Raw genomic sequence first — 54,229 nt, forward strand, 5'->3', positions numbered from 1 at the left:
CCGACGCGGATGTCGTGCTGCCGGCACAGGTCGATGGCATGCATGGAGGCGGCGAAGCTGCCCTTGAGCTGGCGCCAGTCGTCGTGCACGGCTTCCAGACCGTCGATGCTGATACCGACGTAGTCATAGCGGGCGGCGACGATCTGCTCGATGTTGCGCTCGTCAATCAGCGTGCCGTTGGTCGACAGCGCAACGAAGAAGCCTTTGTCGCGTGCGTAGTCGGACAGCTCGAAGATGTCCTTGCGCAGCAGCGGCTCGCCGCCGGAGAGGATCAGCACGCGCACGCCGGCGGCATGCAGATCGTCGATCACCTTGAACGCTTCGGCGGTTTCCAGCTCGTCACGGAACTCGCTGTCGGCGGAGGTGGCGTAGCAGTGCTTGCAGGTCAGGTTGCAGCGGCGCAGCAGGTTCCAGATCACCACCGGCGGGCGCGCGCCAGCAGTGCTGCGGGCGCCGAGTACGGGAGTGGTCGGCCGGGCCAGGGCGCGCAGGTAATGGCTGATTCTCAACATGAGCGTTTCTCCTCGGGGAGCGCGGGGCTCCGTGGGCACGCCACCCGCGGTGACCTGCCTCGATGGGGTGCAGGATCAACGAGCGCCCGGAGCCTATCCTTGACGAGAAACAATAAAAGACCGGATATGCCGCCACCGCGCCAGGGCGGCGCGACGTGCGGTTGGGAAGAGCGGAGGGCAGGGCCTGGCGCCGGCGCTGTCGCCGGCGCGCAGGGGGCTGTGGCTAGTTGCCGCGCAGCATCAGCAGGATGACGATCAGTGCGATCAGCAGCGGCCAGGCGAGCAGCAGCAGGCGCCACAGGCGCGGCGCGTGGCGCAGCTCCATGAAGCCTTCGGTGATCAGCCAGGCCTTGCCCAGCGCCACCAGCAGAATGGTGCCGCCGAGCAGCAGGGTCGAACCGGCGCTGCCGAGCAGCACGGTGGTGATGGAGAGCAGGGCCAGTCCCAGCCAGCAGCCAACCAGGACTTTTGAAGCGGACATGGCTACCTCGTCAGTTCAGTACGTACACCAGCGGGAACAGCAACACCCAGACCAGATCGACCATGTGCCAGTAGAGCACGCCGGATTCCATCCCACCGTGGTGTTGCGGTGAGTAGGCGCGGCGCCGGCAGCGCTCGGCCATCCAGCCGAGGATCACCATGCCCAGCAGCACGTGCAGGAAATGGAAGCCGGTGAGGATCCAGTAAAGGGTGAAGAAGCGGTTGTGTTCGAGCCCTAGGCCGAGCGAGGCCAGATGCCCGTACTCGTTCAGCTTGAGCACCACATAGACGCAGGATGACAGCAGCGCGGCGAGCAGCAGCAGGCCGGCGCGGCCCTGGCGGTCGGCGCGTACCTGCTCGACCGCCAGCGCGGCGAACAGCCCCGAGGTCAGCAGGCTGAGCGTCAGCGCCAGGCCGATGGAGCTGTCCAGCGCCTGCCGGCTTTCGGCGAACATCGCCGGATCGAGCAGCTGGGTCACGGCGAAGGCGACGATCAGCAGGGCGAACACGGTCAGCTCGGCGAGGATGAAGAACCACATCGCCAGGTCGCCCGGCAGCCGCCGAACCGGGCGCGTGAGCACCTCAGCCGAAGTGGACATCGACGACCTCCATCAGCGCGGCGACGGTTTGCGGGTCGTCCGACAGCGGCTCGGCGAGACAGGCCAGGCAGGCCTGACGCGGCGTCATGCCGGAGCGGATCATGCGGGCGGTGAAGATCAGCAGACGGGTGGAGGCGACTTCCTCCAGGTCGTGCTGCTCGAGCCGGCGCAGTGCCTGGCCGAGCTTGACCACCTGCGCGGCGAGCGCGGCATCGACCTGGGCCTCGTTGGCGACGATGCGCTCTTCCTCGGCCTGCGGCGGATAGTCGAAGCGCATGGCGACGAAGCGCTGGCGGGTACTGGGCTTCATGCCCTTGAGCAGATTCTGGTAACCGGGGTTGTACGACACCACCAGCATGAAGCCCGGCGGGGCCTTGAGCGCCTCGCCGGTGCGTTCGATGAACAGCTCGCGGCGGTCGTCGGCCAGCGGGTGCAGCACCACGGCGGTGTCCTGGCGTGCCTCGACCACTTCATCGAGGTAGCAGATGCCGCCTTCACGCACTGCCCGGGTCAGCGGGCCGTCCTGCCACCAGGTGCCTTGCGCGCCGATCAGGTGACGGCCGACGAGGTCGGCGGCGGAGAGGTCGTCATGGCAGGCCACGGTATACAGCGGCAATCCCAGACGATGCGCCATGTGCTGCACGAAGCGGGTCTTGCCGCAACCGGTCGGTCCCTTGATCAGCACGGGCATGCCGTGTTGCCAGGCCTGCTCGAACAACGCCTGTTCGTTGCCCAGGGGCTGATAGAACGGCGCGTCGGGAGTGTCGGCAACTACGGTCAGTCTTTCGGGCGCATTCACGGGCAATACCTCACTGCGGTAGTCGGTTAATCACGAACGACAAACTACCGCTCGCATCGCTGCCCCTCAAGGCATCCGCCGGCAAAGCTTGATCGCGGTCAAGCCCTGCTCGAATTGGTCGCCGCCGGTCAGGCATTTGCTACTCGCAGCGCCAAGTGCCGGGCTATCGTCGCCCCCGCGACAAGGCGTCACGCCTAGGGGGTGTCGGGGGGTCTCTTGATTGCCGTCAAGCGCTCGGCGATTTGGGCTCTCCTAGGATGCAACCGCACCAATTAATCACTGGAATTGCCGCACCGCCGTCACTTAGCAGGAATCGCATGAGGCGATTCAGAGGAGAAAACGTATGCGCAAACCACTACTGGCCGGACTTGTCGCCGGCTTTTCGCTGCTTGCTCTGGGCGTGGCCCAGGCGCAGGACACAGCAGAAGACAAAGCCCAGGCCGCTTATAAGGGCCAAGCGTCGACCGTCGACCCAGCCAGTGCGCAGGTCGTGCGTTCTCCGGGCGCGCCGGATCTGAGCGCCGGTGAGTTCGAGCAGGCCAAGGAAATCTACTTCCAGCGCTGCGCCGGCTGCCACGGCGTGCTGCGTAAAGGCGCCACCGGCAAGCCGCTGACCCCGGACATCACCCAGGAGCGCGGCCAGGCCTATCTGGAAGCGCTGATCACCTACGGTTCGCCGGCGGGTATGCCCAACTGGGGCACCTCGAACGCGCTGACCAAGGACCAGATCACCTTGATGGCCAAGTACATCCAGCACACCCCGCCGACTCCGCCGGAGTGGGGCATGGCCGAGATGAAGAATTCCTGGAAGGTCCTGGTCAAGCCGGAAGATCGTCCGAAGAAGCAGATGAACGATCTCGACCTGCCGAACCTGTTCTCCGTCACCCTGCGTGACGACGGCAAGATCGCGCTGATCGACGGCGAAACCAAGAAGATCGTCAAGACCATCGACACCGGCTACGCCGTGCACATTTCGCGCATGTCGGCCTCCGGCCGCTACCTGCTGGTGATCGGTCGTGACGCCAAGATCGACATGATCGACCTGTGGGCCAAGGAGCCGACCAAGGTCGCCGAGATCAAGGTAGGTATCGAGGCTCGTTCGGTCGAGACTTCCAAGTACAAGGGCTACGAGGACAAGTACGTCATCGCCGGCGACTACTGGCCGCCGCAGTTCACCATCATGGACGGCGAGACCCTGCAGCCGCTGCAGATCGTCTCCACCCGTGGCATGACTGTGGACAAGCAGGAATACCACCCGGAACCGCGCGTCGCGGCGATCATCGCCTCGCACGAGCATCCGGAGTTCATCGTCAACGTCAAGGAAACCGGCAAGATTCTGCTGGTCAACTACAAGGACATCGACAACCTCACCACCACCAGCATCAACGCCGCGCCGTTCCTGCATGACGGTGGCTGGGACAGCACGCACCGCTACTTCATGACGGCCGCCAACAACTCCAACAAGGTTGCGGTGGTCGACTCCAAGGAGCGCAAGCTGAGCGCGCTGGTCGAAGTCGGCAAGATCCCGCACCCGGGTCGTGGCGCCAACTTCAACCACCCGAAATACGGTCCGGTTTGGGCAACCAGCCACCTGGGCGACGAGAGCATCTCGCTGATCGGTACCGATCCGAAGAACCACCCGCAGTACGCGTGGAAGCACGTCGACACCCTGAAGGGCCAGGGCGGTGGTTCGCTGTTCATCAAGACCCATCCGAAGTCCAAGCACCTGTACCTGGATACCACCTTCCACCCGGATGCCAAGGTCAGCCAGTCGGCCGCGGTGTTCGACATCAGCAACCTGGAAGCGGGCTTCAAGGTTCTGCCGATCGGCGAGTGGGCCGGTCTGAAGGACGGTGCCAAGCGCGTCGTGCAGCCTGAGTACAACGAGGCCGGCGACGAGGTGTGGTTCTCGGTGTGGAGTGGTCAGGAAGAGGAGTCGGCCATCGTGGTGGTTGACGACAAGACCCTGAAACTCAAAACAGTGATCAAGGACAAAAGGTTGATTACCCCAACCGGTAAATTTAACGTCCACAACACTCAGTACGACGTTTACTGAGTTTAGCCCCGGGGGCGGGCCTCAAGATCCGCCCCTTCTTTAGCCTTGAGGAAGTACTCATGAAGAAAGTTCTGCTCCCGCTGCTCGCCCTTGGCGGCGCTCTGGCCCTGCAGCCAGCGCTGGCCCAGGACGGCGAAGCGCTGTTCAAGAGCAAGCCCTGCGCGGCCTGCCACAGCGTCGACGCCAAACTGGTCGGCCCGGCTCTGAAGGAAGTGGCAGCGAAGAATGCCGGCGTTGATGGCGCCGTCGATACGCTGGCCGCCAGCATCAAGAACGGCAGCCAAGGCAAGTGGGGCCCGATCCCGATGCCGCCAAATGCCGTGACCGAAGAAGAAGCCAAGGCCCTGGCTACCTGGGTCCTGAGTCTCAAGTAACACCCCTGGAGGACGCCATGACCCGCTCCCGACACGCAGTATCACGTTTGGGGCTGACCCTGGCGTCCCTCCTCCTGATTCCTGCGGCCCTGGCCGCGGCGCCCGCCGCCGAACGCCAGGCGCAACTCGAGCATCTGCTCCTGCAGGACTGTGGCTCCTGCCACGGCCTGCGCATGACCGGCGGCCTCGGCCCGGCGCTGACCCGCGACGCGCTTGCCGGCAAACCCCGCGACAGCCTGATCGCCACCGTCACCCACGGTCGTCCCGGTACCGCCATGCCCGGCTGGAAGGCCCTGCTCGACGAGCAGGACATCGCCTGGCTGGTCGATCTGCTTCTGCAAGGATATCCAAAGCCATGAACCGTCCGTCTTTGCTGCTGGCCGCGGCCTGCCTGCTGCTTGGCGCCTGTGCGCAACAACCGCTGCGTGGCAGCGGCGATCTCGGCGTGATCGTCGAGCGTGCCACCGGCAGCCTGCAAATCATCGAGAGCAGCGGCCAGACCCGCCTGGCACGGGTCGAGGGCTTGGGCGATCTGTCCCACGCCTCGGTGGTGTTTTCCCGCGATCAGCGCTTTGCCTATGTGTTCGGCCGCGACGGCGGGCTGACCAAGGTCGACCTGCTCGAACAGCGTATCGACAAGCGCGTGGTGCAGGCTGGTAACAGCATCGGCGGCGCGATCAGCCAGGACGGCACGCTGATCGCCGTCGGCAACTACGAGCCGGGTGGCGTCAAGGTATTCGATGCTCAGACGCTCGAGCTGGTTGCCGACATTCCGGCCACGCCGCTGGCCGATGGCAGCCGCAATTCGCGGGTAGTTGGCGTCACCGACGTGCCCGGCAAGCGTTTCATCTACAGCCTGTTCGATACCAACGAAACCTGGCTGCTGGATTTCAGCCAGGGCAACACCCCGAAGATCACGCGTTTCGACAACATCGGCAAACAACCCTACGACGCCTTGCTGACGCCCGAAGGCCGCTATTACATCGCCGGCCTGTTCGGCGAAGACGGCATGGGCAAGATCGATCTGTGGCACCCGGAGAAGGGCGTCGAGCGCATTCTCGATGGCTACGGTCGTGGGCAGGAAAAACTGCCGGTCTACAAGATGCCGCATCTGGAAGGCTGGACGGTCGCCGGTAACCAGACCTTCGTCCCGGCGATCGGCCAGCACCGCGTGCTGGTGATGGATTCGCAGAACTGGAAGCAGACCGACGCCATCGATGTCGCCGGTCAGCCGGTGTTCGTCATGGCACGGCCCGATGCGCGGCAGATCTGGGTCAACTTCGCCCACCCGGACAACCACCGGATTCAGGTCATCGACAGCGAAACGCACAAGATCATCGCCGACCTCGAGCCGGGACCCGCGGTGCTGCACATGGAATTCACCGCACGCGGCGACCAGCTCTGGCTGTCGGTGCGCGACGGCAACGAAGTCCAGGTATGGGACCCGTACCGCCTGCAATTGCTCAAGCGCCTGCCGGCCGAAAGCCCGAGCGGTATCTTCTTCAGCAGTCGCGCACACGAGACGGGGCTGTGACCATGATGATCGACGATCTCAGCCGCCGCCTGATCGACCGCTATCAGCACGGCATGCCCCTGTGCGCCGAACCCTATCGCGCCATGGCCGACGAGCTGGGCTGCGACGAGAGCGAGGTGCTGGCGCGCCTGGAACAGCTGCAGGAGTTCGGTGGCCTGTCGCGGATCGGTCCGGTGTTCGAGCACAGCCGTGCCGGCGCCAGCACCCTGGTCGCGCTCGCCGTGCCGCAAGCGCGGCTGGAACAGGTTGCCGCGCGCATCAGCGCCTTTCCCGAGGTCAACCACAACTATCTGCGCGAGCATCACTACAACCTGTGGTTCGTGCTGACCGGCCCGGACCGCCCGCATCTCGATCGCCTGCTGGCCGAGATTGAGGCCGATACCGGCCTGGTGCCGCTTGACCTGCCGATGCTGCATGCCTACCGCATCGATCTCGGCTTCCCGTTGGGAGAACCGTCATGAGCATTGCGCTGAACGATCTGCAGGCGATGCACCTGCGCCGCCTGCTGGAGGCCGGCCTGCCGCTGGCGGCACGGCCCTATCGACAGCTCGCCGAGCAGATCGGCAGCAGCGAGGAGCAGGTGCTTGACCAGGTCCGGCGCTGGCAGGAGGACGGCTTGTTCCGCCGTGTCGGGCTGGTGCTCAAGCATCGCGCGCTGGGTTTTCGGGCTAACGCCATGCTGGTGCTGGATATCCCCGATGCCGAAGTCGATGAGATCGGTCGCCGGCTCGGCCTGGCTGCCGGCGTCAATCTTTGCTACCAGCGCCCGCGGCGGCTGCCGCAGTGGCCGTACAACCTGTTCTGCATGGTTCACGGACGGGAGCGCGAGCAGGTCTGCCAGCTGATCGAGACGCTGCTCGCCGAGCATGGCCTCAGCGAGGTGCCGCACCAGTTGCTGTTCAGCACCCGCGCCTATAAACAGTGCGGCGGCCGTTACGCCCCGCCGCTGGTCAGAGAGGCTGCGCATGGATGATTTCGACCGCCAGCTGATCAACCGCCTGCAGCATGGTCTGCCACTGGTACGGCAGCCGTGGCAAGCGCTGGCCGAGGAGCTTGGCAGCAGTTCCGAGGCGCTGCGCGCACGCGTGCAGGCGCTGCTCGACGACGGCACGCTGACCCGCTTCGGTCCGATGTTCGATATCGAGCGCCTGGGCGGCGCCTTCACCCTGGCGGCTTTGTCCGTCCCTGAGGAGCGCTTCGACGAGGTGGCGGCAATCCTCGACGCCATGCCGGAGGTTGCGCACAACTACCGGCGCGAGCACGCCTGGAACATGTGGTTCGTGCTCGGCTGCGCGACCCCTGAGGGGATCGCCGAAACCATCGCGCGGATCGAGGCGCAGACCGGCTTGCCGGTGCTCAACCTGCCGAAGGAGGAGACCTATCATGTCGGATTGCACTTCCCCGTCTGACGCCCAATTGCAGCGACGTCTGGTCGAACTCACCGAGGCCGGGTTGCCGCTGGTCGACGATCCCTGGGCCTGGCTGGCCGACGAGCTGGGGCTGGAGGTGGATGCGACGCTCGCCTTGCTGCAGCGCCTGCAGGCGGCAGGAGCGATCCGTCGCATCGCCGCCGTACCCAACCACTACCGGCTGGGTTACCGGCACAACGGCATGACCGTCTGGGATGTCGACGATGCCGAGATGGCCCGCCTCGGCCCGCTGATCGGCGCCCAGGCATTCGTCAGTCACTGCTACCGGCGGCCACGCCGCGACGGTTGGCGCTACAACCTCTTCGCGATGGTGCATGGGCGCGACGCGCGGGACATCGACGCCTATCGCAACCAGATCCGTGCGCTGCTCGGCGAAGCCTGCCGAGCGGACGAGATGCTGGTGTCCAGCCGCATCCTGAAGAAGACCGGCCTGCGCGTGGCCGCCCAGCGCGGCGCCTGAGCGTCGGGCTTAAGCCAGGCCGGCGCACCCACTGCCGGCTGCTCTGGCATCGGAGCTGGCGCATTTTTGCGCAGGCGCCGGCTGATTTTCCCTTCGTGTAATGCCCGACTGTTGTGTTCAGGTTTTTCTTGATTGCCATCAAGCACGTTTCGATAGGCGCCTTCTTAAACTGGCCACGCCAAGCCATGAGGAGGCGACCATGTCCGAGACCTTCACCAAGGGGATGGCCAGGAATATTTACTTCGGGGGAAGCGTGTTCTTCTTCCTGGTATTCCTAGGCCTGACCTATCACACAGAACAGACCTTTCCCGAGCGATCCAACGAGTCGGAAATCACCGAGGCGGTGGTGCGCGGCAAGGCGGTCTGGGAAAACAACAACTGCATCGGCTGTCACAGCCTGCTTGGTGAGGGCGCCTACTTCGCGCCGGAGCTGGGCAACGTGTTCGTCCGTCGCGGTGGCGAAGAGGCCTTCAAGCCTTTCCTGCACGCCTGGATGAAGGCTCAGCCCCTTGGGGCACCGGGTCGTCGCGCCATGCCGCAGTTCAACCTGACCGAACAGCAAGTAGACGATATGGCGGAGTTCCTCAAGTGGACTTCGAAAATCGACACCAACAACTGGCCGCCAAACAAGGAAGGTTGAGTTGATGAACGTCTTTGTTTCCGAATCCTTAGGAGGGCTACGAGATGGGCATCATTAATCCGCATCTCAAATTCCAATCGCAGGCTGTTGCCAAACCTTACTTCGTGTTTGCGCTGATGCTGTTCGTCGGCCAGATTCTGTTCGGTCTGATCATGGGTCTGCAGTACGTGGTGGGTGACTTCCTGTTCCCGCTGCTGCCATTCAACGTGGCCCGTATGGTCCACACCAACCTGCTGATCGTCTGGCTGCTGTTCGGCTTCATGGGCGCGGCCTACTACCTCATTCCCGAGGAAGCGGATCGCGAACTGCATAGCCCCAAACTGGCCATCATCCTGTTCTGGGTGTTTGCCGCCGCGGGCGTGCTGACGATTCTCGGCTACCTGTTCGTGCCCTACGCCGGTCTGGCAGAGCTGACTCACAACGAACTGCTGCCGACGATGGGACGCGAGTTCCTCGAGCAACCGACGATCACCAAGATCGGTATCGTAGTGGTGGCCCTGGGCTTCCTCTACAACATCGGTATGACCATGCTCAAAGGTCGCAAGACCGTGGTCAGCACGGTCATGATGACCGGTCTGGTCGGCCTGGCGGTGTTCTTCCTGTTCTCCTTCTACAACCCGGAAAACCTGGCGCGCGACAAGTACTACTGGTGGTTCGTGGTGCACCTGTGGGTGGAAGGCGTGTGGGAACTGATCATGGGTTCGATGCTGGCCTTCGTCCTGATCAAGATCACCGGCGTTGACCGTGAAGTGATCGAGAAGTGGCTGTACGTGATCATCGCCATGGCTCTGATCACCGGCATCATCGGTACAGGTCACCACTTCTTCTGGATCGGTGCGCCGACCGTGTGGCTGTGGCTGGGTTCGATCTTCTCCGCTCTGGAACCGCTGCCGTTCTTCGCCATGGTGCTGTTCGCCTTCAACATGGTGAACCGTCGCCGCCGCGAGCACCCGAACCGCGCTGCCGCGATCTGGGCAATGGGCACTACCGTGACTGCGTTCCTCGGTGCTGGCGTGTGGGGCTTCCTGCACACCCTGGCTCCGGTGAACTACTACACCCACGGTTCGCAGCTCACTGCCGCTCACGGTCACCTGGCGTTCTACGGTGCCTACGCGATGATCATCATGACCATGATCAGCTACGCCATGCCGCGTCTGCGTGGCCTCGGTGAAGCGCCGGATGCTCGTGCGCAGACCGTGGAGATCTGGGGCTTCTGGCTGATGACCATCTCGATGGTGCTGATCACCCTGTTCCTCACCGCTGCAGGCGTGGTACAGGTCTGGCTGCAACGCATCCCGGCAGATGGCGCCGCCATGTCGTTCATGAACACTACTGACCAGCTGGCCATCTTCTTCTGGCTGCGCCTGGTGGCTGGTGTGTTCTTCCTGATCGGCCTGATCTGCTACCTGTACAGCTTCAAGCAGCGTGGCCGGGTAACGGTCGCCTCGACAGCCGCCACCGCGGCCTGAGACGAAGCGTAGCGATGACCGACGGCCCGGCTGGTACTAGCGGGCCGTTTCGCTTTTTAAATGCCTGTACGGAGTAACCCGCCATGGCCTTTACCATCGAAGTGGAAGAGTGGGTCGGCAGCGTCTGGCACCGCTTCATCACCCGCCGCGCCAGCCCGGATTTCCCCGAGGCATGCGTCGAGCTGGAAAGCATGCAGCGCTCGTTGGCCCTGCTGTTTCGCGCGATGGGTGGGGCCAGCGGTGTCGGTGTCGAAGCCGCCGCCGCGCGGGATATGCTGCTGCGGCGCAACCTGCTGCAACAGGTCGCCGGCACCTGCAAACAATTGCCGGTGGCCTGGTGCGATCGCAACAACCTTCGGCTTCCGCAAAGCCTCTCGGTGTACCCCGAGGCCGCGCTGAACCAGGATCTCTACCGCTGGCTGGCGCTGCTCGCAGCGCAGGCCGGTGAGATGCGCCACTGGGCGCGTGACAATCAGCGCTGGACGCAGCAGCTGCTGGAACAGTTTCCCGCCATGCGTCCACGCTATCAGCGACTGGTCGAGGCTCATCTGGCATTGCGTCCCGATCCTGACCAGCTGCCCAAGGGCGAGGCTGCGCTGGAGCGAGCGTTGTGCCAGGCGCTGCACGAGCCCGGCAGCGTCAGCCAGTTCCCGCGCAGCGAGCGCGCGCCCTGGCCGCTCCCGCTGTGGCTGTACCCGGCGGAAAATCTCGGCGAGCCGCAGGCTGCCGACCGTGGTGAAGACGGCGAGGGCAATCTGGAAACCCCGCCGGGTGGCGAATCGCGCCAGCGCAAGCGCGCCAAGCGCGTCGAGGAAAGCACCAGCAAGGGCGGGCTGCTGCTGTTCCGCCTGGAAAACCTGTTCAGCTGGTCCGAACACGTCGAACTGGATCGCTGCGGCGACGATACCGAGGATCTGGATGCCGCGCGCGTCGCCGAGGACCTCGACGAGCTGGCGCTGTCGCGCCAGCGCATGCGCCAGGGCGGCGGGCTCAAGCTCGATCTGGACTTGCCGGCAGCCGATTTCGATGACCTGCCGCTGGGCGAGGGCATCAAGCTGCCCGAGTGGGATTATCGCAAGCAAACCCTGCAGAAGGACTTCGTCAACCTGCAGATGATGCTGCCGCGCGGCTCGGAGGCCAAACCGCTGCCGCTGCATCTTGCGCCGCTGGCACGCCGTCTGCGCCGGCAGTTCGAGCACCTGCGCAATGACCGGCAGTGGCTGCGCCAGCAACCGCAGGGCTCGGAGCTGGATCTGCAGGCCTGGCTGGATTTCCACGTCGAGCGGCAGAACGGCCAGTGCGCCGAGCGCGGACTGTTCATGGAGCAACGGCAGAATCGTCGCGACCTGGCCTGTCTGCTGCTGGCCGACCTGTCGATGTCCACCGATGCGCACCTGGACAACGAGCACCGGGTGATCGACGTGATCACCGACAGTCTGCTGCTGTTCGGCGAGGCGCTGTCGGCGGTCGGTGACCAGTTTGCGCTCTACGGTTTTTCCTCGCTGCGCCGTCAGCAGGTGCGCATGCAGGAGCTGAAGAGCTTCCGTCAGCCCTATGGCGACGAGACCCGCGGACGCATCCAGGCGCTCAAGCCCGGTTACTACACTCGCATGGGCGCGGCGATTCGCCAGGCCACCGAGCTGCTCGGCAACTGCAAGCAGCGGCGCAAGCTGTTGCTGCTGGTGACCGACGGCAAGCCCAACGATCTGGATCTCTATGAGGGTCGCTATGGCGTCGAGGACACCCGCCAGGCGGTGATGGAAGCGCGCAAGCAGGGCCTGCTGCCGTTCTGCATCACCATCGACCGCGAGGCCGGTGACTATCTGCCCTACATGTTCGGCGCCAACGGCTACACGCTGATCAAGGAGCCGCAGCAGCTGCCGTTCCGCCTGCCGCAGCTGTACAAGCAGCTGACCCAGCCGTAGCGCAACGCGGAACGGGCGGTTGCGGCCGCGCCACGTGATTCGTTCGATGTGGAAAACGACAGAGCCGGGCAAAGCCCGGCTCTGTCGTTATGATGGTCGGCGTCAGAACGCCAGGTTGGCGGACAGCCAGAGCCGCCGCCCCTCGGGGATGTAGCCGGAGGTCGAGCGGGTGCTGTGGCTGTACTCGCTGACGTAGTCCAGGCCGTTGCTGCCGATGTAGGCGTCGCTGCGCAGGAAGTCCTTGTCGAGCAGGTTGTAGATGGCAGCCTGCAGGGTCAGGTTCTGGCTGGCGCGATAGCTGGCGCCGAGGTGGAACAGGCTGTACGCGCCCAGTTCGTTGCCGACCTGATCGTGGACGGCCGCATCGTCACCGGTGAGCGTCGAGCGGGCATCGAGGAAGCGCAGGGTTTCGCTGCGGTATTCGTACGCCAGCCAGGTCTTCAGGCGGTCGGTGGCCTGCCAGTTCAGACGCGCGTTGAGCATGTGGTCGGGCGTGTTGGTCAGCGGCCGGCCTTTGTTGTCGCCACTCTTCTGCTCGCTCTCGGTGTAGGTGTAGTTGGCATTGATCCACCAGGCGTCGGCCAGCGGAATGCGGGTCGCCAGTTCGATGCCCTGGGTCTTCGCCTCGCCGACGTTGACCTGCTGGCTGTAGACGCTCTGGCCAGTGCCGACCAGCCACTGGCAGCCGCCGGCGCCGGGCGTGGTGGCACAGTCGACGTCCGGGCCGGACATGATCTTGTCCTTGAAATCGGTATAGAACAGCGTGCCGTTGGCGTTGAAGCCGGCGAGGTTGTCGTAGTACAGGCCGAATTCGTAGCTGGTGGATTGCTCCGGGTCGAGGTCGGGGTTGCCCAGGGTCAGGGTGCGACCCTGGCGTGTCACGCCGTTGATGCCGTCATGCAGGTCGTTGATCGCCGGTGCGCGGTAGCCCTTGCTCACGCCGCCCTTCATCGTCCAGTTGTCGTTGGTGTTCCACACCAGATAGGTGCGCGGAGTGATCTGCCCGCCGAACTCCTCGTGGTCGTCGTAGCGCGCGCCGACGGTGAGAGCGAGGTCGTCGCGGATGCGCCACTCGTTCTCGGCGAACAGCGCCCAGGTGGTCTGCTCGAAGGTGTCCAGCGCGATGCCGTCGTCCAACTCGGCCTCCCACCACTGGCCACCGAGCGTCAGCAGGTTGGCCTCGCCGAGCGGCATCACCAGCTTGCTGTCGAACACCAGGTTGGTGGCCTTCAGTTCGCGATCAGACCCGGCGATCACCCCGGGCAGTACGGCATTGGTGGGGTTGCCGAGCGTGCCGGGATTGGTACGGCCGATGGTTTCCGTGGTGTTGCGCATCAGACTCGAATCCAGCGTGCCGAAGGCGAAACGCCCGGTGTGCGCCAGCGTCGCCGATTCGCGCTCGAAACGCAGTTCGTCGCGGTAGCCCCAGGCGCTGGTGGACGCCGTGGTGCAGTCGTCCTGATCGAGCCCGTCCAGGCTGCCGAGCTGGCAGTTGTCGTTGCCGTAGGTCTGGATCGAGCGATCCAGGTCCAGGGAAATGTCGTGATCCTGGTTGGGGGTGAAGGCCAGCCGGCCGCCGGCGCTCCAGTTCTCGGCTTCCACCGGCGACGGGCCGCGGGTACTCAGTGGCAGGTGTGAATCGGAGAATTCCAGGCTGGCGCTATCGCGGTCGTAGAAACTGCCGCGCAGCGCCAGGCCCAGCTTGTCGTCGATCAGCGGGCCGCTGCTGTAGAAGTTGATCTTCGAGCTATCGCCGTAGTCGCTGTGCTCCTGCACGGTATGCTCGACGCCAACCGACGAGGCCCATTCCTTGCCGACCTTGCGGGTGATGATGTTGACCACCCCGCCGAGCGCATCGGAGCCGTACAGAGTGGACATCGGACCGCGGATGACCTCGATCCGCTCGATCGCCGAGGGCGGCGGCATGAAGCTGGTGGAGGTTTCACCGAAGCCGTTGGGCGCAACGTCGCCGGGAGCATTCTGGCGGCGGCCGTCGATGAGGATCAGTGTGTATTCGCTGGGCATGCCGCGGATGCTGATGTTCAGTCCGCCGGTCTTGCCGGTGTTGCCATGCACGTCCACGCCTTCAACGTCCTGCAGTGCTTCGGCGATGCTGCTGAAGCGCTTTTCCTGCAGTTCTTCCCGAGTGATCACGCTGATGCTCGCTGGCGCCTCGGTGATCTTCTGCTCGAAGCCGGTGGCGCTGACAACCATGCTGTCCAGCGTGACCGGAGAAGACTGGGCCATGACACCAAGGCTGCTGCCGAGCAGGGCGGCGGCGAGGGCGGTACGGGCAAAGGGAACGGACATGCGAACTCCTATCGATGCGCAGTGCAATTTTGCGGCGCATGATAATTACTCGCAGTTGATATGTTGCATCATTCGCGCCTGAGAAGTGCTCTCTTAAGCGCTCTTGCACGCTACAAGCCGCGTGACACGCGGGCTTGCAGCGTTGTAAGAAATTGTTGCGATGGTTCGCTGGTATCTGCCGTCAGGGCAGCTGCACTTCAATCGTGCCGTCGGCCGTGACGTTGATCTCACGGGTGCCGGCTTCGATCTCCGGTGTGGGCATGGCGTCCCGGCTGAACTTCATCGACGCGCTGCGCATCTCCGGCTGGTAACCACCGCCACTGCCGAGGTTCAGGTTGACCAGACGATAGCCCGAGCCGCCCAGCGCTTCGGTAGCCAGCTGGGCGCGGGCGCGAAAGGCCGCCACGGCATCCTTGAGCAGTGCATCCTCGTTCTGCTTGCGGATCGGATCGGACACGCTGAAACGCATGTCGCCCATCTTCAGGCTCTTCATCAGCTCGCCGGTCAGCTGCGACAGCGCCGCGAAATCGCCGCTCTCCAGGCGTAGCTCGGCTCGCTCGCGCCAGCCGACGATCCGCTGGCCCTTGTCGTCATAGACCGGGTAGCTGCTGCGGCTGCCCTGACTGACGATCACGCCCTTGGCCTGGCGGGCCTGCCGCAGCGCCTGATTCAGCGAGTGGGTAGTCTGCGCGGCAAGCTGGGCTGGATCCTCATGCTGTGCTTCGCTGTAGAGGGTGACGTGCATGCGGTCGTGCGCCACTTCGCTGCTGACTTCGGCGCGCAGCGAGACCTGGTTGTAGCGTGGCTCCGTGGCGCCGGCCGGCAGGCTGGCGCAGCCGGCGAGAACGGCCAGCAGAACGGTGGTGCGAGAGATGGGGTAGTACATGAAGGCTCCTGGGCTTGAACGCCGGCGATCGCGACGGCAAGTGGAAACTGTAACCGTGACCAACGTTCCGTGCAGCGAATCTCTGCGTCGCGTTGCCGCATGGAGATTGTCCGACGGGTGGCTTGGTTATACTCGGCGCATCTTTGGAGACTCCATGTACGCATCCGTTCAGCTGCTTTCGGCCAGCCGTCAGAACCTTCGGCTTCTGATTCTGATACGTGTCCTCGTGCTGGCCGCGCAGGCCGGTGCGGTGGGGCTCGCCTACGCGACCCAGGCGTTGACTCTGCCTTGGGTAGCGCTGGGCATCACGCTCGCGATCTCCGGCCTGCTGTGTCTTGGCGCGGCGCTGCGCCTGCGAGGCCCCTGGCCGGTGACCGAGCTGGAATATGCCGTGCATCTGGGCTTCGATCTGCTGATCCACAGCGCCCTGCTGTATTACTCGGGGGGCTCGACCAATCCCTTCGTCTCCTACTATCTGGTACCGCTGACCATCGCGGCCGCGACGCTGCCGTGGCTGTATACCCTGGTGCTGGCCGGGCTCGCGCTGGCGGGTTACACGCTGATGCTGGTGTGGTACGACCCGATCACCCTGCCATCGGTTGAACGCGCGACGCTGCTGGTCTATGGCATGTGGCTGAGCTTCGCGCTGGCTGCCGCGCTGATCACCTTCTTCGTTGCGCGCATGGGCGAACAGTTGCGCAGACAGGCGCAATTGCAGGCGCAGCGTCGCGAGGAAAGCCTGCGCGATCAGCAGCTGCTGGCCGTCGCCACCCAGGCCGCCGGCGCCGCGCACGAGCTCGGCACGCCGCTGGCGACCATGAGCGTGCTGCTCAAGGAGCTGCGCCAAGAGTACAAGGAGCCGCAGCTGAACGAGGATCTGGGCCTGCTGCAGTCGCAGGTGCAGCTGTGCAAGGAGAGCCTGCGTCAGCTGGTGCGCGCCGCCGAAGCCGACCGGCGTCAGGCGATCGTCGAGCAGACGGCGCGCGAATGGGTCGACGCGGTGCTGCAGCGCTGGCATCTGATGCGTCCGGAGGCGACCTATCGCTTCCAGTGTGTCGGCCGTGGCAGCGCGCCGCGCCTGATGCCGCCGGCCGACCTCAGCCAGTCGTTGCTCAACCTGCTGAACAATGCCACCGATGCCAGTCCCGAGGACCTGGACATCCGCCTGGACTGGGATGCGCAATGGATCAAACTGACCATCCGCGATCACGGCGCGGGGGTTCCGCTGGCCATAGCCGAGCAGATCGGCCGCCCCTTCATCACCACCAAGGGCAAAGGTTTCGGCCTCGGCCTGTTCCTCAGCCAGGCTAGCGTGACGCGCGCCGGCGGAACGGTGAAGCTCTACAATCACGAAGAAGGTGGCACACTTACCGAACTGCGCCTGCCGCATGGTTCGGTGCGCGCCTGACCTGATCGTGACCCCATTGCGAGGAATGCATACATGACCGACGAGTTGCAGCACGAGGGCGAAGAACAACCCCACCTGCTTCTGGTAGATGACGATCCGACGTTTACTCGCGTGATGGCCCGGGCCATGAGCCGTCGCGGCCTGCGGGTGAGCATCGCCGGCTCGGCCGACGAGGGGCTGGCGCTGGCCCGCCAGGACATCCCGGATTACGCCGTGCTCGACCTGAAGATGGAAGGCGATTCGGGGCTGGTGCTGCTGCCCAAACTGCTCGAACTCGACGCCGAGATGCGCGTGCTGATTCTCACGGGTTACTCGAGCATCGCCACCGCGGTAGAGGCGATCAAGCGCGGTGCCTGCAACTACCTGTGCAAGCCGGCCGATGCCGACGACGTGCTGGCCGCACTGCTGTCGCAGCATGCCGATCTCGACAGTCTGGTGCCGGAAAACCCGATGTCGGTCGACCGCCTGCAGTGGGAACACATCCAGCGCGTGCTCAACGAGCATGACGGCAATATCTCGGCGACGGCGCGCGCCCTCGGCATGCATCGCCGTACTCTGCAGCGCAAGCTGCAGAAGCGTCCGGTCCGGCGTTAAAACCGGCCGCGACGCGGCAGCACTGCTGTCGAAGCTCCAGTTCCCGACGCGGAAGCGTTTACCATAGGCGGCCTCTTCACCAACGAGTCCGCCCATGTTCCCTGTCGTCGTCCAGACCCTGAGCGTCACCGCCCCGGTATTCGCCATGCTATTTCTTGGCGTGGTGCTCCGGCGCGTCGGCTGGATCGATGCGGCGTTCGTCAACACGGCCTCGGCGTTGGTGTTCAAGGGCACCATGCCAACGCTGATGTTCATCTCGATCCTCAAGGCCGACCTGAACACCGCCCTGCAGCCGGCCTTGCTCGGCTACTTTGTGCTGGCGACCATCGCCACGTTCGCCGTGGCCTGGGGCTGGGCCATCTGGCGCTGTCCGCGGGTGGAGCGCGGAGTCTATGTGCAGGGCGCGTTTCGCGGTAACAACGGCATCGTCGGCTTGGCACTGGCAGCCAGCCTGTACGGCGACTACGGCCTGTCCGCCGGCAGTGTGCTGGCGGGCGTGGTGATCCTGCTCTACAACAGCCTGTCGGCGTTGATCCTGGCGCTCTACAGCGCAGGTGCACGTCCCGATGCGCGCGCGATTCTCCTCAGCATCGCGCGCAACCCGCTGATCATCGGGGTCGTTTCGGCCATTCCGTTCGCCTACTGGCAGGTCGGATTGCCGGGCTGGCTGATGACGTCCGGTCAGTACTTCGCGCAGATGACGCTTCCATTGGCGTTGATCTGCATTGGCGCGACGCTGTCGCTGGCGGCGTTGCGTGACAGTAGCGGGATCGCCCTGAGTTCGAGCCTGATGAAAATGGTCTGGCTGCCGCTTATGGCTACGCTCGGCGCCTGGGCCTGCGGGTTTCGGGGCGCCGAACTGGGCATCCTGTTCCTCTATTTCGCCAGCCCGACGGCGGCGGCGAGCTTCGTGATGGCACGCGCGGTCGATGCCAACCATCAGCTGGCGGCCACCATCATCGTCATCACCACCCTGATGGCCGCTTTGAGCATCAATGCCGGCCTGTTCCTGCTTGGCGGGCTGGGCTGGATCTAGCGCGACCGCGAGTGACGCTGTGATCGTGATCGGCTTTTCGGCCATCGGCCGGCGGCGATCGCGCTAATCGCCCAACAGCGCGCAGAAAATTATCTTCCGCTGCCGTCCAATCGCCCTCGGTTTTTCTGGGGGACGCCACGATGTCGTTTTTTACGCCTTCGAACCGCTCGCTGACGCGTGAGACCAATCGGGTGGTCAATCCGCGGCGACTGCTGGCGCCGTGCCTGGCGCTGTCTCTGCCTTTGAGCCTGCTGATCTTTGGTGGCGGCGTCTGGGTCGGGAAGGGTCTTGGAATAGCGCGCGCGGCGATCAGCGTCGAGGAGTCGACGCCGCCCAGCGAGGGGCATTTCGTCATCGCACGGGTTGGCGAAATGGTCGGGCGGATGAAGTCACTGGAGTCCGATGTGCTCGCCCTGCAGCGGATGCTGAGCGAGCAGCGGGTGCTCGAGCGCGAGCTGTCCGCGCTGGATCCGGCGCTGCTGCCGGTGCTTGCGCCGGCACCGCTGGCGGGCGCTCAGGGCGGCCTGTTGCTGCCGCCGCGCGGTTGTGCGCAGGGCCAGACGCCCGCAGTCGAGCGCGAGCCCCTGCTCGATTTGCAGCAAAGCGAAACCTCGGCACGCTGTCTGCGTAGCGTGGTGGATGCGTTGATGCGGGGCGTGGCCGAGCGTAACGCGGCGCTGATGACGATCCCCTCGCATCGTCCGGTGGGACCGGCGCGGCTGGGTTCGGCCTATGGCAATCGGATCGATCCATTCCGGCAGCAGCTGGCCTTCCACTCCGGCGTGGATTTCGCGCTGAGCGCAGGCTCCGATGTGTTCGCCGCAGCGGGCGGTCGGGTGCGCTTTGCCGGTCATCGGGGCGCCTACGGCAAACTGGTGGAAATCGACCACGGCAATCGGCTGGTGACACGCTATGCGCACCTGTCACGCTTGCACGTGCGCGCCGGCGACATCGTCACACCGCAGCAGCGCGTCGGCGCGGTCGGCTCGACCGGGCGCTCCACCGGTCCGCACCTGCATTTCGAGGTGTTGCACCAGGGGCGCTTCGTCGATCCGCAGCGCTTCCTCGCCCTCGGTGATCTGCAGCGCGTCGACGATGATCTGGCGGCGGACTAGCGCGCATTCCAGCCGCGAGCTGCTGCGCGCCGAGCATCGGCCGCGGGTGATCCGGCCTCGGCGCCTGCCCTGGTTGCCGCTGCTCCTGCTGGCGGCGATTGCCGGGCTGCTGTGGTTGCGCCACGCCGACGGCAGCGCGCACGCGCAGCGCGTCGAGCAGCTCACCACGGCGAACCAGGCGCTGCAGGCGACGCTTGCGCAGGGCCGCTTGCAGCGTCAGGAAATCCAGGCCACCAACGCGCAGTTGCTGCGCCGCAATGCCCAGCTGTCCGCGCAAATCGAGCAATTGCAAACCGAGCTGGCGTTCTTCCGTCAGCAGAAGAAAAAAGCCCATTGATCTTGGAGTACCTGATGTTCAGCAAGAAGAAGCCGGCGCCGCGCGTGGTGATCGACCAGTTTTCCAGCCTGATTTGCGGCAACCTCTCGCTGGCGGGCGACCTGGAGTTCGAGGACGGCCTCAAGATCAGTGGGACAGTGCGCGGCAATGTCCTGCACAAACCGGGCACCCATAGCCTGCTGGCGCTGAGCGCGGAAGGACGGATCGACGGCAACGTCAGCAGCTTCGACGCGCTGATCGACGGCACGGTGGTCGGCGACGTGGTGGTCGAGCATCTGCTAGAGCTGCATTCCAATGCGCGGGTGCGCGGCAACATCCGTTATCGCCAGTTGAGCATGGAGAACGGCGCCGTGGTCGAAGGAGCACTCCAGCTTCTGAGCGACGAGGAGGAGACCGCGCAGATCTTCGAGCTGCCGCGGCTGCAGGGGCGCGAGGGCTGAACTGCACATGCCCGGCCGCAGCGGCCGGGCGGCAGAGGCTCAGCGCTGCAGCTTCCAGGCGCGAGCGCCGATCACCAGTAGCGTGATAAGGGTCAGCGGCAGAACGAACCAAAGCATGGCCTGACTGAACATGGCCAGCCCCGGTGCGTCGGTGCTGTGCATGATCAGCCAAGTGGTGTAGATCACGTAATAGGCGAAGAAAAGCGCACCTTCCCAGCGGCGAATGCAGTAGCCGGCGAAGAAGATCGGCAGGCACGCGGCCGCCACGGCGATCATCACCGGGAAGTCGAAGGCGATGGCGTTGCTCGAGACGCTGATGGCCGTCGGCGAAACCAGCGAGGCGAGGCCGAGCACCGCCAGCAGGTTGAAAATGTTGCTGCCGACCACGTTGCCCACGGCGATATCGCGTTCTCCCTTGATGGCGGCGATGACCGAAGTCGCGACCTCCGGCAGCGAGGTGCCGGCGGCAATGATGGTCAGACCGATCACCAGCTCCGACAGCCCCAGCGCCTTGGCCAGCGTGACCGCCGCGTCCACCAGCAGGCCGGAGCCCTGCACCAGCAGCACCAGGCCGATGGCGATGAACAGCAGATGGCGCAGGCTGGCGAAGCGTCCGGCCGGCTCATGCAGGCCGTATTCGTCTTCGAATTCCTGATTCTCGTTGTTGCGCGACTTCAGGCTGCTGACGATCAGGAAGCCGGTGTAACTCAGAACCGCGCCGAATAGCAGCACGCCATCCAGACGCCCGTACTGCTCGTCCATCGCCAGAAACCAGGCCAGCAGGCTGGCGCCGATCATGATCGGCACGTCGAAACGGATCAGCTGACGCGACACCAGCATCGGCGTGATCAGCGCCGAGAGGCCGAGGATGAACAGTACGTTGAAGATGTTGCTGCCGATTACGTTACCCACCGCGATATCGCCCTGGTCGGCCACGGCCGATTGCACGCTGACCGCCATCTCCGGCGCGCTGGTGCCGAAGGCCACCACCGTCAGGCCGATGATCAGCGGCGAAATGCCGAACTGCGCGGCCAGCCGCGCCGCGCCGCGCACCAGCAATTCGGCGCCGGCGACCAGCAGCACCAGGCCGGCGAACAGGTAGACGAAGGTCATCAGGGTCACGGAACACACTCCATAGGTGGGAAGATGGTTAGCGCTGCCGCCGCCAGGCGCGCCCGGCGATCAACACCAGCGTAATGGCAGTCAGGGGGAAGGCAAACCAGAGCATGGCGTCGCGCAGGCGATCGAGGTCGCCAAGACCGGTGGTGAACATCACCAGATACAGGCCGTAGGCCAGGTAGTAGGCCAGGAACAGCAGGCCTTCCCAGCGATTGATGCGATAGCCGGAGAAGAAGATCGGCAGGCAGGCGACGAATACCGCGAGCATCACGGGAAAATCGAACGCCAGCGCATTAGGCGAGATCGACAGGCCGCCGCCGGCCAGCGCGGCACTGGCGCCCAGCACCAGCAGCAGATTGAAGATGCAGCTGCCCACCACATTGCCGACCGCGATGTCGCGCTCACCCTTGAGCGCCGCCAGCAGCGAGGCCGCCAGTTCCGGCAGCGAGGTGCCGACTGCCACGACGGTCAGACCGATCACCAGCTCGGAAAGCCCGAACGCGCGCGCCAGCTCCACCGCGCCGATGATCAGCAGATGAGCGCCGGCCACTAGCAGGCCGATGCCAGCGATCACCCGCAGTAGTTGCGTGGGCCAGGCCCCAGGCTGCGCATTAAATTCCGCGGCGAACTCATCGGGGCCGGCGCTGGGGCGCTGACGGCGAGCGGCGCGAATGAGCAGTGCGGTATAGACAGCGAGACAGGCGAGCAGCAAAGCGCCTTCGCCGCGGCCGATGCGCCCGTCCCAGGCCAGCGCATAGACCAGCAGGCCGGCGCCGAGCATCAGCGGCACGTCCAGGCGGATCAGCTGGCGCGATACCCGCAGCGGCGCAATCAGTGCGCAGAGTCCGAGGATCAGCAGGATGTTGGCGATGTTGCTGCCGATCACGTTGCCGACCGCAATGTCGCCGCTGCCGGCGAGTGCCGCCTCGAGGCTGACCGCAGTCTCCGGTGCGCTGGTTCCGAAGGCGACTACGGTCAGGCCGATTACCAGCGGCGGGATGCCGAGGCGCGCCGCCAGCTGTGTCGCGCCACGAACCAGACTGCCGGCTCCGAAGGTAAGCAGAATCAGGCCGGCAAGCAGATAGGCGAGGGTGAGCAGTGTCATGGGTGTGGCGTGCAAGAGGCCGACGGCGGCGTGCTGGCGCCGCGACGATAGCGCCCGGAGTCGTGTGGCGCGTTCATTCGACCGTTTCGATCCGCACGGCCACCACGCCCCGCTCGATCATGCCGATCTGCTGTGCGGCGGCGCGCGAGAGATCGATGATGCGGCCACGGCGAAACGGGCCGCGGTCGTTGATGCGTACGGTGACCTTGCGGCCGTTGGCCAGGTTGGTCACCTGCACGCGCGTGCCGAACGGCAGCGAGCGATGGGCGGCGACCAGCGCGTTCTGGTCGTGACGCTCGCCGCTGGCGGTTCGCTGACCGTGGTGCATACGTGCGTAGTAGGACGCCTTGCCCTGCTGACTGAAACCGCGTTCCACCGGCGCGTGCGGCGCTGTCGGCGCGGGCTGCCGTTCGGCGCAGCCGGTGACGAACGCGAGCAGCAGTAGCGGAGCAAGCAGGCGTACGAGGTGCATGAACGATCCGTTCCTTGAAGAATTCTGCCGGCGAGTCAGTCGCAGCCGGACGCTGGCGCGGCGCGCGCATCGACCGCGAGCGCCCGGCCCGACCGGGCGACGCTCGGCGCGCAGGCGGCCGGGAGAGCCAGCCGCGCGCTGCTTAGCCTTCGAGTTTCTTCTTCAGCAGTTGGTTCACCTGGCCGGGGTTGGCCTTGCCCTTGGACGCCTTCATCGCCTGGCCGACGAAGAAGCCGAACATCTTGCCGCGCTTGGCTTCATCGCTGGCGCGGTACTGCTCGACCTGTTCCGCATTGGCCGCCAGCACTTCGTCGAGCATCGCCTCGATGGCGCCGCTGTCGGTAACCTGCTTGAGGCCCTTCTTCTCGATGACTTCGTCGGCATTCTCGCCTTCGCCGGCCGCGAGGGCTTCGAAGACCATTTTGGCGATCTTGCCGGAGATGGTGTCGTCCTTGATGCGCAGGATCAGACCGCCAAGCTGCGCGGCGGACACCGGCGACTGTTCGATCTCCAGGCCGTCCTTGTTGAGCAGGCTGGACAGCTCGCCCATCACCCAGTTGGCCGCCAGTTTGGCGTCACCGCAGACCTGTTGCACGGCCTCGAAGTAGTCGGCCAGTTCGCGACTGGCGGAGAGCACCGAGGCGTCATAGGTGGACAGGCCGAACTGGCTCTCGAAACGCGCGCGCTTCTCGCCCGGCAGTTCCGGCAGTTCGCCGCGCACCTGCTCGATGAAGCTCTCTTCCAGCACCACCGGCAGCAGATCGGGGCAGGGGAAGTAGCGGTAGTCGTTGGCTTCTTCCTTGCTGCGCATCGAACGGGTTTCGTCCTTATTCGGGTCGTACAGGCGAGTTTCCTGCACCACCTTGCCGCCGTCCTCGATCAGCTCGATCTGCCGCTGCACCTCGTGGTTGATGGCCTTCTCGATGAAGCGGAACGAGTTGACGTTCTTGATCTCGGCGCGGGTGCCGAACTCGACCTGGCCTTTCGGCCGCACCGACACGTTGCAGTCGCAGCGCAGCGAGCCTTCGGCCATGTTGCCGTCGCAGATGCCCAGGTAACGCACCAGCGCGTGGATGGCCTTGACGTAGGCCACGGCCTCTTTGGCCGAGCGGATATCCGGCTCGGAGACGATTTCCAGCAGCGGTGTGCCGGCACGGTTCAGGTCGATGCCGCTCATGCCGTGGAAGTCTTCGTGCAGGCTCTTGCCGGCGTCCTCTTCCAGGTGCGCGCGGGTGATGCCGACGCGCTTGACCGTGCCGTCTTCCAAGGTGATGTCCAGGTGGCCCTTGCCAACCACCGGATGATCCATCTGGCTGGTCTGGTAGCCCTTGGGCAGGTCGGGGTAGAAGTAGTTCTTGCGCGCGAACACGTTGGTGCGGCCCAGTTCTGCGTCGATCGCCAGGCCGAACTTCACCGCCATGCGCACGGCTTCTTCATTCAATACCGGCAGGGTGCCGGGCATGCCCAGGTCGACCAGGCTCGCCTGGGTGTTCGGCTCGGCGCCGAAGGTCGTAGCGCTGCCGGAGAAGATCTTCGACTGGGTGCTGAGCTGGGCGTGGATTTCCAGCCCGATCACGGTTTCCCATTGCATGTGTATCGTCCTCAGAATCCGGCCGGGGTGCGGGTGTGCCAGTCGGTGACCTGCTGGTACTGGTGCGCCACGTTGAGCAGGCGCGCTTCCTGGAAGTACGGCGCCAACAGCTGCACGCCCACCGGCAGGCCGTCGATGAAGCCGGCCGGCATGGACAGGCCGGGGATGCCGGCGAGGTTGGCGGTGATGGTGTAGATATCTTCCAGGTAAGCCGAGACCGGATCGGCGTTCTTCTCACCGAGCTTCCAGGCCAGGTTCGGCGTGGTCGGGCCGAGAATCACGTCGACCTCGCCGAAGGCGCTGACGAAGTCGTTCTTGATCAGCCGGCGGATGCGCTGTGCCTTGAGGTAATAGGCGTCGTAGTAGCCGGCCGACAGCGCGTAGGTGCCGACCATGATGCGGCGTTTGACCTCGGCGCCGAAGCCTTCGCCGCGCGAGCGCTTGTACAGGTCTTCGAGGTTGACCGGGTTCTCGCAGCGATAGCCGAAGCGCACGCCGTCGAAACGCGACAGGTTGGAGCTGGCCTCGGCGGGCGCGATGACGTAATAGGCCGGAATCGCGTGCTGCAGGTTCGGTAGGCTGATGTCCTTGACCGTGGCGCCGAGCTTCTTCAGCTCTTCGACCACCGCCAGCACGGCATCGGCGATGCGGCTGTCGAGGCCTGCGCCGAAGTATTCCTTCGGCAGACCGATACGCAGGCCAGTCAGCGGCTGGCTCAGCGTCGCCAGGTAGTCGTCCACCGGCGCGTCGACGCAGGTCGAATCCTTCGGGTCGAAGCCGGCGATGGCGCCGAGCATCAGTGCGCAGTCTTCGGCGGTACGCGCCAACGGGCCGCCCTGATCGAGGCTGGATGCATAGGCGATCATGCCCCAACGCGAGACGCGACCGTAGGTCGGCTTGATGCCGGTGAGGTTGGTCAGCGCCGCCGGCTGGCGGATCGAGCCGCCGGTGTCGGTGCCGGTCGCGGCCGGAACCAAACCAGCGGCCACCGCAGCGGCCGAACCGCCGGAAGAACCGCCGGGCACGCGGGAAGTGTCCCAAGGGTTCTTCACCGCGCCGAAATGGCTGGATTCGTTGGCCGAGCCCATGGCGAACTCGTCCATGTTCAGCTTGCCGAGGCTGACCGCGCCGGCTGCGGCCAGCTTCGCGACCACGGTGGCGTCGTAGGGCGCCTGGAAGTTGTGCAGGATCTTCGACCCGCAGGTGGTCAGCACGCCCTCGGTGCAGAACAGGTCCTTGTGCGCTATCGGTGCGCCGAGCAGGGCGCCGTTTTCGCCGGTGGCGCGGCGTGCGTCGGCAGCCTGCGCCTGGCTGCGCGCCCGCTCGGCGGTGACGGTGATGAAGCTGTTGAGCTGCGGGTCGAGCTGGGCGATGCGCGCCAGCAGGGCGTCGCTCAGTTCGACGGCAGAGAAGTCCTTGGCGGCCAGGCCGCGGGCAATTTGTGCCAGAGTCAGTCGATGCATCACTCGATCACCTTGGGAACCAGATAGAGACCGTTTTCCACGGCCGGGGCGATGGCCTGGTACTCGTCGCGGTGGTTGGTTTCGGTCACCTGATCGGCGCGCAGGCGCTGGGTGGCTTCCAGCGGATGGGCCAGCGGCTCGACGCCGGTGGTGTCGACGGCCTGCATGCGGTCGATCAGGCCGAGGATGTTGTTGAGGGTCTCGGTGGTGCGCGGCAGATCGCCTTCATCCAGACCCAGGCGGGCCAGGTGAGCGATCTTTTCCACTTCGCAGCGTTCAAGCGCCATCGCAGGTCTCCAGCGGAAAACGAATCGGGTTGCCATCCGTCGGCCGGCCGACGGAACGCTGGCGGCATGAGCCGCGGCAAGAGGGGGCTTCGAGCCCGGAAAAGCGGTTGATCTTACATGCACAGGGCGCTTCCCGGTAGCGCGTCTGCAGCGCCTGGCGTGGCGACGATGGCCTGATGATTGCGCGCAATGGCGCACGTCTGGCGGCTATGGGGCGGATTCGCGCCTTGCCCTAACTTGGCACCATTGTTAGAGTTTGCGGCACTTTTTTCCCCACGCGTTTGCCCCAGGGCCCTTTCCCAATGTTCAAGAAACTGCGTGGCATGTTTTCCAGTGATCTGTCGATCGACCTGGGCACTGCCAATACCCTCATCTATGTGCGCGATCGCGGCATCGTTCTCGACGAGCCCTCGGTAGTCGCCATCCGCAGCCATGGCAACCAGAAGAGCGTGGTGGCCGTAGGCACCGAGGCCAAGCGCATGCTCGGCCGTACCCCGGGCAACATTTCCGCGATCCGGCCGATGAAGGATGGCGTGATCGCCGATTTCAGCGTCTGCGAGAAGATGCTGCAGTACTTTATCAACAAGGTGCACGAGAACAGCTTCCTGCAGCCCAGCCCGCGCGTGCTGATCTGCGTGCCGTGCAAGTCGACCCAGGTCGAGCGCCGGGCGATCCGCGAGTCTGCGCTGGGCGCCGGCGCGCGCGAAGTCTTCCTGATCGAGGAGCCGATGGCGGCTGCGATCGGCGCCGGCCTGCCGGTGGACGAGGCACGTGGCTCGATGGTCGTCGACATCGGTGGTGGTACCACCGAGATCGCGCTGATCTCCCTCAACGGCGTGGTTTACGCCGAATCGGTACGGGTCGGCGGCGATCGCTTCGACGAGGCCATCGTCACTTACGTACGCCGCAACTACGGCAGCCTGATCGGCGAATCGACCGCCGAGCGCATCAAGCAGGAAATCGGTACCGCCTTCCCGGGCGGCGAGATCCGCGAGGTCGACGTCCGTGGCCGCAACCTGGCCGAGGGCGTACCGCGCAGTTTCACCCTGAACTCCAACGAAGTGCTCGAGGCACTGCAGGAGTCGCTGGCGACCATCGTTCAGGCGGTCAAGAGCGCGCTGGAACAGTCGCCGCCGGAACTGGCTTCCGATATCGCCGAGCGTGGCCTGGTGCTGACCGGTGGCGGTGCGCTGCTGCGTGATCTCGACAAACTGTTGTCGCAGGAAACCGGCCTGCCGGTAATCGTCGCCGAGGAGCCGCTGACCTGCGTGGCGCGTGGTGGCGGTCGTGCGCTGGAAATGATGGATCGTCACGCCATGGACCTGCTCTCCACCGAGTGAGCCACAGGCGGCAGTAACCGATGCGGCGAGCCGAAGGCCGAGCCCGACTCTGCTTTCGGCTCGCCGCGTTCAGTTTGTAGCAGGTAGTTTCGAGGGCTTCACGATCAAACCGCTATTTGCCAAGGGACCTTCGCTCGGCGTGCGCCTGCTGGTGTTCGCCGTGCTCTGTGTCGCGTTGATGGTGGTGGATGCACGTTTCGATTCTCTCAAACCCGTGCGTAGCCAGATGGGGCTGGTGCTGACCCCGTTCTACTGGCTGGCCGATCTGCCGGTGCGTGCCTGGAAGGGCGCCACCGAGCAGATCAGCAGCAGCAGCAGCCTGGTCGCGGAGAACGAGAAGCTCAAGGCCGAGGCGCTGCTGCTGCAACGCCGCCTGCAGAAGTTGGCGACGCTCACCGAGCAGAACGTGCGGCTGCGTGAGTTGCTCAATTCCGCGGCGCTGGTCGACGACAGGGTGATAGTTGCCGAGCTGATCGGACTGGACCCCAATCCGTTTACCCACCGGATCCTGATCGACAAGGGCAGCCAGGACGGTGTCTTCGTCGGCCAGCCGGTACTCGATGCCAATGGTCTGATGGGGCAAGTGGTGGAAGTGATGCCGTATGCGGCGCGGGTGCTGTTGCTGACCGACGTTACGCATAGCATTCCGGTGCAGGTGAATCGTAACGGCCTGCGCGCGATCGCGGCCGGCACTGGCGATTCGGAATATCTGGAGCTGCGCCATGTCGCCGAAACGGCGGATATAAAGGAAGGTGATCTGCTGGTCAGTTCCGGCCTCGGCCAGCGCTTCCCCAGCGGCTACCCGGTGGCGCAGGTGAAGGAAGTGGTGCGCGACTCGGGACAACCCTTCGCCATCGTCCGCGCGGTGCCCACCGCCATGCTCAATCGCAGTCGCTACCTGTTGCTGGTTTTCAGTGACTCGCGCAGCCCCGAGGAGCGTGCCGCTGCGGCTGCCGAGGCGCAGGCCAGCGCGGATCGTCAGGCGGCCGAGCGTGCCGAGAAGACCGCCGATCAGTCCGAGGTAAAAGCGCAAGCCGCGCCGGTCGGCGACAGCCAGCCTGCCGTGCCAGCGGAACCGAGTGCCGATGAGGTGCGGCCATGATTGCCGGGCGTGCGCACAACGGCTGGGTAATCTGGCTGTCGCTGCTGGTGGCTCTGCTGCTCAGTATCGCGCCGATGCCGGCGAGCACCGAGCTGGCCCGGCCGCTTTGGCTCGGCCTGGTGATTGCGTTCTGGTCGCTGGCATTGCCGCATCGCGGTGGCATGGGGCTGGCATTCGTCTTTGGTCTGATGCTGGATGTGCTGGCCGGTACACTGCTCGGGCAGAACGGCCTGCCGCTGATCCTGATCGCCTTCCTCGTGCTGAGCCTGCAGCAACGGCTGCGTATGTTCCCGCTGTGGCAGCAGAGCATGGTGTTGCTGGTCGTTCTCGGATTGGCGCAGCTGGTGCAGTTGTGGCTGAACACCCTGACCGGCAATCGGCCGCCGACGCTCATCTTCCTCGTACCGGTGCCCATCAGCGCCTTGCTCTGGCCCTGGATTTTCGTCGTGCTGCACTGGCTGCGTCGTCGTTTCGACGTCAACTGAGCCCGGCACAGTAACCTTCCGCCGCCGCGGCATTCGGGCAGGCGTTCGACCAAGGCCCGCATTGAACCCCGCTTGGTTTTCTGAAATCATGCCGCCTTCATGGCGCTGGGCCATCATTTGCGTATGGTCCAGGGCTACTTCGATACGGCGCAGACAGAACGCGGGCGAGTGGCTATGGATGCTGAGGTTTTGGTGAGTTCCCGCAGAATGCGGACGTGGCTGGCAGGCGGCGGCGCCCTGGCGATCCTGCTGCTGGTCGGGGGCGGCTATAGCCAGGCCGAAAGCGCCGCACCGACCGCTACGGGCTCCGCCTTGCAGTCATCTGTCGGTACGGCGCAGGCCGAGATGACGCGTGAGGAGCAGCTGAACCGCAAGCAGCGCGAGCTGGAGGCGGCCGGGCAGGAGAAGCAGCAGCTGCAGGAGCGGCTTCGTAGCGAGAAGGGCTCGCTGGATTCCGCCCTGCTGCAGCTTGCCAGCGCCAAGTCGCTGATCCACCAGGAGATCGAAGACTTCCTCAAACAACCAGCCGGCCAGGAACGCCTGGACGGACTGCTTGCCGACTACCGACGTGGCTCCGAGGCTGAGCAGGCCGCGCGGCAGCGCGTGCAGGTGGCCGAAGAGGAGTTGGGGCGGCAGCATCTGAAATACGCTCAGCTCACCCGTGAAGTGGAGCGCCTGACCGCGCTGCTGGCGTCCGAGGCGCGCGAGCGCAACGCCAAGAAGGTTCAGGCCATTGCCAGGCGCCTGGAGCGTACCCTGCATTTCAACGAGTCGGTGTCGTTCCGCTGTTCGACCAGCAAGAGCATGGCGGCCTGCCTGGCCGAGCATCGCAACGACAGCCGCATGTCGCAGTGGGTGCAGGAGCGTTACCAGCGCGTGTTGAGTGAGGAGCTGCGCGACGAGATCGACAGCCTGCAGCTGGATCCGAACTGGTATTCCTATCGCGCCCGGGCAGATTTCTCCGAAGCGAGCATGAACCTGGATGGCACGGTCAGCGCTGAAGTGATCATCGAGGCGGCGATCAAGCCGAAGAAGGTGATGCCCTGCGCCATCCTCGGCGTGAGCAGCGAACTGTGCGATGCGCGCAGCTATTCGCTGATCGTGCGCAGCAACCGCTTCAACGATCAGGTGCGTATCAACGATCAGGTTCACGGCGCGACGCCGGTGTCGTTGATCCTCGAGAGCGGCGAGTACGATGTGCAGGTGACGCACGAAGGCGTCACTCAGACGCGCAAGTTGTCGCTGGACGACGATCGCGTGGTCAATTTCCGCTTCTGATTTCCGCGCGCCCGGCCGATTCCGGCCGGGCCATTTGCTTCCCTGCAACCAGCGCGTGTGCGACCCTTTCCTGCATTTCTCGACAGGGTCCGCAATGAGCAGCTTGTATCTCGCATCGGCGTCGCCGCGACGTCGTGAACTCCTGCAACAGATCGGTGTGCCGTTTTCCCTCCTGGCGGTGAGCGTCGACGAGACGCCGTTGCCGCACGAGACGGCCGAGGACTACGTCCGGCGCGTGGCGCTGGACAAGGCCCGCGCCGGACTTGCTGTCCTGCCTGACGCGGATGCCTGCGTGCTTGCCGCCGATACCAGCGTGGTGCTGGATCAGCGCATTCTCGGCAAGCCGGCGGATCGGGCCGAAGGCCTGGCCATGCTGGCGGCGCTGTCCGGGCGCAGCCATCGGGTGTTGACCGCCATCGTGCTGGCGAACCGCGGCGCCTGCGAGGTGTGCCTGGTCGACAGCGAAGTCGAGTTCCGCGCCATCGATGCGACCGAGGCGCAAGCCTACTGGGACAGCGGCGAGCCGCAAGACAAGGCGGGCGGCTACGCGATTCAAGGTTGGGGGGCGGTGTTCGTCAACCAGTTGCGCGGCAGCTATTCGGCGGTGGTCGGCCTACCATTGTGCGAAACGGCGCAGCTGCTCGACCGCTTCGGATTGCCGCGCTGGAGCAAAAGCGCCGGTTAGAGCCTGTGGCTGCGGCGTTTATCTCGCTAGAATCGGCGCAGACCTGACAGCTGTGGCTGCTTCAAATCCGCTTTTCGGCCGAGAAAAACGACAATGAGCGAAGAGATCCTGATGAACATCACCCCCATGGAGTCACGGGTGGCGGTGGTGGAGAACGGCGTCCTGCAGGAGGTGCACGTCGAGCGCACCCAGCGCCGCGGCATTGTCGGCAACATCTACAAGGGCAAGGTGGTGCGGGTGCTGCCGGGCATGCAGGCGGCGTTCGTCGACATCGGCCTGGATCGCGCGGCGTTCATCCACGCCTCGGAGATTTCCGCGCGCGAAGGCAACGCCGTCGAGCCGATCAGTGCGCTGGTGCACGACGGCCAGAGTCTGGTGGTGCAAGTCACCAAGGACCCGATCGGCACCAAGGGCGCGCGGCTGACCACGCAGCTGTCGATACCATCGCGCTATCTGGTCTACATGCCGCGCACCAGCCACGTCGGCATTTCCCTGCGGATCGAGGAGGAGGCCGAGCGCGAGCGACTCAAGCAGATCGTCGCCGAGTGCGTCGCCGCCGAAGGGATCGAGGAGGCCGGCGGATTCATCCTGCGCACGGCGGCCGAGGGGGCCGGGCGCGACGAGATTCTCATGGATATCCGCTATTTGCGCCGGCTGTGGGAACAGATCGCCGGGCAGATGAAGACCGCTGCCGCGCCTTCGCTGATCTACGAAGACCTGACCCTGGCGATGCGCACGCTGCGCGATCTGGTCAACCCGCGCATCGAGAAGATCCGCATCGACTCGCGGGAGAACTTCCAGAAGGTCAGCCAGTTCGTCGGCGAGCTGATGCCCGAGCTGCGCGATCGCCTCGAACACTACCCGGGGGAACGGCCGATCTTCGACCTCTACGGCGTCGAGGATGAGATCCAGAAGGCGCTGGAACGCAAGGTGATGCTCAAGTCCGGCGGCTACCTGATCATCGATCCGGCCGAGGCGATGACCACCATCGACGTCAATACCGGCGCCTTCGTCGGTCATCGCACGCTGGAAGAAACCATCTTCAAGACCAATCTGGAGTCCGCCACGGCGATCGCCCGCCAGCTGCGCCTGCGCAACATCGGCGGCATCATCATCATCGATTTCATCGACATGGAAGACGAGGAGCATCGTCGCCAGGTGCTGCGCACCCTGGAAAAGCAGCTCGAACGCGACCATGCCAAGACCAACATCATCGGCATCACCGAACTGGGCCTGGTGCAGATGACCCGAAAGCGTACCCGCGAAAGCCTCGAGCAGGTGCTCTGCGAACCCTGCGCCAGCTGTCAGGGGCGCGGCAAGCTGAAGACCCCGGAAACCGTCTGCTACGAGATCTTTCGCGAGATCCTGCGTGAGGCCCGTGCCTACCAGCCGGAGGGTTATCGGGTGCTGGCCAACCAGAAGGTCATCGACCGGCTGCTCGACGAGGAGTCGGGCAACGTCGCCGATCTGGAGAGCTTCATCGGCCGCTCGATCAAGTTCCAGGTCGAGAGTATGTATTCGCAGGAACAGTACGACGTGGTGCTGCTCTGAGCCGAATGCACCCCAGGCCTGAGCCGCGGAGCGCTGCCGGATGAATCGCCTCGCCCGTTTCCTCGCCGTGCTGCTGCGCCAGTCGCTGTCGATTGCGGCGTTGGGGCTGGTCGTCGCGGCGCTGTATGTCAGCCTGGGCCGGCAACTGGTGCCGCTGGTCGCCGAGTATCATCTGCAGGCGCAAGACAAGGCCACCGAGCTGCTGGCGATGCCGGTCCAGCTGGGGCGCCTCGAAGGGCGCTGGCAAGGGCTGGCGCCACAGCTGCTTGCGCACGATGTGCTGCTGGGCGAGGGCGCGGCGGCGATGCACCTGGAGCGGCTGGTGGTGGTGCCGGATATCGCGGGCAGCCTGTGGGCGCGTGAGTTGCGTCTGGCGGCGCTGCGTTTCGAGGGCGTGCGCCTCAGTCTGACGCAGGATGCCGATGGCCGTTGGCGAGTCGAAGGACTGCCGGCGCGGGACAAGCAGCCGCCCACCGATCCCGCCAAGCTCCTGCGCTCGCTGCAGAAGATTCGCGCGCTGGTGCTGGTCGACAGCCAGCTGACCGTGGAACCCTTTGGCGAGACGCCACTGACGCTGACTTACGCCAATCTCAGCCTGCAGAACGATGGCGGCGACCTGCGCCTGGACGGGCGCACCGTATTGCCCGATGGTCAGCCGCTGGCGCTGCAGGTTCGGGCGCAGCTGCAGCCCGAGCGCTGGCAGCAGGCAGCGGTCGACGTTTATCTGAGCCTGCCGCAGAGCGACTGGGCGGCCTGGCTGCCGAAGAAGCTGACCGCCGACTGGCGGCTCGACCGTGTGCAGGCGGGTGGCGAGGCCTGGCTCAGCTGGCGGCAGGAGCGCCTCGCGCGAGCGGTGCTGCGCCTCGATGCGCCGCGGGTCGAAGCGGCCTATGGCAAACACCCGGTACAAAACCTCGATGATCTGGCCTTGACCGCCTATGCCGATCGCACCGAGCGTGGCTATCGGCTGCTGATCGATGAGCTCGGCTTCAACCTGGGTGAATCGCGTTGGGGCGAGGCGCGCCTGCTCATCGAGCACGACGAACACAGCAACAGTTGGCAGCTGCAGGCCGATCGCCTGGGAGTCGCCCCGCTGGCGACCCTGACGCAGGCGCTGGCGCCATTGCCGGAAAGCGCCGCGGAGATTCTCGCCGACCTCGCGCCACGCGGCACGTTGCGTGCGCTGCAAGCCACCTATCGCCCCGGATTGACCGGCGCCGAGCGACTGCAGTTCGCCGCGCAGCTCGATCAGGTGACGATCGGCGCGCACCACTGGATTCCCGCCGTCGAGCAGGTCAGCGGCAGCATTCAGGGCGATCTCGCCGGCGGCGAGTTGCGCATCGACAGCCAGGATTTTGCCCTGCATCTGGCGCCACTGTTTCCCCAGCCCTGGCGTTACCGTCAGGCGCAGGGGCGGCTGCGCTGGAGCCTGGATGAGCAGGCCTTCACCCTGGTAGCGCCCTATCTGCGGCTGGACGGTGAGGAAGGCCAGCTGGCCGGTGACTTCCTCATCCGCCTGAATCGCGACCCGGCCATCGAGGATTACATGGACCTGCGCGTCGGCCTCACGCAGGGCGATGCGCGCTACACGGAAAAATACCTGCCGACCCGCTCGCCAGCGCTGAGTCCGGCGCTCAGCGAATGGCTGCACACGGCGATTCGCGGCGGCGCCATCGAGCAGGGCTATTTCCAGTACCAGGGCAGTCTGCACAAGGACGCCGTCGATGGTGCGCGCAGCATCAGCCTGTATTTCAAGGTGCGCGATGCCGAGCTGGCCTACCAGCCTGGCTGGCCGGCGCTGCGCGAAGGGCGCGGCGAAGTGCTGATCGAGGACAGTGGCGTGCGCGTGCGGCTCGCCGAGGGCCGCATTCTCGACAGCCGCGTGCAGAACGCCACGGCCGAAATTCCGCACGCCGCTCCCGGACAGAAGCCGCATCTGGCGATCAACGGACAGTTGCAGAGCAGTGTCGGTGACGGACTGAAGATCCTGCGCGAGGCGCCGCTCGGTGCCGCCGAGATTTTCGCCGGCTGGCAGGGCGAGGGCGAGCTGGACGGCTCGCTGGCGCTGCTGATCCCGCTGGCCAAGGGCGAGCCGCCGCACGTCCTGGTGGATTTCGCCAGCCGCGCGGCGACGCTGCACATCGCCAGCCCGGAGCTGGACTTCGCTCAGCTCTCCGGTCAGTTCCGCTATGACACCGATGCCGGCTTCAGCGCCCGCGACATCCGCGCGCAGCTGTTCGGGCGGCTGGTCCGGGGCAGTGCCGTGGCAACCGGCGACCGGCGTAATCCGGCGACGCGGATCGAAGCGCAGGGCGATATCACTCTGCAGCGCCTGGCGACCTGGCTGGGGCTGCAGCAGCCGCTGCCGGCCAGCGGCGAACTGCCCTATCAGCTGCGTCTGGATCTGGCCGGCGCGGATAGCCGCCTGCAACTCGACTCTTCGCTGGCCGGGTTGGCCATCGAGCTGCCGGCACCCTTCGGCAAACCGGCTGGTGAGCGGCGCGACACTACTTTGCGTATGACGCTGCAGGGCGCCGAGCGGCGCTACGCCGTGCAGCATGGCGAACTCGCCTCCCTGAACTTCGCGGCGCCGGCGGCTGACTGGCAGGCCGGTCGTGGTGAATTGCGGCTCGGCGCCGGCGCGGCGGCACTGCCGACGGCGCGCGGTCTGCGCGTGCGCGGGCGGCTGGAGCAGCTCGACTGGCAGGCGTGGCAAAGCGTGCGCGAGCACTATCTGCCGGCTGCCGGTGGCTCGACGACGGTTCCCCTGCTGCGCGAAGCACAGCTGGATATCGGCCGTTTCGATGGCTTCGGCACGCGTATCGACGCGCTGGGTATCGAACTGCGCCGAGCGACGGATGCCTGGACGCTCAACCTGCGCAGCGATCTGATCAACGGGACGGTGCAGCTGCCGGATGCCGATGGTGCGCCGCTCGTGGCAGATCTGCAGCGTCTGCGCCTGCCTGCCGCCGCACCGGCTGCCGAGCCGGCGCAGCGTAGCGATCCGCTGGCCGATGTCGATCCGACGCGTCTGCCGGCGATGGACATCACCGTCGCCGAGGTGGTGCAGGGCGAGGCGCCGCTGGGCCGCTGGGCGCTGAAGATGCGCCCGGTAGCCAATGGCGTGGCGTTCTCGGCGTTGGATCTGAATCTGAAAGGATTGCGCATCGAGGGCGCCGGCGAGTGGCGTGCGGGGCGCAGCGCGTTCAAGGGGCGGCTGTCCGGGGGCAATCTGGCGGATGTGCTGTTGGCGTGGGGCTTTGCACCCTCGACCACCAGCGAGCGTTTCCGCATGGATGTCGATGGCAGCTGGCCGGGCTCGCCGGCCTGGTTCGGCCTGGCGCGCTTCTCCGGCAATATGCAGCCGCGGCTGCGCAAGGGCCAGTTCGTCGAAGTCGAAGGGAGCGCGCAGGCGTTGCGGGTGTTCGGTCTGCTCAACTTCAACTCGATCGGTCGGCGGCTGCGCCTGGATTTCTCCGATCTGTTCGGCAAGGGGTTGAGTTACGACCGCATGGGCGGCGAGCTGCAGGCCAGTGACGGAATCTACCGCACCCGCGAGCCGATCACCGTGACCGGACCGTCGAGCAATCTCGAACTCAATGGCACGCTGGACATGGTGAATGACCGCATTGATGCCAAGCTGCTGGTCACGCTGCCGGTGAGCAACAACCTGCCGCTGGCGGCGTTGATCGTCGGCGCGCCGGCGGTCGGCGGCGCGTTGTTCGTGGTCGACAAGCTGCTGGGCGACAAGGTTGCCCGGTTCGCCAGCGTTCAGTACAACGTCGAGGGTCCCTGGCAATCGCCGCAGATCAGCTTCGACAAGCCCTTCGAAAAGCCCAATTGAGGTGGCGGCGCGTTAACGTGGCCGCCGGTTCTTTCTCCGCATGATCGGTGTACCTGCCATGTCGCTCGCAGTCATTCAGATGGTCAGCCAGGCCGATGTCGAGGCCAACCTGCGCAGCGCGCGGGCCCTGCTCGAGCAGGCTGCGGCAGCCGGTGCGCGGCTGGCGGTGCTGCCGGAAAACTTCGCGGCGATGGGCCGTAGCGATCTGCCGGCGCTCGGCCGTGCCGAGGCGACAGGCGGGGGGCCGATCCTGCCGTGGTTGAAACAGACCGCGCGCGACCTCAGGTTATGGGTCGTGGCTGGAACGCTGCCGTTGCCGCCGGACGATCAGCCGCAGGCTCGACCGCACGCCTGCTCGCTGTTGTTCGACGAGCATGGGCAACGGGTCGCTCGTTACGACAAGCTGCACCTGTTCGATGTGGACGTCGCGGATAATCGCGGTCGCTACCGTGAGTCGGACGACTACGCGCCGGGCAATGGGCTGGTGGTGGTCGATACGCCGCTCGGGCGGCTGGGGATGACGGTCTGTTACGACCTGCGCTTTCCCGAGCTGTATACGGCGCTGCGGCTGGCCGGTGCCGAGCTGATCAGCGCGCCTTCGGCGTTCACCGCAGTGACCGGCGCGGCGCACTGGCAAACGCTGGTGCGTGCGCGGGCCATCGAGACGCAGTGCTATATGCTGGCCGCCGCGCAGGGTGGTGCTCATCCCGGCGGCCGCCTGACCCACGGTCATTCGTCTATCGTTGACCCGTGGGGGCGCATCCTGTGCGAGCAGGCCGATGGCGAGGCTGCCTTGACGGCCCGGCGCGATGCCGCGGAGCAATTGGCCATCCGCCAGCGCATGCCGCTGACCGGCCACCGACGATTTGAAGTGCCGCGCCTGGTCGCGGCGAGTTTGGAGTGACTATGAGTGAACTGCTGTTGCCCGCCGTCGAGCGGCTTCTGACTCCCGGCGGCCTGGGCATTGACGACCTGCCTGCGCTGCTGGGGGGACTCGCCGGGCCGGGTATCGACGCGGCCGATCTGTATTTTCAGGACCAGGTCAGCGAGTCCTGGGTGCTGGAGGACGGCATCGTCAAGGAGGGCGGCTTCCACCTGGAGCAGGGCGTTGGTGTTCGCGCGCTGTCCGGCGAGAAGACCGGCTTCGCCTACAGCAATGCGATCACCGCCGAGGCGCTGCGCCAGGCGGCGCAGGCGGCCCGTTCGATTGCCCGTAGCGGCCAGCAGGGCCGCGTGCAGGTGCTGTCGAGGGCGGCCTTTGCGCCGTTGTACAGCCAGGACAATCCGCTGGATGGGTTGAGCCGGGCGGAAAAGGTCGAGCTGCTCAAGCGCATCGATGTCGCCACGCGAGCGCTCGACCCGCGCATCAAGCAGGTCACGGTGAGCCTGGCCGGCGTTTGGGAACACATTCTGGTTGCCGGCATGGATGGCGGCATGGCGGCTGATGTCAGGCCGCTGGTGCGTTTCAACGTCAGCGTGATCGTCGAACAGAACGGCCGCCGCGAGCGGGGCGGTCAGGGCGGCGGTGGACGGCTGGGCTACCAGTATTTCCTCAGCGAGGACCGCGCGATGGGCTATGCGCGCGAAGCGTTGCGCCAGGCGCTGGTCAATCTCGAGGCGCAGCCGGCACCTGCCGGCAGCCTGCCGGTGGTGCTCGGCCCGGGCTGGTCCGGCGTGCTGCTGCATGAGGCCGTCGGCCACGGACTGGAGGGCGACTTCAACCGTAAGGGCAGTTCGGCCTACAGCGGGCGTATCGGTCATCAGGTGGCCTCGAAGCTGTGCACCATCGTCGACGACGGCACCCTGGCCGATCGGCGCGGCTCGCTCAGCGTGGATGACGAGGGTACGCCGACGCAGTGCACCACGCTGATCGAGAACGGCGTGCTCAAGGGGTACATCCAGGACAAGCTGAATGCGCGCCTGATGGGTGTTGCGCCTACCGGCAACGGCCGCCGCGAGTCCTACGCGCACCTGCCGATGCCGCGCATGACCAACACTTACATGCTGGCCGGCGAGAGCGACCCCGAGGAGATCATCCGTTCGGTCAAGCGCGGCCTCTACTGCGCCAGTCTCGGTGGCGGCCAGGTGGATATCACCAGCGGCAAGTTCGTATTCTCCACCAGCGAGGCCTATCTGATCGAAGATGGGCGGATCACTGCGCCGGTCAAGGGTGCGACGCTGATCGGCAACGGCCCGGAGGTGATGACGCGGGTGTCGATGGTCGGCAACGACCTGGCGCTGGACAGTGGCGTCGGCACCTGTGGCAAGGATGGCCAGTCGGTGCCAGTGGGCGTCGGTCAGCCGACGTTGAAGATCGACGAGATCACCGTCGGCGGAACGGGCGCCTGAAGCCGCTGGAGGCGGCAGGAAAGCGTGCGGTCTGGTTTATTTCAGGCCGCGCTTGGTTTCATCGAGGTCGCGGATGTACTTGAAGATCTTGCGACTCGCCGCCGGCGGTTTGTTGTGCGCGGCTTCATGCTGGGCATGGCGGATCAGGCCGCGCAGGTGCTGGCGATCGGTGTCGGGGTAATCGGTGACGAAGGCTTCCAGCGTTTCGTCGTTGCCGGCGATCAGGCGATCACGCCAGCGCTCCAGGGCATGAAAGCGTTCGTTGTACTGGCGGGTGGAGGCGTCGAGTTGGTCGACCAGAGCCAGAATGGCGTCGATGTCCTGTCCACGCATCAGCTTGCCGATGTATTGGATGTGGCGTTTGCGGGCGATGTGTGCGGTGTGTTTGGGCGCGTCGGCGAGTGCCTTGCGCAGCGCGTCGCTCAGCGGCAGGCGCTCAATCAGGTCGGGCTTGAGCGTGGTCAGGCGTTCGCCCAGCTCCTGCAGCGCATGCAGCTCGCGCTTGACCTGGGATTTGCTCTTCTCGTCGAAAACGCCGTCGTCGGAGTATTCAGGCATGGGGATGGTCCATTGGGAAATGCCGCCATGATAACAGCAGCCTTGCCGGGCCGGTTCTGCCGTCGGCGGGCTGAGTCACGATCGAATGCGGGGCTTGGGAGTTCTTATGAGTGAAGTAGAAGGCATCGGTCCGCAGGTTGAGCCGAGCTTGCGCAAGAAAGTCGAGCGCATCATCGAGGAAGCGCGTCGGCAGGGCGCCAGCGCCAGTGAGGTGTCGGTGTCGATGGAGCAGGGACTGTCGACCACCGTGCGCCAGGGCGAAGTTGAAACCGTCGAGTTCAATCGCGATCAGGGCTTCGGCATTACGCTCTATGTCGGCCAGCGCAAGGGTTCCGCGAGCACCACTGGCAGCGGCGACGCAGCCATCCGCGAAACAGTGGCTGCCGCGCTGGCGATTGCGCGGCATGCGTCCGAGGACGAGTTTGCCGGACTTGCCGACGCTGCGCTGATGGCGCGCGAGCTTCCGGACCTGGACCTGTTCCATCCCTGGTCGGTTTCCCCTGAACAGGCGATCGAAACGGCGCTGCGCTGCGAAGAGGCGGCGTTCGCAGTCGATCCGCGCATCCGCAATGCTGACGGTACCAGCGTCAATACCCATCAGGGGTGCCGTGCCTACGGCAACAGCAACGGCTTCATCGGCAGCTACTGCAGCACGCGCCACAGCCTGAGTTGCGTGATGATTGCCGAGCATGCTGGGCAGATGCAGCGCGACTACTACTACGATGTCAGCCGTCGCGCCGATACATTGGCCGATCCGCTGAACATCGGGCGCCGTGCCGCGGAGCGTGCGGTCAGACGCCTGGGCGCGCGGCCGGTGCCAACGTGCGAGGTGCCGGTGCTATTTTCGGCCGATCTGGCGACCGGACTGTTCGGTCACTTTCTCGCCGCGATCTCCGGCAGCAATCTCTACCGCAAGGCGTCCTATTTGGAGAACTCCCTGGGGCAGACGCTTTTCCCCGAGTGGCTGAGCCTGGACGAGCGGCCGCACCTTGCGCAGGCGCTGGGCAGTGCGTCCTATGATGGCGATGGCCTGGCGACCTATGCCAAGCCCTTCGTGGAAAACGGTCAGCTGATTTCCTATGTGCTGGGAACCTATTCCGGACGCAAGCTGGGTCTGCCGAGCACCGCCAACGCGGGCGGCGTGCATAACCTGTTCGTCAGCCACGGCGAGGAAGACCAGGCCGCGCTGCTGCGGCGGATGGGGCGTGGCCTGCTGGTGACCGAGCTGATGGGGCAGGGGCTGAATCTGGTGACCGGTGATTATTCGCGTGGTGCCGGTGGCTACTGGGTGGAGAACGGCGAAATCCAGTTCCCGGTACAGGAGGTCACCATCGCCGGCAACCTGCGCGACATGTTCCGCCAGATCGTTGCCGTCGGCTGTGATACCGAGACTCGCAGCAATATCCGCACGGGCTCGGTGCTGATCGAGCGGATGACGGTCGCGGGGAAATAGAGAGGGCGTCACGGGCGTCCTGACGACAAGGCGCCATGGTGTGGAATCTGGGCGGCGAGCAGGAATAATTCCGCTCGCCGGGGCGCCAGGCGCTATTCGCCTTCCTCGAAATAATCTTCGATTAGTGCGATCAGTGCGGCCAGGGCGGCCTCGTCTTCGTCACCCTCGGTCTGCAGATGCAGGGCGGTGCCCTTGCTGGCAGCCAGCATCATGACCGCCATGATGTTCTTGCCATCCACCAGAGTGTCCGGGCAGCGTCCGACGCGAATGCTGCATGGATAACGGTTAGCTACGCCGACGAACTTGGCGGCCGCGCGAGCGTGCAGGCCGAGCTTGTTGATGATGGTGACGTCGCGGGCGGGCATGGGGTTGTTCGTCCTAGGCTAGGTCGCGGTGGCGGACCTGCAGATTCTTCAAGGGCGCCTTGAGCGCCTGGCCCAGGCGTTCGGCCAAATAAACGGAGCGGTGATGACCACCGGTGCAGCCGATGGCGACCGTGACATAGGCACGATTGCTGGCGGCGAAGCGGGGCAGCCACTTGCTCAGGTAGCCGTGAATATCCTGGAACATCTCGTCAACGTCCGGCTGCGCGGACAGATAGTCGATGACCGGTTGATCGAGACCGGAATAGTCGCGCAGCTCAGCTTTCCAGTAAGGGTTTGGTAAGCAGCGCACGTCGAACACCAGATCCGCGTCTACTGGCATGCCGCGCTTGAAACCGAACGACTCGATGAGAAAAGCGGTGCCGGGCTCGGGTTGGTTGAGCAGGCGCAGTTTGAGCGTGTCGCGCAGCTGATAGAGATTCAGGTGCGTGGTGTCGATCTTGAGGTCGGCATGGTCGATGATCGCAGCGAGCAGCAGCTCTTCGTCGCGGATCGCCTCGGCCAGCGAACGCTTGTCGTTGGTCAGCGGGTGACGCCGGCGAGTCTCCGAGAAGCGTTTGAGCAGGGTTTCGTCATCGGCATCGAGGTAGATCACATCGCACTGGATATGACGGGACCGTACTTCGTCGAGCAGTTCGGGGAAGCGCTTGAGCTGGCTCGGCAAATTGCGTGCATCAATGGATACGGCGACCTGCGGTTGCAGCAGCTCGGTGTGGAGCAGGGCACGTTCGGCCAGCTCCGGGAGCAGGCCGGCCGGGAGGTTGTCGATGCAGTAGAAGCCGTTGTCCTCCAGAACGTCGAGAGCGGTACTTTTTCCCGATCCGGAGCGGCCGCTGACGATGATCAGGCGCATCTACTGGCCGTTTTGCACATCGACCACGACCTGATAAAGGTCGTCGTTGCTGGGCGCCTCGCGCAGGCGTTGGCGGACGTCTTCGCGGTCGAGCATGCTGGCAATCTGACGCAGCAGTTCGAGATGTTCATCTGTCGCCGCTTGCGGTACCAGCAAAACGAACAACAGATCGACCGGGGCGCCATCGATGGCGTCGAAATCCACCGGTGCTTCCAGGCGCAGCACGGCGCTGAGCGGCGAATTGCAGCCCGCCATGCGGCAGTGCGGAATGGCGATGCCATTGCCGAAACCGGTGGAGCCGAGTTTCTCACGGGCGATCAGGCTCTCGAAGATGGCCTGTGCATCGAGGTCGGGCAGGTCCTGCGCGATCACCTTGGCGATCTGCTCGAGGACGCGTTTCTTGCTGCCGCCTGGGACGTTCACCAAGGAACGCCCAGGGGTCAGGATGGATTCCAGTCGGATCATGATGCGATTCAGCGAGCCACTACGCCCTGGGTGTGGTCGAGCTGCTTTTCCTTGTGCTTGATCAGCTGGCGATCGAGCTTGTCGACCAGCAGATCGATGGCGGCATACATATCTTCGTGTTCGGCGTTGGCCACCACTTCGCGGCCGGCGATGTGCAGTGTGCCTTCGGCCTTCTGCTTGAGCTTCTCGACCTGGAGGATCACCTGGATGCTGATGATGCGATCGAAGTGGCGGGACAGCCGCTCGAATTTCTCCTCGACATAGCTACGCAGGGCGTCAGTTACTTCCAGATGAAGACCGCTGATGTTGATTTGCATACTGCTTCTCCTAATTGCCTGCTGCGAAGGTGGCCGGTACAGGACCTGCCGCCGAAACATTCAACCTGGCCGCACTATAGTCGCTTGCGTTCGCTTGAGGGAGCGATGCCAAGCGATTCACGGTATTTGGCGATGGTACGACGGGCAACCTGAATGCCCTGTGCCTCCAGTAAACCAGCGATCTTACTGTCACTCAATGGCTTTTTGGGGTTTTCCGCGGCGACCAGTTTCTTGATGATCGCGCGAATTGCGGTGGACGAGCATTCGCCGCCTTCGGCCGTACTGACGTGGCTGGAGAAGAAGTATTTCAGCTCGTAAATGCCCCGCGGCGTGTGCATGTATTTCTGCGTGGTCACGCGCGAGATGGTTGATTCGTGCATGCCTACCGCCTCGGCGATGTCGTGCAGCACAAGGGGTTTCATCGCTTCGTCGCCGTGATCGAGAAAACCGCGCTGATGCTCGACGATCTGCGTGGCGACCTTCATCAGCGTCTCGTTGCGGCTGAGCAGGCTTTTGATGAACCAGCGCGCTTCCTGCAGCTGGTTGCGCATGAAGGTGTTATCGGCACTGGAGTCAGCGCGTTTGACGAAGCCGGCGTATTGCGCGTTGACCCGCAGGCGCGGCATGGCCTCCTGGTTCAGCTCCACCAGCCAGCGGTCGTTGTGCTTGCGCACGATCACATCTGGCACCACATATTCTGGCTCGCTGGCCTCAATCTGCGAGCCGGGGCGGGGGTTGAGGCTCTGTACCAGCTCGATCACCTGGCGCAGCTCGTCTTCCTTGAGCTTCATCCTGCGCATCAGCAGGCTGTAGTCGCGATTACCCAACACATCAAGGTAATTGCTCACCAGTTGCTTGGCCTGTTCCAGCCAGGCGGTCTGCTCGGGCAGCTGGCGCAGTTGCAGCAGCAGGCATTCGCTCAGGTTGCGGGCGCCGATGCCGGCAGGTTCGAACTGCTGGATACGGTGGAGCACCACTTCGATCTCGTCGAGCTCAACGTCAAGCTCGGGATCCAGCGACTCGAGCACCTCTTCCAGACTTTCTTCCAGATAGCCTTGGTCATTGATGCAGTCGATCAGGGTCGTGGCGATCAGCCGGTCGGTATCGCTCATCGGCGCCAGGTTGAGCTGCCAGAGCAGATGGCTTTGCAGGCTGACGCCGCTGGAGGTGCGGGTGGTGAAATCCCAATCGTCATCGTCGTTGCTTGGCAGGCTGCTGGCGCTGGTCTGGTAGATGTCTTCCCAGGCAGTGTCGACGGGCAGTTCGCTAGGAATGCGCTCGCCCCAGTCGCCTTCTTCCAGGTTGTCGGCGTTATGCGTGGGTTCTTCGTAAAGATTGTCGCTGCTCGTCTGGCTGGCCGAGGGGCCTTCACCGTTCTGGTCGGCGGCTTCAGCCATGGGATCGGCGTGACTGAAGTCATCGCCATCCTCTTCGCGTTCGAGCATCGGGTTGGAATCCAGAGCTTCCTGGATTTCCTGCTGCAGATCCAGCGTAGAAAGCTGCAGCAGTCGTATGGCTTGTTGCAGCTGCGGCGTCATCGTCAGCTGCTGGCCCATCTTCAGGACTAGCGATGGTTTCATGGCAGAGGACTTCGAACCTTATGTGCCGGCGCAACCGCGCCCGTTCCCAATAGGCGCCAAGCGCCGAATGAAAGCAAATTATATGCCTGCCAGCGAAGCCTTTGCCTAGGCCAGAAATGTTGGGTCACGCAAAAAACCGACGTGCCGGACCGCTCACAGGCGGAATTCGTGGCCCAGGTAGACTTCCTTGACCAGCTGGTTGGCCAGGATGGTTTCGGCGTCGCCTTCGGCTATCAACTGGCCGTCATTGACGATGTAGGCTGTTTCGCAGATATCCAGAGTTTCACGGACATTGTGGTCGGTGATGAGGACGCCGATGCCCTTGGCCTTGAGGTGGTGGATGATCTGCTTGATGTCACCCACGGAGATCGGATCAACGCCGGCGAAAGGTTCGTCCAGCAGGATGAACTTGGGCGCCGTGGCCAGGGCGCGGGCAATTTCTACCCGGCGTCGTTCGCCGCCGGATAGGCTCATGCCGAGGCTGTCGCGAATATGGCTGATGTGAAATTCCTGCAACAGTGCTTCGAGCGCTTGTTGGCGGCCGGCTCGATCGAGATCCTTGCGCGTCTCCAGGATGGCCATGATGTTGTCCGCCACCGAAAGCTTGCGGAAGATCGAGGCTTCCTGCGGCAGGTAACCGATACCGGCGCGGGCGCGGCCATGCATGGGCAGATGGGTGACGTCCTGCTGGTCGATCAGCACGCGCCCCTGATCGGCGCCCACGAGGCCGACGATCATGTAGAAGCAGGTGGTCTTGCCGGCACCGTTGGGGCCAAGCAGGCCGACGATTTGCCCGCTCTCGATCGACAGGCTGACGTCGCGCACGACCTGGCGGCTCTTGTAGCTCTTGGCGAGGTGCTGCGCTTTGAGTACGGCCATTACTGCGCCTGCTCCGCCGGCTGCTCTTTCTTACGTGGCTGAATGACCATGTCGATGCGTGGCTGTGGCGTGGTCACCGCGGTGTTGGTGGCGCGGCCGGCGTTGACGATCTGCCGCTGGGTGTCATAGACGATCTTCTCGCCCTCGAAGGTATTGCCTTCCTGCACCACTTTGGCTTGGTCGATCAATACGATGCGCTCGTTCGCCGCGAAATACTGGATGGTCAGGCCGTAGGCCTTGACGATCTCCTTGTCGACCGCCGGCTTCTGCTCGTAGTAGGCAGGCTTGCCGATGGAGGTGAAGACCTCGACATCGCCGTTGCCGTCCTGGGTGATGGTCACGGTATCGCCGGTGATCTTCATCGTGCCTTGGGTGATCACCACGTCGCCGCGATAGACGGCCACGCCCTGCTGGTCGTCCAGTTCGGCCGTGTCGGCCTGGACGCGAATCGGCTGGTTGCGGTCTTCTGGCAACGCCGAGGCAGTGGTACCAAGCAACAATGCGCTCAAACCGAGCAGGAGGGGGAGGGTCTTAACGCAGCTCATGCTTGCCTCTTACATTGGACAGCAGGTGCATCCTGCCATCATCCAGATACGCTTTCATTCCCGTGGCCGTCGTGACGCCATTGGCGGCCTCGATTCTAACGGCTTGCCGGGTTTCGGCATAATCCTTCTCGGGCCACACCGTCATCCGGCTGGTGGTGAGAATGGTGGGGCGACCCTTGGCGTCAGTACGCTCCACGCGAACCTGATCGATCAGCTCGACTTCGCTGCCGCCGGCGGCAACCTCGCCGCGCTCGCTGCGAACATGCCAGGGCAGCTCCGTGCCTCTGTAGGCATACAGGTCGGGGCGCGTCAGCAGACTGATGTCGCTGGCCTTGAGATGCTCCATCTTGTCCGCGGTCAGCTCGTAGTGGCGCTTGCCATCCGGCTGGAACTGCACGGTGCGGGCGTTGAGCACGTAGAAATCGATTGGCGACTCCGTGGGGGCGACCGCTGCCGGCTGCTGCATGAAGCTTTCCGGGCGGATGTTCCAGTAGCCGACTGCCACCAGCAGGGCGGCAATCAGCATCAGCAGGGCAGGAAAGCGCAGTTTGCGAAGCATTGAGACCTCTACAGGTAGGCCGATTGAGCGGCCGCCAGGTTGCCCTGGGCGTGCAGAATCAGCTCACAGAATTCGCGGGCCGCACCCTCGCCGCCGCGCGCTCGGGTCACGCCGTGGGCATGCTGGCGCACAAAGGCATCGGCGCTGGCCACGGCCATGCCCAGGCCGACCCGGCGGATCACCGGCAGGTCGGGCAGATCGTCGCCCAGATAGGCGACTTCAGCGTAGCTCAGCCCCAGTTCGGTCAGCAGCTCGTCGAGCACCACCAGCTTGTCCTCGCGCCCCTGATAGAGATGCTGGATGCCGAGGTTCTGGGCGCGGCGTTCGACCACGGGGGTCTTGCGGCCGCTGATGATGGCGGTGCGCACGCCGGAATTGATCAGCATCTTGATGCCGTGGCCGTCCAGTGTGTTGAACGTCTTGAATTCGCTGCCGTCAGTGAGAAAGTACAGGCGCCCGTCGGTCAGTACACCGTCGACGTCGAAGATCGCCAGACGAATGTCGCGAGCGCGTTGCAGCAGGTCCTGTTGCATCACATCACTCCCGCACGTAGCAGGTCGTGCATGTTCAGCGCGCCGACCGGAAGCCCTGCATCGTCGATCACCACCAGCGAGTTGATCTTGTGATCCTCCATGATCTTCAGCGCTTCGGCAGCCAGCATGTCGGCATTGGCTGTCTTGCCGCGGGCCGTCATGACATCGTCGATGAGTGACTGGCGCACGTCGATCCCCTTGTCGAGGGTGCGGCGCAGGTCGCCGTCGGTGAAGATTCCCGCGAGGCGTCCATCGTGCTCCACCACAACGGTCATGCCCAGACCTTTGCGAGTCATTTCCAGCAGGGCGTCGCGTAGCGAGGTGCCGCGCTGGACTTTGGGCAGACGCTCGCCGGTGTGCATCACATGCTCGACCTTGAGCAGTAGGCGGCGGCCAAGTGCGCCTCCCGGATGTGAAAATGCGAAATCCTCGGCGGTGAAGCCGCGCGCTTCGAGCAGCGCGATGGCAAGTGCGTCGCCGAGTACCAGGCTGACGGTGGTCGAGGACGTGGGGGCAAGATTGAGCGGGCAGGCTTCCACGGCCACGCTGGCGTCGAGATTGACTGCTGCGGCCTTGGCCAGTATCGACTCGGGATTGCCGGTCATGCTGATCAGATTGAGCCCAAGGCGTTTGATCAGTGGCAGCAGGGTGACGATCTCGCTGGTGGTGCCGGAGTTGGACAGTGCCAGTACTACGTCGTCGCGGGTGATCATGCCCATGTCGCCGTGGCTGGCTTCGGCCGGGTGCACGAAGAATGCCGGGGTGCCGGTGCTCGCCAGAGTCGCGGCGATCTTGCGACCGATGTGACCGGACTTGCCCATGCCCACGACTACCACGCGTCCCTTACAGGCAAGGATCAGCTCGCAGGCATGCACGAAGCGTTCGTCGATGCGGCTGCGAAGCTGTTCGACGGCTTCGGTTTCCAGCTGGATGGTGCGTTGCGCGGTGTCGATCAGTTGGCTGCTCTGACTCATCGTGGGCGAGGTCGGTCGATTAAAAGGGCGGGATTATAGCGCCAATCGAGCGCGCGCTGATGAGAAAATGCCCATGCACAGATTGCGATTGCAGCGTCGGAGGGTGGGCAAAGTCTGCGCTGACATCTCCGGAAACCCCGGTCGGTTGGGTCGCTGTGAGGGCGGTGCTATAGTGCGCCGCCGAAAACGGTCATGGCAGAAAGTATCCCGCAGCGGTCGGGAGCCGTCTGTTTCGCAGACTGCATGCAAGGAGACCAGATGAGCGCCTGCAATGACTTCGCCGTCGAGCTGAAGGGAGTGACCTTCATGCGTGGTGAGCGAAGTATCTTCGACAACATCGATATTGCCATTCCTCGCGGCAAGGTCACTGCGATCATGGGCCCGTCCGGCTGCGGCAAGACGACCCTGCTGCGTCTGATAGCCGCCCAGCTGATGCCGAATCGTGGCGAAATCTGGGTGGCCGGCAACAACCTGCCGAGTCTTTCGCGTAGCGAGCTGTTCGACATGCGCAAGCAGATGGGCGTGTTGTTCCAGAGCGGTGCGTTGTTCACCGATCTCGATGTGTTCGAGAATGTCGCTTTCCCGCTGCGGGTGCACACCCGGCTGCCGGAAGAAATGATCCGCGATATCGTGCTGATGAAGCTGCAGGCGGTTGGCCTGCGTGGGGCCGTCGAGCTGATGCCCGACGAGCTTTCCGGCGGGATGAAGCGTCGCGTGGCGCTGGCGCGGGCAATCGCGCTGGATCCGCAGATTCTCATGTATGACGAGCCGTTCGCCGGTCAGGATCCAATCGCGATGGGCGTTCTGGTGCGGCTGATCCGGCTGCTCAACGATGCGCTCGGAATCACCAGTATCGTCGTGTCCCACGATCTTGCGGAGACCGCATCGATCGCCGACTACATCTATGTGGTCGGCGACGGCCAGGTGCTTGGCCAGGGTGTGCCGGCCGAGCTGATGAAGTCGGACAATCCGCGCATCCGCCAGTTCATGACGGGCTCGGCCGACGGCCCGGTTCCGTTCCATTTTCCTGCGCCGGCCTATGCTGACGACCTGTTGGGAGGCGCCGATGCGTAAGCGTTCGCTGTTGGACAGGATCGCCCTGCTCGGCCGTGCGGGACTCGATGTACTCGCGGCACTGGGGCGCTCGACGATCTTTCTGGTCCACGCGCTGTTCGGCCGTAGCGGGCTGCGCAACGGCCTGGCGCTGCTGATGAAGCAACTCTATGCAGTGGGGGTGTTGTCGCTGGCGATCATCGTCGTGTCTGGCATCTTCATCGGCATGGTCCTGGCGCTGCAGGGCTACAACATCCTCAGTAGCTACGGCTCGGAACAGGCGGTCGGCCAGATGGTCGCCCTGACGCTGCTGCGCGAGCTTGGGCCGGTGGTTACGGCCCTGCTGTTCGCGGGTCGTGCGGGCTCGGCGCTGGCGGCCGAGATCGGCAACATGAAGTCCACCGAACAGTTGTCGAGCCTGGAGATGATCGGTGTCGATCCGCTCAAGTACATCATCGCGCCGCGCTTGTGGGCAGGCTTCATCTCGTTGCCGCTGCTGACGCTGATCTTCAATGTGGTCGGCATCTGGGGCGGGGCGATGGTTGCCGTGGACTGGCTCGGTGTCTACGAGGGTTCGTACTGGGTCAATATGCAGAACAGTGTCGACTTCCGCTCGGATGTGCTCAACGGCGTGATCAAGAGCCTGGTGTTTGCGCTGGTGGTGACCTGGATCGCGGTGTTCCAGGGCTATGACTGCGAGCCGACCTCCGAGGGAATCAGCCGGGCCACGACGCGTACCGTGGTATACGCCTCGTTGGCAGTGCTGGGCCTCGATTTTATTCTGACCGCATTGATGTTTGGAGATTTCTGATGCGTATCCGCTCACTGGAAATGGGTGTCGGCCTGTTTCTGCTAGCCGGTCTGCTGGCGCTGTTGCTGTTGTCGCTGCGGGTCAGCGGGTTGAGTGTCGGCAATGCTGATACCTACAAGGTGTATGCATATTTCGACAATATTGCCGGTCTGACGGTCAGATCCAAGGTGACCATGGCCGGCGTGACCATTGGCAAGGTCACCGCCATCGATCTGGATCGCGATAGCTTCACCGGTCGCGTGACGATGGAAATACAGCAGGATGTCGACATGCTGCCGGTCGATTCCACCGCCTCGATCCTTACCGCCGGCCTGCTCGGCGAGAAGTACATCGGTATCAGCGTCGGCGGTGACGAGGAGGCTCTCGGTGATGGCGACACGATCAGCGACACCCAGTCTTCGCTGGTGCTCGAAGACCTGATCGGCAAGTTCCTGCTCAACTCGGTTAACAAGGAATAAGGAGTGCTTCGAATGATGACTGCCCTGCGTCGCGGGCTGCTGGTTCTGCTGGCTGTACTGCCGCTGTTTGCCCAGGCTGCGGTGAGTCCGCACCAGCTGATTCAGCAGACCACCGATCGGTTGCTGGCCGATCTGAAAGCCAACAAGGAGCAGTACCGCAGCGATCCTTCGGCGTTCTACGACGCGCTGAACGGCATCCTCGGTCCGGTCGTGGATGCCGAAGGCATCTCGCGCAGCATCATGACTGTCAAATATTCGCGCAGTGCCACTCCCGAGCAGATGACGCGCTTTCAGGAAAACTTCAAGCGCAGCCTGATGCAGTTCTATGGCAACGCCCTGCTGGAATACAACAATCAGCAGATCCGCGTATTGCCGCCGACCGGCAAGCAGGACGGCAAGCGCACCAGTGTCGGCATGGAAGTGGTCGGGCGCCAAGGCGAGGTCTACCCGGTGTCCTACACGATGGTTAACGATGGCGAATGGCGTGTGCGCAACGTGATCATCAACGGCATCAACATCGGCAAGCTGTTCCGCGACCAGTTTGCCGACTCGATGCAGAAGAATGGCGGCGATCTGGACAAGACCATCGACGGTTGGGCAGAGGTCGTGGCTCGCGCCAAGGACACTTCGGCCGGTCAACAGGCCAGCGGCAATGAATGACGGGCGCATCGAAAGCCTGCCGGGCGGAACGTTGTGTCTGCTCGGTGTGCTTGATCTGCGTACCGGTCCGGTTCTGCGTGAGCAGGGCCGGGGGCTGATTTGTGCAGAGAAGGGCGCAACGCTGGTGCTCGACTGCTCGAAGGTAGAGAAGTCCAGCAGCGTCGGCCTGTCGCTCTTGCTGGCCTTCATGCGTGACGCCCGGGCGGCACAGCGTCCGGTGCGCATCACCGGGATGCCGGCCGACATGCTGGAAATCGCCCGGGTCTCCGGGCTGCTGGACATCCTGCCGCTGGATGCGGCGTCTACGGGGAGCGACACATGAGCCTGCGCTGGGCCGAACGCATGCGCGACCAGCTTCATGGCCTGGCCGAAGCGCTGGGCAACTTGCTCGTCGAGGGCTTTCATTATCTTGCGTTGTTCGCCATCGGTGGCGTGACGGCGTGGGCGGCTTTCCTGGCCTTCCTCGGCATGGTCGAGAAGGGGCATATCACGGTCGACGATATTCTGCTGCTGTTCATCTACCTCGAGCTGGGTGCGATGGTCGGCATCTATTTCAAGACCAATCACATGCCGGTGCGCTTCCTGATCTATGTGGCGATTACCGCGCTGACCCGCCTGCTGATCTCCGACATTTCCCATCACCATCGCCCGGACATGGGCGTCGTCTACGTGTCCGGAGCGATTCTGCTGCTGGCGCTGGCGATCCTGGTGGTGCGCTTTGCGTCGTCGCGTTTCCCGGCGGTGCAAAGCGACAGCGGCCGGCATGCGCGGCGCTCTGAACGCGACCAAGCAGCCGAGACGCTGGAATAAGACGAACCGCGTCTTGCCGGCGCGGTTCGGGGTTCGCAGCCTCCGGGCTTTTTTGTATGATGGCCGGCCCGTGCGCGTCCTGCGCCGATCGAGGTTGAACATGCAGGCCCTAGAAGTGAAGAATTTCCTGGAAGCGAAGCTTCCCGGAGCGGTGGTGGAAGTGGAAGGCGAAGGCTGCAACTTCCAGCTCAATGTGATCAGCGATGATCTGACGGCCCTGGGGCCGGTCAAGCGGCAGCAGCAGATCTACGCTCATCTCAATCCATGGATCGCCGATGGCAGCATTCATGCCGTCACCATGAAATTCTTCAGTCGTGCCGACTGGGCCTCGCGCGCCTGAGCGGCGGTCGAGGCGATTCACATTCCAGGCCGCGCGCGTCGCGAAGACCGCGCCACGCCCTTCGTCAGAGCTTCCAGCCTGCGGGTTACGGGAACATTCATGGATAAACTGATCATTACCGGCGGCGCTCGCCTCGATGGCGAGATTCGCATTTCCGGCGCGAAGAACTCCGCCCTGCCGATTCTGGCTGCGACCCTGCTGGCCGACACGCCGGTCACCGTCTGCAACCTGCCGCACCTGCACGACATCACCACGATGATCGAGCTGTTCGGACGCATGGGCGTACAGCCCGTCATCGACGAAAAACTCAGCGTCGAGGTGGACGCCAGCAGCATCAAGACACTGGTCGCTCCCTATGAGCTGGTCAAGACCATGCGCGCCTCAATCTTGGTGCTCGGCCCGATGGTCGCGCGCTTCGGCGAGGCTGAAGTGGCACTGCCGGGTGGTTGTGCCATCGGTTCGCGCCCGGTAGACCTGCACATTCGCGGTCTTGAGGCGATGGGTGCGCAGATCGAGGTGGAAGGCGGCTACATCAAGGCCAGGGCGCCGGCCGGCGGCCTGCGCGGCGCAACCTTCTTCTTCGATACCGTGAGCGTCACCGGCACCGAGAACATCATGATGGCCGCTGCTCTGGCCAACGGTCGCAGCGTGCTGGAAAACGCCGCGCGTGAGCCGGAAGTGGTCGATCTGGCCAATTTCCTCAATGCGATGGGAGCCAAGGTTTCCGGCGCGGGCACCGACACCATCGTCATCGACGGCGTCAAGCGACTCGGTGGCGGCCGTTACAGCGTCATGCCCGACCGTATCGAGACCGGCACCTATCTGGTGGCCGCGGCAGCGACCGGCGGTCGTGTGCGCCTGAAGGATACCGACGCCACGCTGCTCGAGGCCGTGCTGCACAAGCTGGTGGAAGCTGGCGCGCACATCGACACTGGCAGTAACTGGATCGAGCTGGACATGAAGGGCAAGCGGCCGAAGGCCGTCAACGTGCGTACCGCACCGTACCCGGCATTCCCCACCGACATGCAGGCGCAGTTCATCGCGCTCAACGCCATCGCCGAAGGTACCGGCACGGTGATCGAGACGGTGTTCGAAAACCGCTTCATGCATGTTTACGAAATGAACCGCATGGGCGCGCAGATTCTCGTCGAAGGCAACACCGCCATCGTGACCGGTGTCGAGCGGCTCAAGGGCGCGCCGGTGATGGCGACCGACCTGCGCGCATCCGCGAGCCTGGTGATCGCCGGCCTCGTGGCCGAGGGTGATACCCTGATCGATCGTATCTACCACATCGACCGTGGCTACGAGTGCATCGAGGAGAAACTGCAGTTGCTGGGGGCGAAGATTCGCCGCGTTCCGGGCTGATAGCGGTCCGTCCCGCGGCGGTCATGTTGCGCTGAAAACAGGCTCGGAATGCTCTTTTACGGATCGTAAACTCTGCTTTCTGGCCTGTTCCTGCCGTGCATGACGCTCGCTTGCGAGATCGCAGTTGGTCATGTGGCCGTCCTTTCAGGTTGGCCGTTGCCGTTCAAGGAAAACGCTTCATGCTCACCATCGCCCTATCCAAAGGCCGCATTCTTGACGATACCTTGCCGCTACTCGCGGCTGCGGGCATCGTGCCCACCGAGAATCCGGACAAGAGCCGCAAGCTGATCATCCCGACCACCCAGGATGACGTGCGCCTGCTGATCGTGCGTGCCACCGACGTGCCGACCTATGTCGAACACGGCGCGGCGGACCTCGGCGTCGCCGGCAAGGACGTGCTGATGGAATACGGCGGCCAGGGGCTGTACGAGCCGCTCGACCTGAAGATCGCCAACTGCAAGCTGATGACCGCGGGCAAGGTCGGTGCGCCGGAGCCCAAGGGACGGCTGCGGGTGGCGACCAAGTTCGTCAACGTCGCCAAGCGTTACTACGCCGAGC

At 64.5% G+C, this 54,229-nt stretch carries 59 protein-coding genes (2 of these 59 cut by a window edge); 36 read left to right on the forward strand and 23 right to left on the reverse strand.

Annotated elements, in window-relative coordinates; translation table 11 throughout:
* The 4 genes from nirJ to NAV27_RS06180 form a co-directional block, all read right to left on the reverse strand.
* On the reverse strand, window positions 1–512 hold the beginning of the coding sequence (nirJ, locus tag NAV27_RS06165; RefSeq protein ID WP_102827610.1) for a heme d1 biosynthesis radical SAM protein NirJ. Its footprint begins 670 nt before the window's first position; only the first 512 of its 1,182 coding nucleotides appear in the window; its start codon is at window positions 510–512; the stop codon falls past the left edge of the window.
* Between the two features lie 223 nt (window positions 513–735).
* On the reverse strand, window positions 736–993 hold the full coding sequence (locus tag NAV27_RS06170; RefSeq protein WP_003287403.1) for a cytochrome C oxidase subunit IV family protein: 258 nt from the start codon (window positions 991–993) through the stop codon (window positions 736–738).
* Between the two features lie 10 nt (window positions 994–1,003).
* Entirely contained in the window at window positions 1,004–1,591 is a 588-nt protein-coding gene (locus NAV27_RS06175; protein ID WP_003287401.1) for a cytochrome c oxidase subunit 3, read from the reverse strand.
* A complete protein-coding gene (locus NAV27_RS06180; RefSeq protein ID WP_008567347.1) occupies window positions 1,575–2,390 on the reverse strand; it encodes a CbbQ/NirQ/NorQ/GpvN family protein in 816 nt (271 codons plus the stop codon). The genes NAV27_RS06175 and NAV27_RS06180 overlap by 17 nt, the downstream gene beginning before the upstream one ends.
* A gap of 343 nt (window positions 2,391–2,733) precedes the next feature.
* On the opposite strand from NAV27_RS06180, the gene nirS reads away from it, so the two are divergent.
* From nirS to NAV27_RS06235, 11 genes are all read left to right on the forward strand, one after another.
* A complete protein-coding gene (gene nirS / locus NAV27_RS06185) occupies window positions 2,734–4,446 on the forward strand; it encodes a nitrite reductase (RefSeq protein ID WP_003287399.1) in 1,713 nt (570 codons plus the stop codon).
* A gap of 59 nt (window positions 4,447–4,505) precedes the next feature.
* A complete protein-coding gene (locus NAV27_RS06190; protein ID WP_003287397.1) occupies window positions 4,506–4,820 on the forward strand; it encodes a c-type cytochrome in 315 nt (104 codons plus the stop codon).
* A gap of 17 nt (window positions 4,821–4,837) precedes the next feature.
* Window positions 4,838–5,179 carry a c-type cytochrome gene (locus tag NAV27_RS06195; RefSeq protein WP_054093554.1) on the forward strand — a complete coding sequence of 114 codons (342 nt, stop codon included), beginning with the start codon at window positions 4,838–4,840 and terminating at the stop codon, window positions 5,177–5,179.
* Window positions 5,176–6,354: a cytochrome D1 domain-containing protein gene (locus tag NAV27_RS06200; RefSeq protein ID WP_102827609.1), complete on the forward strand. Its 1,179-nt coding sequence runs from the start codon at window positions 5,176–5,178 to the stop codon at window positions 6,352–6,354. Before NAV27_RS06195 ends, NAV27_RS06200 begins: the two co-directional genes overlap by 4 nt.
* Before the next feature lie 2 nt (window positions 6,355–6,356).
* On the forward strand, window positions 6,357–6,815 hold the full coding sequence (locus NAV27_RS06205; RefSeq protein ID WP_036997452.1) for an Lrp/AsnC family transcriptional regulator: 459 nt from the start codon (window positions 6,357–6,359) through the stop codon (window positions 6,813–6,815).
* Window positions 6,812–7,327, forward strand: a complete 516-nt coding sequence (gene ahbB, locus NAV27_RS06210; RefSeq protein WP_003287392.1) for a siroheme decarboxylase subunit beta — start codon at window positions 6,812–6,814, stop codon at window positions 7,325–7,327. The genes NAV27_RS06205 and ahbB (NAV27_RS06210) overlap by 4 nt, the downstream gene beginning before the upstream one ends.
* Window positions 7,320–7,763: an Lrp/AsnC family transcriptional regulator gene (locus NAV27_RS06215; RefSeq protein WP_003287391.1), complete on the forward strand. Its 444-nt coding sequence runs from the start codon at window positions 7,320–7,322 to the stop codon at window positions 7,761–7,763. The genes ahbB (NAV27_RS06210) and NAV27_RS06215 overlap by 8 nt, the downstream gene beginning before the upstream one ends.
* Window positions 7,738–8,244, forward strand: coding sequence for a siroheme decarboxylase subunit beta (gene ahbB / locus NAV27_RS06220; protein ID WP_036997450.1), 507 nt, complete (start codon window positions 7,738–7,740; stop codon window positions 8,242–8,244). Before NAV27_RS06215 ends, ahbB (NAV27_RS06220) begins: the two co-directional genes overlap by 26 nt.
* Window positions 8,245–8,443: 199 nt before the next feature.
* Window positions 8,444–8,884, forward strand: a complete 441-nt coding sequence (locus NAV27_RS06225) for a c-type cytochrome (RefSeq protein WP_008567342.1) — start codon at window positions 8,444–8,446, stop codon at window positions 8,882–8,884.
* A 44-nt stretch (window positions 8,885–8,928) separates the two neighbouring features.
* On the forward strand, window positions 8,929–10,353 hold the full coding sequence (locus NAV27_RS06230) for a cbb3-type cytochrome c oxidase subunit I (protein WP_008567341.1): 1,425 nt from the start codon (window positions 8,929–8,931) through the stop codon (window positions 10,351–10,353).
* Between the two features lie 83 nt (window positions 10,354–10,436).
* Entirely contained in the window at window positions 10,437–12,278 is a 1,842-nt protein-coding gene (locus NAV27_RS06235) for a nitric oxide reductase activation protein NorD (RefSeq protein ID WP_102827608.1), read from the forward strand.
* A 102-nt stretch (window positions 12,279–12,380) separates the two neighbouring features.
* Here NAV27_RS06235 and NAV27_RS06240 read toward each other — a convergent pair whose 3' ends face one another.
* Together NAV27_RS06240 and NAV27_RS06245 are read right to left on the reverse strand one after the other, a co-directional pair.
* Window positions 12,381–14,588, reverse strand: coding sequence for a TonB-dependent receptor domain-containing protein (locus tag NAV27_RS06240; RefSeq protein ID WP_102827607.1), 2,208 nt, complete (start codon window positions 14,586–14,588; stop codon window positions 12,381–12,383).
* Window positions 14,589–14,769: 181 nt separating this feature from the next.
* Window positions 14,770–15,474, reverse strand: coding sequence for an SIMPL domain-containing protein (locus NAV27_RS06245; protein ID WP_102827606.1), 705 nt, complete (start codon window positions 15,472–15,474; stop codon window positions 14,770–14,772).
* 154 nt (window positions 15,475–15,628) lie between these two features.
* On the opposite strand from NAV27_RS06245, the gene NAV27_RS06250 reads away from it, so the two are divergent.
* From NAV27_RS06250 to NAV27_RS06275, 6 genes are all read left to right on the forward strand, one after another.
* Entirely contained in the window at window positions 15,629–16,882 is a 1,254-nt protein-coding gene (locus NAV27_RS06250) for an ATP-binding protein (RefSeq protein ID WP_008567338.1), read from the forward strand.
* Between the two features lie 33 nt (window positions 16,883–16,915).
* Window positions 16,916–17,476: a response regulator transcription factor gene (locus NAV27_RS06255; RefSeq protein ID WP_003287379.1), complete on the forward strand. Its 561-nt coding sequence runs from the start codon at window positions 16,916–16,918 to the stop codon at window positions 17,474–17,476.
* 94 nt (window positions 17,477–17,570) lie between these two features.
* Window positions 17,571–18,512 carry an AEC family transporter gene (locus tag NAV27_RS06260; RefSeq protein ID WP_102827605.1) on the forward strand — a complete coding sequence of 314 codons (942 nt, stop codon included), beginning with the start codon at window positions 17,571–17,573 and terminating at the stop codon, window positions 18,510–18,512.
* A gap of 140 nt (window positions 18,513–18,652) precedes the next feature.
* Window positions 18,653–19,627, forward strand: a complete 975-nt coding sequence (locus tag NAV27_RS06265) for a M23 family metallopeptidase (RefSeq protein ID WP_102827604.1) — start codon at window positions 18,653–18,655, stop codon at window positions 19,625–19,627.
* On the forward strand, window positions 19,608–19,964 hold the full coding sequence (locus tag NAV27_RS06270) for a hypothetical protein (RefSeq protein ID WP_102827603.1): 357 nt from the start codon (window positions 19,608–19,610) through the stop codon (window positions 19,962–19,964). Before NAV27_RS06265 ends, NAV27_RS06270 begins: the two co-directional genes overlap by 20 nt.
* Window positions 19,965–19,978: 14 nt before the next feature.
* Window positions 19,979–20,404, forward strand: coding sequence for a bactofilin family protein (locus NAV27_RS06275; RefSeq protein ID WP_102827744.1), 426 nt, complete (start codon window positions 19,979–19,981; stop codon window positions 20,402–20,404).
* A gap of 39 nt (window positions 20,405–20,443) precedes the next feature.
* On the opposite strand, the gene NAV27_RS06280 is transcribed toward NAV27_RS06275, so the two are convergent.
* The 6 genes from NAV27_RS06280 to gatC form a co-directional block, all read right to left on the reverse strand.
* Window positions 20,444–21,526: a calcium/sodium antiporter gene (locus tag NAV27_RS06280; RefSeq protein ID WP_102827602.1), complete on the reverse strand. Its 1,083-nt coding sequence runs from the start codon at window positions 21,524–21,526 to the stop codon at window positions 20,444–20,446.
* 28 nt (window positions 21,527–21,554) lie between these two features.
* A complete protein-coding gene (locus NAV27_RS06285) occupies window positions 21,555–22,628 on the reverse strand; it encodes a calcium/sodium antiporter (RefSeq protein ID WP_102827601.1) in 1,074 nt (357 codons plus the stop codon).
* 73 nt (window positions 22,629–22,701) lie between these two features.
* On the reverse strand, window positions 22,702–23,100 hold the full coding sequence (locus tag NAV27_RS06290; protein ID WP_043295780.1) for a septal ring lytic transglycosylase RlpA family protein: 399 nt from the start codon (window positions 23,098–23,100) through the stop codon (window positions 22,702–22,704).
* Between the two features lie 142 nt (window positions 23,101–23,242).
* Window positions 23,243–24,691: an Asp-tRNA(Asn)/Glu-tRNA(Gln) amidotransferase subunit GatB gene (gatB, locus tag NAV27_RS06295; protein ID WP_102827600.1), complete on the reverse strand. Its 1,449-nt coding sequence runs from the start codon at window positions 24,689–24,691 to the stop codon at window positions 23,243–23,245.
* An 11-nt stretch (window positions 24,692–24,702) separates the two neighbouring features.
* The gene (gene gatA, locus NAV27_RS06300) at window positions 24,703–26,154 is read right to left on the reverse strand and encodes an Asp-tRNA(Asn)/Glu-tRNA(Gln) amidotransferase subunit GatA (RefSeq protein ID WP_102827599.1); all 1,452 of its coding nucleotides are present in this window, start codon (window positions 26,152–26,154) and stop codon (window positions 24,703–24,705) included.
* Window positions 26,154–26,441 carry an Asp-tRNA(Asn)/Glu-tRNA(Gln) amidotransferase subunit GatC gene (gene gatC, locus NAV27_RS06305; RefSeq protein WP_054093566.1) on the reverse strand — a complete coding sequence of 96 codons (288 nt, stop codon included), beginning with the start codon at window positions 26,439–26,441 and terminating at the stop codon, window positions 26,154–26,156. Before gatC ends, gatA begins: the two co-directional genes overlap by 1 nt.
* 302 nt (window positions 26,442–26,743) lie before the next feature.
* On the opposite strand from gatC, the gene mreB reads away from it, so the two are divergent.
* From mreB to tldD, 9 genes are all read left to right on the forward strand, one after another.
* Window positions 26,744–27,781, forward strand: coding sequence for a rod shape-determining protein MreB (mreB, locus tag NAV27_RS06310; protein WP_008567329.1), 1,038 nt, complete (start codon window positions 26,744–26,746; stop codon window positions 27,779–27,781).
* A gap of 139 nt (window positions 27,782–27,920) precedes the next feature.
* Window positions 27,921–28,883 (forward strand): rod shape-determining protein MreC, encoded by a 963-nt coding sequence (mreC, locus tag NAV27_RS06315; protein WP_043295783.1) that lies wholly within the window; start codon window positions 27,921–27,923, stop codon window positions 28,881–28,883.
* Complete coding sequence (mreD, locus tag NAV27_RS06320; RefSeq protein WP_008567325.1) at window positions 28,880–29,368, forward strand: rod shape-determining protein MreD; 489 nt, start codon at window positions 28,880–28,882, stop codon at window positions 29,366–29,368. The genes mreC and mreD overlap by 4 nt, the downstream gene beginning before the upstream one ends.
* Before the next feature lie 207 nt (window positions 29,369–29,575).
* Window positions 29,576–30,646: a PEGA domain-containing protein gene (locus NAV27_RS06325; protein ID WP_102827598.1), complete on the forward strand. Its 1,071-nt coding sequence runs from the start codon at window positions 29,576–29,578 to the stop codon at window positions 30,644–30,646.
* A gap of 94 nt (window positions 30,647–30,740) precedes the next feature.
* A complete protein-coding gene (locus NAV27_RS06330) occupies window positions 30,741–31,331 on the forward strand; it encodes a Maf family protein (RefSeq protein WP_102827597.1) in 591 nt (196 codons plus the stop codon).
* A 93-nt stretch (window positions 31,332–31,424) separates the two neighbouring features.
* Window positions 31,425–32,882 (forward strand): ribonuclease G, encoded by a 1,458-nt coding sequence (gene rng, locus NAV27_RS06335; RefSeq protein ID WP_008567322.1) that lies wholly within the window; start codon window positions 31,425–31,427, stop codon window positions 32,880–32,882.
* A 40-nt stretch (window positions 32,883–32,922) separates the two neighbouring features.
* Window positions 32,923–36,726 (forward strand): YhdP family protein, encoded by a 3,804-nt coding sequence (locus NAV27_RS06340; protein ID WP_102827596.1) that lies wholly within the window; start codon window positions 32,923–32,925, stop codon window positions 36,724–36,726.
* A 58-nt stretch (window positions 36,727–36,784) separates the two neighbouring features.
* Window positions 36,785–37,630 carry a carbon-nitrogen hydrolase family protein gene (locus NAV27_RS06345; RefSeq protein WP_102827595.1) on the forward strand — a complete coding sequence of 282 codons (846 nt, stop codon included), beginning with the start codon at window positions 36,785–36,787 and terminating at the stop codon, window positions 37,628–37,630.
* A 2-nt stretch (window positions 37,631–37,632) separates the two neighbouring features.
* Complete coding sequence (gene tldD, locus NAV27_RS06350) at window positions 37,633–39,075, forward strand: metalloprotease TldD (protein WP_102827594.1); 1,443 nt, start codon at window positions 37,633–37,635, stop codon at window positions 39,073–39,075.
* 36 nt (window positions 39,076–39,111) lie between these two features.
* Here the strand turns inward: tldD and yjgA are convergent, their stop codons facing one another.
* Window positions 39,112–39,633, reverse strand: coding sequence for a ribosome biogenesis factor YjgA (gene yjgA, locus NAV27_RS06355; RefSeq protein ID WP_054093572.1), 522 nt, complete (start codon window positions 39,631–39,633; stop codon window positions 39,112–39,114).
* 106 nt (window positions 39,634–39,739) lie between these two features.
* Here yjgA and pmbA point away from each other — a divergent pair, with 106 nt between their 5' ends.
* Window positions 39,740–41,086: a metalloprotease PmbA gene (pmbA, locus tag NAV27_RS06360; protein ID WP_102827593.1), complete on the forward strand. Its 1,347-nt coding sequence runs from the start codon at window positions 39,740–39,742 to the stop codon at window positions 41,084–41,086.
* Window positions 41,087–41,178: 92 nt separating this feature from the next.
* On the opposite strand, the gene NAV27_RS06365 is transcribed toward pmbA, so the two are convergent.
* From NAV27_RS06365 to NAV27_RS06410, 10 genes are all read right to left on the reverse strand, one after another.
* Window positions 41,179–41,451 (reverse strand): HPr family phosphocarrier protein, encoded by a 273-nt coding sequence (locus tag NAV27_RS06365; protein ID WP_008567317.1) that lies wholly within the window; start codon window positions 41,449–41,451, stop codon window positions 41,179–41,181.
* 13 nt (window positions 41,452–41,464) lie between these two features.
* Window positions 41,465–42,322 carry an RNase adapter RapZ gene (gene rapZ / locus NAV27_RS06370; RefSeq protein WP_102827592.1) on the reverse strand — a complete coding sequence of 286 codons (858 nt, stop codon included), beginning with the start codon at window positions 42,320–42,322 and terminating at the stop codon, window positions 41,465–41,467.
* Window positions 42,323–42,787 (reverse strand): PTS IIA-like nitrogen regulatory protein PtsN, encoded by a 465-nt coding sequence (gene ptsN, locus NAV27_RS06375; protein ID WP_102827591.1) that lies wholly within the window; start codon window positions 42,785–42,787, stop codon window positions 42,323–42,325.
* A gap of 8 nt (window positions 42,788–42,795) precedes the next feature.
* Entirely contained in the window at window positions 42,796–43,104 is a 309-nt protein-coding gene (gene hpf, locus NAV27_RS06380; protein ID WP_008567313.1) for a ribosome hibernation-promoting factor, HPF/YfiA family, read from the reverse strand.
* Between the two features lie 74 nt (window positions 43,105–43,178).
* Window positions 43,179–44,684: an RNA polymerase factor sigma-54 gene (locus NAV27_RS06385; protein WP_102827590.1), complete on the reverse strand. Its 1,506-nt coding sequence runs from the start codon at window positions 44,682–44,684 to the stop codon at window positions 43,179–43,181.
* Between the two features lie 153 nt (window positions 44,685–44,837).
* Window positions 44,838–45,563 carry an LPS export ABC transporter ATP-binding protein gene (gene lptB / locus NAV27_RS06390; protein ID WP_008567311.1) on the reverse strand — a complete coding sequence of 242 codons (726 nt, stop codon included), beginning with the start codon at window positions 45,561–45,563 and terminating at the stop codon, window positions 44,838–44,840.
* Entirely contained in the window at window positions 45,563–46,108 is a 546-nt protein-coding gene (gene lptA / locus NAV27_RS06395; RefSeq protein WP_043295795.1) for a lipopolysaccharide transport periplasmic protein LptA, read from the reverse strand. The genes lptB and lptA overlap by 1 nt, the downstream gene beginning before the upstream one ends.
* Window positions 46,095–46,667 (reverse strand): LPS export ABC transporter periplasmic protein LptC, encoded by a 573-nt coding sequence (gene lptC, locus NAV27_RS06400; protein ID WP_102827589.1) that lies wholly within the window; start codon window positions 46,665–46,667, stop codon window positions 46,095–46,097. The genes lptA and lptC overlap by 14 nt, the downstream gene beginning before the upstream one ends.
* 8 nt (window positions 46,668–46,675) lie before the next feature.
* Window positions 46,676–47,200 (reverse strand): KdsC family phosphatase, encoded by a 525-nt coding sequence (locus tag NAV27_RS06405; protein ID WP_008567308.1) that lies wholly within the window; start codon window positions 47,198–47,200, stop codon window positions 46,676–46,678.
* Window positions 47,200–48,174 (reverse strand): KpsF/GutQ family sugar-phosphate isomerase, encoded by a 975-nt coding sequence (locus NAV27_RS06410; protein WP_102827588.1) that lies wholly within the window; start codon window positions 48,172–48,174, stop codon window positions 47,200–47,202. Before NAV27_RS06410 ends, NAV27_RS06405 begins: the two co-directional genes overlap by 1 nt.
* Before the next feature lie 258 nt (window positions 48,175–48,432).
* Between NAV27_RS06410 and NAV27_RS06415 the strand changes: the two genes are divergently transcribed.
* From NAV27_RS06415 to hisG, 9 genes are all read left to right on the forward strand, one after another.
* Window positions 48,433–49,248 (forward strand): ATP-binding cassette domain-containing protein, encoded by an 816-nt coding sequence (locus NAV27_RS06415; RefSeq protein WP_102827587.1) that lies wholly within the window; start codon window positions 48,433–48,435, stop codon window positions 49,246–49,248.
* The gene (gene mlaE, locus NAV27_RS06420) at window positions 49,241–50,038 is read left to right on the forward strand and encodes a lipid asymmetry maintenance ABC transporter permease subunit MlaE (protein ID WP_008567305.1); all 798 of its coding nucleotides are present in this window, start codon (window positions 49,241–49,243) and stop codon (window positions 50,036–50,038) included. The genes NAV27_RS06415 and mlaE overlap by 8 nt, the downstream gene beginning before the upstream one ends.
* Entirely contained in the window at window positions 50,038–50,496 is a 459-nt protein-coding gene (gene mlaD / locus NAV27_RS06425) for an outer membrane lipid asymmetry maintenance protein MlaD (protein ID WP_008567303.1), read from the forward strand. Before mlaE ends, mlaD begins: the two co-directional genes overlap by 1 nt.
* A gap of 12 nt (window positions 50,497–50,508) precedes the next feature.
* A complete protein-coding gene (locus NAV27_RS06430) occupies window positions 50,509–51,156 on the forward strand; it encodes an MlaC/ttg2D family ABC transporter substrate-binding protein (RefSeq protein WP_008567302.1) in 648 nt (215 codons plus the stop codon).
* The gene (locus NAV27_RS06435; protein WP_102827586.1) at window positions 51,149–51,478 is read left to right on the forward strand and encodes an STAS domain-containing protein; all 330 of its coding nucleotides are present in this window, start codon (window positions 51,149–51,151) and stop codon (window positions 51,476–51,478) included. The genes NAV27_RS06430 and NAV27_RS06435 overlap by 8 nt, the downstream gene beginning before the upstream one ends.
* A complete protein-coding gene (locus NAV27_RS06440) occupies window positions 51,475–51,966 on the forward strand; it encodes a phosphate-starvation-inducible protein PsiE (RefSeq protein WP_008567300.1) in 492 nt (163 codons plus the stop codon). The genes NAV27_RS06435 and NAV27_RS06440 overlap by 4 nt, the downstream gene beginning before the upstream one ends.
* A gap of 100 nt (window positions 51,967–52,066) precedes the next feature.
* On the forward strand, window positions 52,067–52,306 hold the full coding sequence (locus NAV27_RS06445) for a BolA family protein (RefSeq protein ID WP_102827585.1): 240 nt from the start codon (window positions 52,067–52,069) through the stop codon (window positions 52,304–52,306).
* A gap of 99 nt (window positions 52,307–52,405) precedes the next feature.
* The gene (gene murA / locus NAV27_RS06450) at window positions 52,406–53,671 is read left to right on the forward strand and encodes a UDP-N-acetylglucosamine 1-carboxyvinyltransferase (protein WP_102827584.1); all 1,266 of its coding nucleotides are present in this window, start codon (window positions 52,406–52,408) and stop codon (window positions 53,669–53,671) included.
* A 179-nt stretch (window positions 53,672–53,850) separates the two neighbouring features.
* A protein-coding gene (gene hisG / locus NAV27_RS06455) for an ATP phosphoribosyltransferase (protein WP_008567297.1) crosses the window boundary here: on the forward strand, window positions 53,851–54,229 show its 5' portion. The gene runs 254 nt beyond the window's last position; 379 of the gene's 633 nt are visible here — the first part of the coding sequence; the start codon lies at window positions 53,851–53,853; the stop codon falls past the right edge of the window.

Source organism: Stutzerimonas degradans (genome assembly GCF_024448505.1).
Lineage (GTDB): Bacteria > Pseudomonadota > Gammaproteobacteria > Pseudomonadales > Pseudomonadaceae > Stutzerimonas > Stutzerimonas degradans.

Excerpts from the sequence above, each read along its gene's own strand:
- NAV27_RS06330 (WP_102827597.1), top strand. The coding sequence starts at position 30,741 with ATGAGCAGCTTGTATCTCGCATCGGCGTCGCCGCGACGTCGTGAACTC.
- lptC (WP_102827589.1), bottom strand. The coding sequence starts at position 46,667 with ATGCTTCGCAAACTGCGCTTTCCTGCCCTGCTGATGCTGATTGCCGCC.
- NAV27_RS06410 (WP_102827588.1), bottom strand. The coding sequence starts at position 48,174 with ATGAGTCAGAGCAGCCAACTGATCGACACCGCGCAACGCACCATCCAG.
- murA (WP_102827584.1), top strand. The coding sequence starts at position 52,406 with ATGGATAAACTGATCATTACCGGCGGCGCTCGCCTCGATGGCGAGATT.
- lptA (WP_043295795.1), bottom strand. The coding sequence starts at position 46,108 with ATGAGCTGCGTTAAGACCCTCCCCCTCCTGCTCGGTTTGAGCGCATTG.
- tldD (WP_102827594.1), top strand. The coding sequence starts at position 37,633 with ATGAGTGAACTGCTGTTGCCCGCCGTCGAGCGGCTTCTGACTCCCGGC.
- NAV27_RS06235 (WP_102827608.1), top strand. The coding sequence starts at position 10,437 with ATGGCCTTTACCATCGAAGTGGAAGAGTGGGTCGGCAGCGTCTGGCAC.
- NAV27_RS06325 (WP_102827598.1), top strand. The coding sequence starts at position 29,576 with ATGCGGACGTGGCTGGCAGGCGGCGGCGCCCTGGCGATCCTGCTGCTG.
- NAV27_RS06340 (WP_102827596.1), top strand. The coding sequence starts at position 32,923 with ATGAATCGCCTCGCCCGTTTCCTCGCCGTGCTGCTGCGCCAGTCGCTG.
- NAV27_RS06385 (WP_102827590.1), bottom strand. The coding sequence starts at position 44,684 with ATGAAACCATCGCTAGTCCTGAAGATGGGCCAGCAGCTGACGATGACG.
- NAV27_RS06175 (WP_003287401.1), bottom strand. The coding sequence starts at position 1,591 with ATGTCCACTTCGGCTGAGGTGCTCACGCGCCCGGTTCGGCGGCTGCCG.
- gatA (WP_102827599.1), bottom strand. The coding sequence starts at position 26,154 with ATGCATCGACTGACTCTGGCACAAATTGCCCGCGGCCTGGCCGCCAAG.
- NAV27_RS06270 (WP_102827603.1), top strand. The coding sequence starts at position 19,608 with ATGATCTGGCGGCGGACTAGCGCGCATTCCAGCCGCGAGCTGCTGCGC.
- ahbB (WP_036997450.1), top strand. The coding sequence starts at position 7,738 with ATGTCGGATTGCACTTCCCCGTCTGACGCCCAATTGCAGCGACGTCTG.
- NAV27_RS06445 (WP_102827585.1), top strand. The coding sequence starts at position 52,067 with ATGCAGGCCCTAGAAGTGAAGAATTTCCTGGAAGCGAAGCTTCCCGGA.
- NAV27_RS06265 (WP_102827604.1), top strand. The coding sequence starts at position 18,653 with ATGTCGTTTTTTACGCCTTCGAACCGCTCGCTGACGCGTGAGACCAAT.
- NAV27_RS06430 (WP_008567302.1), top strand. The coding sequence starts at position 50,509 with ATGATGACTGCCCTGCGTCGCGGGCTGCTGGTTCTGCTGGCTGTACTG.
- ptsN (WP_102827591.1), bottom strand. The coding sequence starts at position 42,787 with ATGATCCGACTGGAATCCATCCTGACCCCTGGGCGTTCCTTGGTGAAC.
- NAV27_RS06245 (WP_102827606.1), bottom strand. The coding sequence starts at position 15,474 with ATGTACTACCCCATCTCTCGCACCACCGTTCTGCTGGCCGTTCTCGCC.
- NAV27_RS06440 (WP_008567300.1), top strand. The coding sequence starts at position 51,475 with ATGAGCCTGCGCTGGGCCGAACGCATGCGCGACCAGCTTCATGGCCTG.
- rng (WP_008567322.1), top strand. The coding sequence starts at position 31,425 with ATGAGCGAAGAGATCCTGATGAACATCACCCCCATGGAGTCACGGGTG.
- NAV27_RS06290 (WP_043295780.1), bottom strand. The coding sequence starts at position 23,100 with ATGCACCTCGTACGCCTGCTTGCTCCGCTACTGCTGCTCGCGTTCGTC.
- NAV27_RS06260 (WP_102827605.1), top strand. The coding sequence starts at position 17,571 with ATGTTCCCTGTCGTCGTCCAGACCCTGAGCGTCACCGCCCCGGTATTC.
- NAV27_RS06200 (WP_102827609.1), top strand. The coding sequence starts at position 5,176 with ATGAACCGTCCGTCTTTGCTGCTGGCCGCGGCCTGCCTGCTGCTTGGC.
- NAV27_RS06195 (WP_054093554.1), top strand. The coding sequence starts at position 4,838 with ATGACCCGCTCCCGACACGCAGTATCACGTTTGGGGCTGACCCTGGCG.
- NAV27_RS06435 (WP_102827586.1), top strand. The coding sequence starts at position 51,149 with ATGAATGACGGGCGCATCGAAAGCCTGCCGGGCGGAACGTTGTGTCTG.
- yjgA (WP_054093572.1), bottom strand. The coding sequence starts at position 39,633 with ATGCCTGAATACTCCGACGACGGCGTTTTCGACGAGAAGAGCAAATCC.
- mreB (WP_008567329.1), top strand. The coding sequence starts at position 26,744 with ATGTTCAAGAAACTGCGTGGCATGTTTTCCAGTGATCTGTCGATCGAC.
- hpf (WP_008567313.1), bottom strand. The coding sequence starts at position 43,104 with ATGCAAATCAACATCAGCGGTCTTCATCTGGAAGTAACTGACGCCCTG.
- NAV27_RS06190 (WP_003287397.1), top strand. The coding sequence starts at position 4,506 with ATGAAGAAAGTTCTGCTCCCGCTGCTCGCCCTTGGCGGCGCTCTGGCC.
- rapZ (WP_102827592.1), bottom strand. The coding sequence starts at position 42,322 with ATGCGCCTGATCATCGTCAGCGGCCGCTCCGGATCGGGAAAAAGTACC.
- NAV27_RS06230 (WP_008567341.1), top strand. The coding sequence starts at position 8,929 with ATGGGCATCATTAATCCGCATCTCAAATTCCAATCGCAGGCTGTTGCC.
- NAV27_RS06205 (WP_036997452.1), top strand. The coding sequence starts at position 6,357 with ATGATGATCGACGATCTCAGCCGCCGCCTGATCGACCGCTATCAGCAC.
- NAV27_RS06170 (WP_003287403.1), bottom strand. The coding sequence starts at position 993 with ATGTCCGCTTCAAAAGTCCTGGTTGGCTGCTGGCTGGGACTGGCCCTG.
- NAV27_RS06250 (WP_008567338.1), top strand. The coding sequence starts at position 15,629 with ATGTACGCATCCGTTCAGCTGCTTTCGGCCAGCCGTCAGAACCTTCGG.
- NAV27_RS06240 (WP_102827607.1), bottom strand. The coding sequence starts at position 14,588 with ATGTCCGTTCCCTTTGCCCGTACCGCCCTCGCCGCCGCCCTGCTCGGC.
- ahbB (WP_003287392.1), top strand. The coding sequence starts at position 6,812 with ATGAGCATTGCGCTGAACGATCTGCAGGCGATGCACCTGCGCCGCCTG.
- lptB (WP_008567311.1), bottom strand. The coding sequence starts at position 45,563 with ATGGCCGTACTCAAAGCGCAGCACCTCGCCAAGAGCTACAAGAGCCGC.
- mreD (WP_008567325.1), top strand. The coding sequence starts at position 28,880 with ATGATTGCCGGGCGTGCGCACAACGGCTGGGTAATCTGGCTGTCGCTG.
- pmbA (WP_102827593.1), top strand. The coding sequence starts at position 39,740 with ATGAGTGAAGTAGAAGGCATCGGTCCGCAGGTTGAGCCGAGCTTGCGC.
- nirS (WP_003287399.1), top strand. The coding sequence starts at position 2,734 with ATGCGCAAACCACTACTGGCCGGACTTGTCGCCGGCTTTTCGCTGCTT.
- NAV27_RS06365 (WP_008567317.1), bottom strand. The coding sequence starts at position 41,451 with ATGCCCGCCCGCGACGTCACCATCATCAACAAGCTCGGCCTGCACGCT.
- gatC (WP_054093566.1), bottom strand. The coding sequence starts at position 26,441 with ATGGCGCTTGAACGCTGCGAAGTGGAAAAGATCGCTCACCTGGCCCGC.
- NAV27_RS06255 (WP_003287379.1), top strand. The coding sequence starts at position 16,916 with ATGACCGACGAGTTGCAGCACGAGGGCGAAGAACAACCCCACCTGCTT.
- NAV27_RS06225 (WP_008567342.1), top strand. The coding sequence starts at position 8,444 with ATGTCCGAGACCTTCACCAAGGGGATGGCCAGGAATATTTACTTCGGG.
- mlaE (WP_008567305.1), top strand. The coding sequence starts at position 49,241 with ATGCGTAAGCGTTCGCTGTTGGACAGGATCGCCCTGCTCGGCCGTGCG.
- NAV27_RS06215 (WP_003287391.1), top strand. The coding sequence starts at position 7,320 with ATGGATGATTTCGACCGCCAGCTGATCAACCGCCTGCAGCATGGTCTG.
- NAV27_RS06415 (WP_102827587.1), top strand. The coding sequence starts at position 48,433 with ATGAGCGCCTGCAATGACTTCGCCGTCGAGCTGAAGGGAGTGACCTTC.
- NAV27_RS06345 (WP_102827595.1), top strand. The coding sequence starts at position 36,785 with ATGTCGCTCGCAGTCATTCAGATGGTCAGCCAGGCCGATGTCGAGGCC.
- mlaD (WP_008567303.1), top strand. The coding sequence starts at position 50,038 with ATGCGTATCCGCTCACTGGAAATGGGTGTCGGCCTGTTTCTGCTAGCC.
- NAV27_RS06405 (WP_008567308.1), bottom strand. The coding sequence starts at position 47,200 with ATGCAACAGGACCTGCTGCAACGCGCTCGCGACATTCGTCTGGCGATC.
- NAV27_RS06285 (WP_102827601.1), bottom strand. The coding sequence starts at position 22,628 with ATGACACTGCTCACCCTCGCCTATCTGCTTGCCGGCCTGATTCTGCTT.
- NAV27_RS06275 (WP_102827744.1), top strand. The coding sequence starts at position 19,979 with ATGTTCAGCAAGAAGAAGCCGGCGCCGCGCGTGGTGATCGACCAGTTT.
- gatB (WP_102827600.1), bottom strand. The coding sequence starts at position 24,691 with ATGCAATGGGAAACCGTGATCGGGCTGGAAATCCACGCCCAGCTCAGC.